The sequence below is a fragment of the Nakamurella sp. GG22 genome (genome assembly GCF_052976845.2).
Genome location: NZ_JBRIIO020000022.1, coordinates 57011 through 105632 on the forward strand (window position 1 = coordinate 57011; position 48622 = coordinate 105632).

The 48622-nt window shown below is 69.7% G+C and carries 55 protein-coding genes (1 of these 55 only partly in view); 28 read left to right on the forward strand and 27 right to left on the reverse strand.

Translation table 11 applies throughout. The annotated features are described in order from the left end of the window. A protein-coding gene (locus tag ACVBEQ_RS20125) for a carbohydrate kinase family protein (RefSeq protein ID WP_447155087.1) crosses the window boundary here: on the reverse strand, window positions 1-49 show its 5' portion. 929 nt of this gene lie to the left of the window's left edge; only the first 49 of its 978 coding nucleotides appear in the window; it begins with the start codon at window positions 47-49; its stop codon lies off the left edge, out of view. A gap of 118 nt (window positions 50-167) precedes the next feature. After that, a complete protein-coding gene (locus ACVBEQ_RS20130) occupies window positions 168-539 on the reverse strand; it encodes a HesB/IscA family protein (RefSeq protein WP_447155088.1) in 372 nt (123 codons plus the stop codon). Window positions 540-791: 252 nt separating this feature from the next. Here ACVBEQ_RS20130 and ACVBEQ_RS20135 point away from each other — a divergent pair, with 252 nt between their 5' ends. Continuing rightward, window positions 792-1436, forward strand: a complete 645-nt coding sequence (locus ACVBEQ_RS20135) for a DUF3043 domain-containing protein (protein WP_447155089.1) — start codon at window positions 792-794, stop codon at window positions 1434-1436. A gap of 12 nt (window positions 1437-1448) precedes the next feature. After that, window positions 1449-2390 (forward strand): DUF2087 domain-containing protein, encoded by a 942-nt coding sequence (locus ACVBEQ_RS20140; protein ID WP_447155090.1) that lies wholly within the window; start codon window positions 1449-1451, stop codon window positions 2388-2390. A gap of 16 nt (window positions 2391-2406) precedes the next feature. Here the strand turns inward: ACVBEQ_RS20140 and ACVBEQ_RS20145 are convergent, their stop codons facing one another. The 5 genes from ACVBEQ_RS20145 to glnA all read right to left on the reverse strand — a co-directional run bounded on the left by ACVBEQ_RS20145 (window position 2407) and on the right by glnA (window position 9613). Next, a complete protein-coding gene (locus ACVBEQ_RS20145; RefSeq protein WP_447155091.1) occupies window positions 2407-5298 on the reverse strand; it encodes an ATP-binding protein in 2892 nt (963 codons plus the stop codon). 9 nt (window positions 5299-5307) lie between these two features. Further along, window positions 5308-5895 carry an ANTAR domain-containing protein gene (locus tag ACVBEQ_RS20150; protein WP_447155092.1) on the reverse strand — a complete coding sequence of 196 codons (588 nt, stop codon included), beginning with the start codon at window positions 5893-5895 and terminating at the stop codon, window positions 5308-5310. 190 nt (window positions 5896-6085) lie between these two features. Further along, window positions 6086-6907 (reverse strand): GAF and ANTAR domain-containing protein, encoded by an 822-nt coding sequence (locus ACVBEQ_RS20155; RefSeq protein WP_447155093.1) that lies wholly within the window; start codon window positions 6905-6907, stop codon window positions 6086-6088. 471 nt (window positions 6908-7378) lie between these two features. After that, window positions 7379-8260 carry a GNAT family N-acetyltransferase gene (locus ACVBEQ_RS20160; RefSeq protein ID WP_447155094.1) on the reverse strand — a complete coding sequence of 294 codons (882 nt, stop codon included), beginning with the start codon at window positions 8258-8260 and terminating at the stop codon, window positions 7379-7381. Between the two features lie 12 nt (window positions 8261-8272). After that, window positions 8273-9613 (reverse strand): type I glutamate--ammonia ligase, encoded by a 1341-nt coding sequence (gene glnA / locus ACVBEQ_RS20165; protein ID WP_447155095.1) that lies wholly within the window; start codon window positions 9611-9613, stop codon window positions 8273-8275. A gap of 87 nt (window positions 9614-9700) precedes the next feature. Between glnA and ACVBEQ_RS20170 the strand changes: the two genes are divergently transcribed. From ACVBEQ_RS20170 to ACVBEQ_RS20180, 3 genes are read left to right on the forward strand one after another with little or no spacing between them, the layout of a single operon-like run. Next, window positions 9701-10810, forward strand: a complete 1110-nt coding sequence (locus ACVBEQ_RS20170; protein ID WP_447155096.1) for an alpha/beta hydrolase — start codon at window positions 9701-9703, stop codon at window positions 10808-10810. Next, window positions 10807-11553: an esterase family protein gene (locus ACVBEQ_RS20175; RefSeq protein WP_447155097.1), complete on the forward strand. Its 747-nt coding sequence runs from the start codon at window positions 10807-10809 to the stop codon at window positions 11551-11553. The genes ACVBEQ_RS20170 and ACVBEQ_RS20175 overlap by 4 nt, the downstream gene beginning before the upstream one ends. A gap of 59 nt (window positions 11554-11612) precedes the next feature. Further along, complete coding sequence (locus ACVBEQ_RS20180) at window positions 11613-12857, forward strand: ATP-grasp domain-containing protein (RefSeq protein WP_447155098.1); 1245 nt, start codon at window positions 11613-11615, stop codon at window positions 12855-12857. A 25-nt stretch (window positions 12858-12882) separates the two neighbouring features. Here the strand turns inward: ACVBEQ_RS20180 and ACVBEQ_RS20185 are convergent, their stop codons facing one another. Continuing rightward, window positions 12883-14562: an alpha/beta hydrolase gene (locus tag ACVBEQ_RS20185; protein WP_447155099.1), complete on the reverse strand. Its 1680-nt coding sequence runs from the start codon at window positions 14560-14562 to the stop codon at window positions 12883-12885. Between the two features lie 140 nt (window positions 14563-14702). Between ACVBEQ_RS20185 and ACVBEQ_RS20190 the strand changes: the two genes are divergently transcribed. The 3 genes from ACVBEQ_RS20190 to ACVBEQ_RS20200 are packed head-to-tail and all read left to right on the forward strand — an operon-like array spanning window position 14703 to window position 17199. Beyond that, window positions 14703-15080, forward strand: a complete 378-nt coding sequence (locus ACVBEQ_RS20190; protein WP_447155100.1) for a YciI family protein — start codon at window positions 14703-14705, stop codon at window positions 15078-15080. Next, the gene (locus ACVBEQ_RS20195; protein ID WP_447155101.1) at window positions 15077-16375 is read left to right on the forward strand and encodes an RNA polymerase sigma factor; all 1299 of its coding nucleotides are present in this window, start codon (window positions 15077-15079) and stop codon (window positions 16373-16375) included. The genes ACVBEQ_RS20190 and ACVBEQ_RS20195 overlap by 4 nt, the downstream gene beginning before the upstream one ends. Next, entirely contained in the window at window positions 16372-17199 is an 828-nt protein-coding gene (locus tag ACVBEQ_RS20200) for a DUF1353 domain-containing protein (RefSeq protein WP_447155102.1), read from the forward strand. Before ACVBEQ_RS20195 ends, ACVBEQ_RS20200 begins: the two co-directional genes overlap by 4 nt. Here the strand turns inward: ACVBEQ_RS20200 and ACVBEQ_RS20205 are convergent. From ACVBEQ_RS20205 to ACVBEQ_RS20215, 3 genes are read right to left on the reverse strand one after another with little or no spacing between them, the layout of a single operon-like run. Then, entirely contained in the window at window positions 17175-18128 is a 954-nt protein-coding gene (locus ACVBEQ_RS20205) for a DMT family transporter (protein ID WP_447155103.1), read from the reverse strand. The two genes, ACVBEQ_RS20200 and ACVBEQ_RS20205, sit on opposite strands and share 25 nt — an antisense overlap. A 16-nt stretch (window positions 18129-18144) precedes the next feature. Next, the gene (locus ACVBEQ_RS20210) at window positions 18145-18342 is read right to left on the reverse strand and encodes a hypothetical protein (protein ID WP_447155104.1); all 198 of its coding nucleotides are present in this window, start codon (window positions 18340-18342) and stop codon (window positions 18145-18147) included. 37 nt (window positions 18343-18379) lie between these two features. Continuing rightward, window positions 18380-19792, reverse strand: coding sequence for an RNB domain-containing ribonuclease (locus tag ACVBEQ_RS20215; protein WP_447155105.1), 1413 nt, complete (start codon window positions 19790-19792; stop codon window positions 18380-18382). A gap of 127 nt (window positions 19793-19919) precedes the next feature. Between ACVBEQ_RS20215 and ACVBEQ_RS20220 the strand changes: the two genes are divergently transcribed. Further along, on the forward strand, window positions 19920-20714 hold the full coding sequence (locus tag ACVBEQ_RS20220; protein WP_447155106.1) for an alpha/beta hydrolase: 795 nt from the start codon (window positions 19920-19922) through the stop codon (window positions 20712-20714). Window positions 20715-20735: 21 nt separating this feature from the next. Here ACVBEQ_RS20220 and ACVBEQ_RS20225 read toward each other — a convergent pair whose 3' ends face one another. Continuing rightward, window positions 20736-20990, reverse strand: coding sequence for a hypothetical protein (locus ACVBEQ_RS20225; RefSeq protein ID WP_447155107.1), 255 nt, complete (start codon window positions 20988-20990; stop codon window positions 20736-20738). A 141-nt stretch (window positions 20991-21131) separates the two neighbouring features. Between ACVBEQ_RS20225 and ACVBEQ_RS20230 the strand changes: the two genes are divergently transcribed. Next, entirely contained in the window at window positions 21132-22241 is a 1110-nt protein-coding gene (locus tag ACVBEQ_RS20230) for an NAD-dependent epimerase/dehydratase family protein (RefSeq protein ID WP_447155108.1), read from the forward strand. Window positions 22242-22270: 29 nt separating this feature from the next. On the opposite strand, the gene ACVBEQ_RS20235 is transcribed toward ACVBEQ_RS20230, so the two are convergent. Next, window positions 22271-22756 (reverse strand): pyridoxamine 5'-phosphate oxidase family protein, encoded by a 486-nt coding sequence (locus tag ACVBEQ_RS20235; protein WP_447155109.1) that lies wholly within the window; start codon window positions 22754-22756, stop codon window positions 22271-22273. A gap of 52 nt (window positions 22757-22808) precedes the next feature. Beyond that, window positions 22809-23606 carry an SDR family oxidoreductase gene (locus ACVBEQ_RS20240; protein WP_447155110.1) on the reverse strand — a complete coding sequence of 266 codons (798 nt, stop codon included), beginning with the start codon at window positions 23604-23606 and terminating at the stop codon, window positions 22809-22811. Between the two features lie 243 nt (window positions 23607-23849). Between ACVBEQ_RS20240 and ACVBEQ_RS20245 the strand changes: the two genes are divergently transcribed. After that, a complete protein-coding gene (locus ACVBEQ_RS20245) occupies window positions 23850-24722 on the forward strand; it encodes an alpha/beta fold hydrolase (RefSeq protein ID WP_447155111.1) in 873 nt (290 codons plus the stop codon). 19 nt (window positions 24723-24741) lie between these two features. On the opposite strand, the gene ACVBEQ_RS20250 is transcribed toward ACVBEQ_RS20245, so the two are convergent. The 6 genes from ACVBEQ_RS20250 to ACVBEQ_RS20275 form a co-directional block, all read right to left on the reverse strand. Then, entirely contained in the window at window positions 24742-26118 is a 1377-nt protein-coding gene (locus tag ACVBEQ_RS20250) for a glucose-6-phosphate dehydrogenase (protein WP_447155112.1), read from the reverse strand. Window positions 26119-26135: 17 nt separating this feature from the next. After that, on the reverse strand, window positions 26136-26885 hold the full coding sequence (locus ACVBEQ_RS20255; RefSeq protein WP_447155113.1) for a TetR/AcrR family transcriptional regulator: 750 nt from the start codon (window positions 26883-26885) through the stop codon (window positions 26136-26138). A gap of 49 nt (window positions 26886-26934) precedes the next feature. Next, complete coding sequence (locus tag ACVBEQ_RS20260; RefSeq protein WP_447155114.1) at window positions 26935-27681, reverse strand: GAF and ANTAR domain-containing protein; 747 nt, start codon at window positions 27679-27681, stop codon at window positions 26935-26937. A 79-nt stretch (window positions 27682-27760) separates the two neighbouring features. After that, the gene (locus ACVBEQ_RS20265) at window positions 27761-27931 is read right to left on the reverse strand and encodes a hypothetical protein (RefSeq protein WP_447155115.1); all 171 of its coding nucleotides are present in this window, start codon (window positions 27929-27931) and stop codon (window positions 27761-27763) included. A 3-nt stretch (window positions 27932-27934) separates the two neighbouring features. Further along, on the reverse strand, window positions 27935-28750 hold the full coding sequence (locus ACVBEQ_RS20270; RefSeq protein ID WP_447155116.1) for a PRC and DUF2382 domain-containing protein: 816 nt from the start codon (window positions 28748-28750) through the stop codon (window positions 27935-27937). Window positions 28751-28844: 94 nt separating this feature from the next. Then, on the reverse strand, window positions 28845-29036 hold the full coding sequence (locus ACVBEQ_RS20275; RefSeq protein WP_447155117.1) for a hypothetical protein: 192 nt from the start codon (window positions 29034-29036) through the stop codon (window positions 28845-28847). Between the two features lie 231 nt (window positions 29037-29267). Between ACVBEQ_RS20275 and ACVBEQ_RS20280 the strand changes: the two genes are divergently transcribed. Next, complete coding sequence (locus tag ACVBEQ_RS20280) at window positions 29268-30278, forward strand: hypothetical protein (RefSeq protein ID WP_447155118.1); 1011 nt, start codon at window positions 29268-29270, stop codon at window positions 30276-30278. A gap of 30 nt (window positions 30279-30308) precedes the next feature. On the opposite strand, the gene ACVBEQ_RS20285 is transcribed toward ACVBEQ_RS20280, so the two are convergent. Both ACVBEQ_RS20285 and ACVBEQ_RS20290 read right to left on the reverse strand, forming a co-directional pair. Then, window positions 30309-30896, reverse strand: a complete 588-nt coding sequence (locus ACVBEQ_RS20285; RefSeq protein WP_447155119.1) for a class F sortase — start codon at window positions 30894-30896, stop codon at window positions 30309-30311. A gap of 143 nt (window positions 30897-31039) precedes the next feature. Next, window positions 31040-31720: a DUF4142 domain-containing protein gene (locus tag ACVBEQ_RS20290; protein ID WP_447155120.1), complete on the reverse strand. Its 681-nt coding sequence runs from the start codon at window positions 31718-31720 to the stop codon at window positions 31040-31042. A gap of 200 nt (window positions 31721-31920) precedes the next feature. On the opposite strand from ACVBEQ_RS20290, the gene ACVBEQ_RS20295 reads away from it, so the two are divergent. From ACVBEQ_RS20295 to ACVBEQ_RS20330, 8 genes are all read left to right on the forward strand, one after another. After that, a complete protein-coding gene (locus ACVBEQ_RS20295) occupies window positions 31921-32817 on the forward strand; it encodes an SDR family oxidoreductase (RefSeq protein WP_447155121.1) in 897 nt (298 codons plus the stop codon). 175 nt (window positions 32818-32992) lie between these two features. After that, window positions 32993-33148 (forward strand): hypothetical protein, encoded by a 156-nt coding sequence (locus ACVBEQ_RS20300; protein ID WP_447155122.1) that lies wholly within the window; start codon window positions 32993-32995, stop codon window positions 33146-33148. Then, the gene (locus ACVBEQ_RS20305) at window positions 33145-34233 is read left to right on the forward strand and encodes a polyprenyl synthetase family protein (RefSeq protein WP_447155123.1); all 1089 of its coding nucleotides are present in this window, start codon (window positions 33145-33147) and stop codon (window positions 34231-34233) included. The genes ACVBEQ_RS20300 and ACVBEQ_RS20305 overlap by 4 nt, the downstream gene beginning before the upstream one ends. Then, entirely contained in the window at window positions 34226-34897 is a 672-nt protein-coding gene (locus ACVBEQ_RS20310) for a lysophospholipid acyltransferase family protein (RefSeq protein WP_447155124.1), read from the forward strand. Before ACVBEQ_RS20305 ends, ACVBEQ_RS20310 begins: the two co-directional genes overlap by 8 nt. After that, window positions 34894-36015 (forward strand): glycosyltransferase family 2 protein, encoded by a 1122-nt coding sequence (locus tag ACVBEQ_RS20315; RefSeq protein WP_447155125.1) that lies wholly within the window; start codon window positions 34894-34896, stop codon window positions 36013-36015. The genes ACVBEQ_RS20310 and ACVBEQ_RS20315 overlap by 4 nt, the downstream gene beginning before the upstream one ends. Continuing rightward, a complete protein-coding gene (locus tag ACVBEQ_RS20320) occupies window positions 36012-37166 on the forward strand; it encodes a cytochrome P450 (RefSeq protein ID WP_447155126.1) in 1155 nt (384 codons plus the stop codon). Before ACVBEQ_RS20315 ends, ACVBEQ_RS20320 begins: the two co-directional genes overlap by 4 nt. Beyond that, complete coding sequence (locus ACVBEQ_RS20325; protein WP_447155127.1) at window positions 37154-37513, forward strand: lycopene cyclase domain-containing protein; 360 nt, start codon at window positions 37154-37156, stop codon at window positions 37511-37513. The genes ACVBEQ_RS20320 and ACVBEQ_RS20325 overlap by 13 nt, the downstream gene beginning before the upstream one ends. Beyond that, on the forward strand, window positions 37510-37830 hold the full coding sequence (locus ACVBEQ_RS20330; protein WP_447155128.1) for a lycopene cyclase domain-containing protein: 321 nt from the start codon (window positions 37510-37512) through the stop codon (window positions 37828-37830). The genes ACVBEQ_RS20325 and ACVBEQ_RS20330 overlap by 4 nt, the downstream gene beginning before the upstream one ends. Here the strand turns inward: ACVBEQ_RS20330 and ACVBEQ_RS20335 are convergent. Together ACVBEQ_RS20335 and crtI are read right to left on the reverse strand one after the other, a co-directional pair. Then, window positions 37778-38734, reverse strand: a complete 957-nt coding sequence (locus tag ACVBEQ_RS20335; RefSeq protein ID WP_447155129.1) for a phytoene/squalene synthase family protein — start codon at window positions 38732-38734, stop codon at window positions 37778-37780. The genes ACVBEQ_RS20330 and ACVBEQ_RS20335 overlap by 53 nt on opposite strands. Before the next feature lie 48 nt (window positions 38735-38782). Then, window positions 38783-40285 (reverse strand): phytoene desaturase family protein, encoded by a 1503-nt coding sequence (gene crtI / locus ACVBEQ_RS20340; protein WP_447155130.1) that lies wholly within the window; start codon window positions 40283-40285, stop codon window positions 38783-38785. Window positions 40286-40515: 230 nt separating this feature from the next. On the opposite strand from crtI, the gene ACVBEQ_RS20345 reads away from it, so the two are divergent. Then, window positions 40516-40995 (forward strand): DUF4383 domain-containing protein, encoded by a 480-nt coding sequence (locus tag ACVBEQ_RS20345; RefSeq protein ID WP_447155131.1) that lies wholly within the window; start codon window positions 40516-40518, stop codon window positions 40993-40995. A 69-nt stretch (window positions 40996-41064) separates the two neighbouring features. On the opposite strand, the gene ACVBEQ_RS20350 is transcribed toward ACVBEQ_RS20345, so the two are convergent. Then, window positions 41065-41889: a sigma-70 family RNA polymerase sigma factor gene (locus ACVBEQ_RS20350; RefSeq protein WP_447155132.1), complete on the reverse strand. Its 825-nt coding sequence runs from the start codon at window positions 41887-41889 to the stop codon at window positions 41065-41067. A 166-nt stretch (window positions 41890-42055) separates the two neighbouring features. On the opposite strand from ACVBEQ_RS20350, the gene ACVBEQ_RS20355 reads away from it, so the two are divergent. The 5 genes from ACVBEQ_RS20355 (at window position 42056) to ACVBEQ_RS20375 (ending at window position 45217) form a co-directional block, all read left to right on the forward strand. Continuing rightward, entirely contained in the window at window positions 42056-42550 is a 495-nt protein-coding gene (locus ACVBEQ_RS20355; RefSeq protein ID WP_447155133.1) for an SRPBCC family protein, read from the forward strand. Further along, window positions 42550-42807, forward strand: a complete 258-nt coding sequence (locus ACVBEQ_RS20360; protein WP_447155134.1) for a hypothetical protein — start codon at window positions 42550-42552, stop codon at window positions 42805-42807. The genes ACVBEQ_RS20355 and ACVBEQ_RS20360 overlap by 1 nt, the downstream gene beginning before the upstream one ends. A 207-nt stretch (window positions 42808-43014) precedes the next feature. After that, complete coding sequence (locus ACVBEQ_RS20365) at window positions 43015-44016, forward strand: iron-containing redox enzyme family protein (protein ID WP_447155144.1); 1002 nt, start codon at window positions 43015-43017, stop codon at window positions 44014-44016. Continuing rightward, on the forward strand, window positions 44013-44996 hold the full coding sequence (locus ACVBEQ_RS20370; RefSeq protein WP_447155135.1) for a glycosyltransferase: 984 nt from the start codon (window positions 44013-44015) through the stop codon (window positions 44994-44996). Before ACVBEQ_RS20365 ends, ACVBEQ_RS20370 begins: the two co-directional genes overlap by 4 nt. Continuing rightward, window positions 44993-45217: a CDGSH iron-sulfur domain-containing protein gene (locus ACVBEQ_RS20375; protein WP_447155136.1), complete on the forward strand. Its 225-nt coding sequence runs from the start codon at window positions 44993-44995 to the stop codon at window positions 45215-45217. Before ACVBEQ_RS20370 ends, ACVBEQ_RS20375 begins: the two co-directional genes overlap by 4 nt. A gap of 10 nt (window positions 45218-45227) precedes the next feature. On the opposite strand, the gene ACVBEQ_RS20380 is transcribed toward ACVBEQ_RS20375, so the two are convergent. Further along, a complete protein-coding gene (locus ACVBEQ_RS20380) occupies window positions 45228-46160 on the reverse strand; it encodes an NAD(P)H-hydrate dehydratase (protein ID WP_447155137.1) in 933 nt (310 codons plus the stop codon). Next, window positions 46144-46899, reverse strand: a complete 756-nt coding sequence (locus ACVBEQ_RS20385; protein ID WP_447155138.1) for a histidine phosphatase family protein — start codon at window positions 46897-46899, stop codon at window positions 46144-46146. The genes ACVBEQ_RS20380 and ACVBEQ_RS20385 overlap by 17 nt, the downstream gene beginning before the upstream one ends. A gap of 310 nt (window positions 46900-47209) precedes the next feature. Here ACVBEQ_RS20385 and ACVBEQ_RS20390 point away from each other — a divergent pair, with 310 nt between their 5' ends. Together ACVBEQ_RS20390 and ACVBEQ_RS20395 are read left to right on the forward strand one after the other, a co-directional pair. Continuing rightward, window positions 47210-47407, forward strand: a complete 198-nt coding sequence (locus ACVBEQ_RS20390) for a hypothetical protein (protein ID WP_447155139.1) — start codon at window positions 47210-47212, stop codon at window positions 47405-47407. Window positions 47408-47506: 99 nt separating this feature from the next. Next, the coding region (locus tag ACVBEQ_RS20395; protein ID WP_447155140.1) for a serine/threonine-protein kinase at window positions 47507-48622 on the forward strand (1116 nt) is incomplete at its 3' end.

Consider the following 48622-nt stretch of genomic DNA (forward strand, 5'->3'; position numbering starts at 1 on the left):
AGTGCATCAGGTGATCGGTTGCGATGGATCCGGAGACGGCGATCGGCATGTCGAGGCTCTCTTCGCTCTGTTTCGGGGCCGGGGTGAACCCTACCGGCCCTCGTACGGATCCCGGACACCACGAAACCCCCGGCAGTTCACCGGGGGTTTCGTGGGCGATCGGACGATCAGTGGAAGGAGTCTCCACAGGCGCAGGAGTTCTGCGCGTTGGGGTTGTCGATGGTGAAGCCCTGCTTCTCGATGGTGTCGACGAAATCGATGACGGCCCCGTCGAGGTACGGCTTGGACATCCGGTCGACCGCGAGCCCGATGCCGTCGAACGTGACGAGCGCGTCGCCGTCGAGGCTGCGGTCGTCGAAGAACAGCTCGTACCGCAAGCCGGAGCAACCGCCCGGCTGGACAGCGATCCGGAGCACCATGTCGCTGCTGCCGTCACGCTCCAGCAGGGCCTTGGCCTTCGCGGCGGCCGTTTCCGACAGCGTCACGCCGTGCGCCGGCGCCTGGACCTCGGTGGCGCTGGCGGTGTCAGCAACGCTCATCTGTTACTCCCTGTATGAGGTGGGGCCGTGTGCGGCCGCTGGATTGTCGGACTCTGTCTGACCGGGTGGCGAAGACCATGCCGGAATCGGTTCGGCGACCACTCCTCTTCGATGATGCCATGCGCAACGCTCAGTGGGGAGTACCCGCAGCCCGACGTGACAAAGAACCTGCCCGCCGGGGGCGATATTCCGACCCGCGGATGCCGCTTCGGGCTGCTCGGCCGGCCTTCCCCTGTCCTCTAGGCTGCGACTGTGAGTTTCCTGCGCCGCAAACCCGCTGACGACACCGAGCAACCGACCGAGGTGACCGCTCCTGACGAGGAGGCCGCCCCGACGGCGGGAAAGGGCCGTCCGACCCCGAAGCGGCGGGAGGCCGAGGGTCGGCGCGGCCCGGTGCCGCCGCCGCCGATGACGCAGCGGGAAGCCATCAAACGCTCCAAGGTCCAGGGCAAGAGCCTGACCAAGGAAGAGAAGCGGGCGCTGGCGAGGGTCAACCGCGAACGCATGATGAGCGGCGACGACAAGTACGTCCTGCCACGGGACAAGGGCAAGGTAAGGGCCTACGTCCGGGACCTGGTGGACACCCGGCGCAACGTGGCGGGGATCCTGCTGCCGATCGCTGTGCTCTCGTTCGTCATCCTGTTGATCCCGTTGCCGATCCTGCAGACCTACGGTCCGCTGGTCCTACTGGTGGCCATCTTCGCCGCCATCATCGACTCGGTCATCTTCGGGCGTCAGCTGGCCGCCAAGGTGCGGCAGAAGTTCCCGAACGGTGACAACTCAGGACTGTCGACCAAGGGCGGGTCCCTCGGTTTCTATGCCTTCAACCGCGCCTGCCTGATCCGCCGCTGGCGGGTGCCGCGTCCGCGCGTCGGGCCCGGCGACGTGATCGACTGACAGCGGGGTCGGATGGACGACGATCTGCAGCGGGCGGCCGCAGCGAACGCCGACGCGGTGGTCAGGCGGTTCTTCAACGCCGAAGGTCGGCTGACGACGCTGCCGGCCAAGCAGTCCCGGCAACTCGCCGTCTACGACCTGATCGCCCAGCGCTTCATCCCCGGCGTCCGCTATACCGAGGTCGAGGTCAACCGCGAGCTGATGGCGATCTACGACGACTACGTCACGCTGCGCAGGGGGCTGATCGACTTCGGCCTGATGGACCGGTCTGACGGGCAGTACTGGCGAAGCGGGGGTTCGGTCCCGATCGGCGTCGGTGGGACGGGTGCCTCCGCAATGACCGGGGCCATCACGGGGGGCAGCATGTCGACGATCCGGGCGGCACCGTCCCCGCGCGGGGCGGCACGCCGGGAGGCCATCCTCACCGCGGCCGCCCAGCTCTTCGCCGAGAGCGGTTACGCGGCAGTCGGAATGGACGACATCGGCGCCGCGGCGGGAGTCACCGGGCCTGCCATCTACCGGCATTTCGGCGCCAAGGCCTCGGTCCTGACGGCGGTCTTCGGCAGGGTGATCGACGCCGTCACCACCGAGCCCGACGGGGATCTCGCCGGGGAAGCCGACGACGACCCGCAGATGTTGCTGCGCAGGCTGATCCACACCTACGCGATCGCCGTGTCGGGACGCCGGCGTCTGATGGCCGTGTTCATCCGCGAGGTGCATCACCTGCCGTCGGATGATCGCGAGCTGCTGGTGGCGCGGCAACGGGCGCTCGTCGGGCGGTGGCGCACGCTGCTCGAACAGGTGCACCCGGACTGGCACCCGGAACGGATCCGGACAGCGGTCCACGGCGCGTTCGGCATGCTGAACGCCGTGGGGACGTTCCAGTCGCCGTTGTCCGACCAGGAGCTGGCGGGCCAGCTGAGCGCTCTGGCGAGCACCGCGCTCGAGCTGTGAGGCTGGTCCTGGCTGATCAGCCGGCGGGCCGACGAAGTCGCGCGACGGTCCCATCCGCTCCCAGGTCGGCCAACATGCGCAGCCCGAGGTCATGGGACTCGTCGTCGCCGGCGGTGGCCAGCTCCACCGCCTGCTCGTAGCGGTCGCCCAGCCGTTCCCAGCCGCCGGCGGCGGCGCCGGCGTCACCGCGCAGGCCGGACGCCCACGGTTCCGGAACGCCGGCGACGGTGCCGGGATCGAACCCGGCCCGGCGCAGGTACACCCCGATCTCGCCCTGCGCCGCGGTGTTGCCGGACTCGGCAGCCATCTCGAGCGTGCCGAGCACACCGGTCGGCGGCCCCACCAGCGTCCCGGTCAGCCAGCCGATCTCGATCTCGGCCGCCGCCAGCGGTCCGGCGACGAAACTGTCCGCCGCCGCGATCGGGCTGCCCATCGCCTCCAGCAGGATTCGGCGGCACTCCGGCTCGCCGCGCCGGGCCAGCAACCTGGCCAGCATCCCGCGGGCGAACAGCGCCATCACCCCCGGGCTGCCCGGGCTGGCCACCAACTCGCGAAGTACCGCGATGGCGCGGTCCCAGTCCCCCGCGCTCGAGGACACCGCGGCTGACGTCAGGCGCAGTCGGTATTCGCCGGCGGCGAACTCCGTGTCGGCCGCCAGCCGCAGACCGGCCGCCACGTACCGCTCCGCGTCGGCGAGACGGCCTGCCCGGTAGGCACTTCCGGCCGCATTGACGTAGGAGCGGACCCGTGTCTCCGGCCGGACGTCACCTGCCGAAAGCGAAAGCGCCAGTTCCAGATCGTCCGATCCCCGGGCATCGCCCAGTGCCAGGCGCGCACTGCCGAGGTAGCAGAGCGCTTGCGCACGAAGATCGTCCCGGTCGATCCGCCTGCACAATTCCACGGCGCGTGCCGCGTGGTGCAGTGCGTGGATGCTGGGTTGGGCGACGATCCCGGGTGTCACCAGATTGCTGTGGGTTCTCGCCAACTCGGTCAGAGCCACCGCCAGTCGCGCATCGTCGGCGGCGGGCTGGAGCGCTTCCAGCACCTCGACCGCACGGCCGGCGGCCCGTCGTGCAGTCATCGGCCCGCGCGCGAACAGTGCGATCCTGGACAGCACCACCAGCGCGTCCGCCAGGAGCACCATGTCCTGCGATTCCTCGGCGCCGGCGACCGCCGCCTCCGCGCAGGGCAGCGCCGCCTCGTACTCGTTCACGACGTACAACGAGTAGGCCCGTCGGGTCAGCAGCCCGGCCCTGTCGCGCGGGTCGACCCGGTCGGCGAAACGCAGCACCACACGCAGGGTCTCGGCCGCCTGCCGGTGCGCACCGGCACGTTCCGCCGCGGCGGCGGCGACCGGGCCGTACCGCAGGACCGTCTCGATCCGGGCGGCACGCACAGCGTGGTGGACGATGCGGGAGGGCTCGACGTCCGGATGGAGCAGCAGGACGTCCAGCACCACGCGGTTGGCCTGTACCACCTCGCCCGCGGTCAGCGAGGTTTCGACAGCGCGCCGGGCCAGCTCATGCCGGAATGCGACGTGCTGCACACCCCCGCCGATCACACTGGAGCGTTCGGCACCGGAGACGACGTCCGGATCACCATCGGCGATCGCCTCTGCGAGCCATCGTTCCGCGCGTGACGGCACGACGGACAGCCGTTGGACGAATCGCCTGCACACCTCTGGCAGCCTGCCCACCCTGGCGAGCACCGCGTCGCGGACGGTCGCCGGCATCTCGCCGGCCGGAGCCTGCAGAATCTCCGTGACGAAGAACGGATTTCCCCTGGTCACCCGATGGATCTCCTGCGCCTCCGCGGCAGGGACACCCGCAAGCCTGGCGACCGCGAGCACGCTCAAGGGCAGCAGCTCGATCCGCCGCAGTGCCGGGCCGGTGAGCCCGCCGAGTATCCGCCGGAGCGGATGCGTCACGTCGACGTCCTCCGCCCGGTAGGTGAGCATGAGGATGGACCGCACTCCGCTCATCCGACGGGACAGAAACCGGATCGCGTCCAGCGTGACGTCGTCCGCCCAGTGCACGTCCTCGACGACGAGCAGCGTCGGTCGCAGCGCGAGGCAACGCAGCAACGTGCCGAACACGTCGTTGGGACGGTCGTCTGCGGCCAGAACCGGCTCCAACTCGGGAAGCGCGTGCACCATATCGCGGAACGGTCCCAGACTCACGGGCGCGAGCAGGTCGTCGCAGCCGCCAACGGCGATCAGGAAATCTCCTTGAACCGAGTTCGAGAAAGCCTGCACGAGGGAGGACTTCCCGCTGCCTGCCTCCCCCATGACGGTCACGACAGCACCTCGACCCGTGCCCAGTACTGCACGGCCCGTTCGGGACAGCGCAGCAAGATCGCCGCCGCGCTCCAGCAGCGTCGGTCGGGCAGCCGCCTGCCATCCCGGGCCCGCCGTCGCAGCGCGCTGCAGAGGCGGCCGAGCGACGATCCGCGCGCGCAGGGCGGTGGCCTCCGGGCCCGGAGCGACACCCAATTCGGTGCCGAGGATGTGTTCCATCTCGTCGAATCGGCGAAGTGCGGCAGCGCGATCGCCTGCCGTCACCGCGTCGCGCAGCAGTTCGACGTGCGCCTCGAATCGAACGACGTCGATGTCGATTTCCCGGCCGGGTAACAGGGAGACGGCCTGCTCCCGCAGGACGACCGCGTCGGCACTGCCGAGCGCCTGTCTGGCGAAGTGCGCGGCCTTGTGCAGTCGCGGCAGAGCCGCGTCCTGGTCGAGGTCCGGCCACAGGAGGTCGACCACCCGATCGCGGTGCAATCGTGCCCGCGGGGCCAGAACCAGTATCTTCACCAGGGCGACGGCGTCCCGGCGCCGCCATTCTGACGGTTCCACCGCTCTGCCGTCGATGCTCACCGTGAAGCCGGCCATCACACCAACGGCGACGCCCACCGGCCGATTTTACTGCTCCCGACCGTCCCCGGACGCACCAACGGTGCCCAACAGGTCGCGTGCGGTCTCGAGCAGCGTGCGCTGACAGGAGCGCGCCCGGCGGTGCAGTTCGTCCTGCGCTTCCGGCGCCGCGTGTCCCATCGCGATGAGAACGCCGATGGCCTGGTTGATGTCGCTGAAATCGCCGAGGCTGCTGGAGTCTTCCCGTCCGGCCGGACCGGCCGACGGCAGGTGCCCGTCCAGCACGGCCTGACCGTAGAGGGTGAACATCCACCGGGCGTCGTCGGCGAGGTCGCGGAATGCGCCGGATGTCGCGGCGAAGAAGACGACATTGCCGCCCCGGCCGGGCGCTCCCGGCGGAACCAGTGGCAGCCACAGCGAGGCGCGGACATCCGCGCACCCGGCAGCGGTGAGAAACGTGAAGGTGACCGGAGTGCGATCGACCTGCAACGTCATCGACAGGCCGAGATAGGACGGAACGACCGCGAGGAGGTCATCGGTCAGCACACCGAGCACCGCTCCCAGGTCCAGGACCGGGTCGCCGAGCGCCTGGGTCAGGACATCGAGATCGTCAGCGAGTGAAAGTGGGAAGTCCACGGCCTGCCCCCTCGCAGCGCCCGATGCGCTGGATGTGCATGCGCGGAAAGAAGTCGCGAGAGTGTGCGATGACGCTGACGAAGAACCGGAAATCGGGTCGGGACCCAATTTGCCGTTCCTCCGGCGTCATTGACTGTTGACTTTGAATTGATCACCAGGCGGTCGGGCCGTCTTTCGGCTTCGAGCATCATCATTCGATTTCGCGATCCGGACCGTGCCGGCCTGTTTCCCGCACCACTGCGAGAGCGATGTCGGTCACGGAGCGCCGTTGCTCGGTGCTCATCTGCTGTAGGCGTTCGAGTGCGTCCTCGGACGTTCTCCCGTCCCGGAAGCGGAGCACCCCGATCGCCTGGTCGATGAGCGCCCGGTTGTTCAGTCCCGCGTGCAGTTCGTTGGCCAACCTGATGGTCTGCTCGAAAACCTGCGCATGCTGGACCGCCAGAGCGGCCGACACCGCGAAGGTCTCGCCCAATTCCTGCGCCCTGGCGCTGAACGCATTCGACGGGTGCGCATACACGTTCATCGCGCCCAAGATCTTCGTCGGCGTCCGTAATGGGAGCGACAGTGCGCTGTGCACACCCAGTTTCGCTGCCCGCGGTCCGAACTGGGGCCACCGGAGGTCCTGCTCGAGCTGCCCCGACCGCTTTGTCCGGCCGGTCGCCGCGGCGCTGATGCACGGTCCCTCGCCGATGCCGTACTGGATGTTGTCGATCGCCCGGACGAACGGCTCGCTCTTCACGATGAGGTCGGCCCGGTCCAGTTCGAGCAACGTCAGACCCGCCCCGTCCGCTCCCGGGATGGCCCACACGGCGAGTTTGGCGACCTGGGTGAGCATCTTGGTCAGATCCAGCGGCACGGTCGAGAGCTCGGCCAACGCGCTGAGACTCGCGGCGAGAGTGGCTTCCTCTGCCGAGGCCCGACCCCTGTCGGCGGCACGCTCTCTTCGGGCATCGTCATCGGGCCGGTATTCGTCCGCCACCACTGCCCCCTCGATCACACGCGTGAACGTCACGGCATGTCTCCCGAGAGTAGCCCTATTTACCGAAGAAAAAGACTTGTCGGCGCATGATCAATTACCTCCAGCAAACAGGAATGCACGTATCCCGAGCCAGGTCCATCAGGGGAGAACAGTTCACAACGGCGCACGAATGGTCTCGCTGGGTGACGGGGACGAAGGGGGCGATGGGCCGTTGGGCCGGCCCGTCCCTAGGCTTGCTCACGACGACAGCTGTCATGGTGGACGGAGTGAACGTATGACAGAGGCGCCGCGTCCGGGACCGCCACCACGACTCCACTTTCGCGGCCCGTCGCCCGCCGTCCGCAAGTTCCTGGGCCACCGAGTCGGCGCGCCGGGGTCCGTGGAACCCTGACGGTGTTCGTCAACGGCAGGCTGTACGAGGGCGCTTCGACCTCACCGGGCTGCGGCGGGCCATCAGTTCGGAATTGGTCTGAGCCGCCGGAACCGGGTCCCGGAACCGTCCGGTCAGGCCTGCCGCGGCACGCACTCCACGTGCGCGAAATCGGCAACCGCCGTGAACCCCAGCCCGCGGTAGACGGCGTTCGCCGGCGGATAATCGGCGTCGGCGAACAGGGTGATCTCGGCTGCCCCGAGCTCGCGCGCCGAATACACGGCCGCAGCGGTCGCGGCCGCCCCGTACCCACGCCGGCGGTGTTCCGGTGGCGTGTACACCGGCGCGATCCGGGCCACACCGTTGCGGACAGCGGAGTGGCCGGCCAGCGCGACGGGTTGCCGGCCGACGCACCACAACACCGTCAACTGACCGCGCTCGGCGTTGCCCAGCACCATCGCGCGGTCCGGCGCGGGCAACCCACGGGCGACGCCGGTCTCCCGGCCGAATTCGTCGAACCAGCGGGCCAGCAGGTCCAGCTCGGCGTCATCGCTGAGGATGGCCGCCCGCGCGGAGCCGGGCACACCGGTCGGTTCGACCAGTGACTCCAACCGATAGAACAGGGTCGACATCCGGGTGCTCCAGCCGGCACCCGTGTGCCGGCTCCAGGATTCGGCCAGCGCCAGCACCGTGGCGCGCCGGCCGCTGAACCCGTCGACGGGTTCGCCCGTCGCTGCGAGGGCGGCCACCAGGGCGTCGAGCACCGCACCGGGCGCGGGCAGGGCCGGATCCAGCACCACCAGCGCAGGGTGCCCCGGGGTCCGCATCGCTGCCAGCCCGACGTCGCCGCCGGCCCGCACCACCACCATCAGCGGTGTGCCGCCCGGGTAAGGCTGCGCCCGGTGACCGGCCAGCACGTGCGACACCATGGTCGCCCCGACCCGGTCCCGCGCGACCAGCGGCGCGATTTCGTCCCCGAACAGCGCCGGGTCAGCGAACACCTCCGCCGTGGGCACCAGGCAACCGGCTCAGAGCGAGAGGTACCGCTTGAGTTCCTGCGGGGTGACCTGCCGGCGGTACGCCTCCCACTCGGCCCGCTTGTTCCGCAGGAAGAAATCGAACACGTGCTCGCCCAGCGCCTCGGCCACCAGTTCGGAGCCCTCCATCACGGCCAGCGCCGATTCCAGCGAGGTCGGCAGCTTCTGGTAGCCCATCGCCCGTCGCTCCACCTCGGACAGCGACCACACGTTGTCCTCGGCGGGGGCCGGCAGTTCGTACTTCTCCCGGATCCCCTTCAGCCCGGCCGCGATGACGACCGTGTACATCAGGTAGGGATTGCACGCAGAGTCGGGAAGCCGGAACTCGAGTCGCTGGCTGGACGCCTTGCCCGGTGAGTAGTTGGGCACCCTGACCAGGGCCGACCGGTTGGCCGTTCCCCAGGACGCCGTGGTGGGAGCCTCGTCACCGACCACCAGCCGCTTGTAGGAATTGACCCACTGGCAGGACACCGCGGTGATCTCCGGGGCGTGCTTGATGACACCGGCCAGGAAGGCCTTCCCGGTGGCCGACAGCTGGAACTCGTCGTCGGGGCTGTGGAACGCGTTGGTCTCACCGTCGAACAGCGAGAAGTGCGTGTGCATCGCCGATCCGGGCTGGTCGACCAGCGGCTTGGGCATGAACGAGGCTTTCACCCCCTGGGTGAGGGCGACCTCCTTGACGACGTACCGGAACGACATGATGTTGTCCGCCATCGTCAGCGCGTCGGCGTACCGCAGGTCGATCTCCTGCTGGCCGGGCGCACCCTCGTGGTGGGAGAACTCGACGGAGATGCCCATCGCCTCGAGCGTCTCGATGGCCCGCCGGCGGAAGTGCGGGGCGGCGTCGTGCGAAGCCTGGTCGAAGAAGCCGCCCTGGTCGGCCGGGACCGGCACCGAACCGTCGTCGGGGAGGTCCTTGAAGAGGAAGAACTCGATCTCGGGGTGCACGTAGCAGGTGAAACCCATCGACGCGGCGTCGCCCATCGCCCGGCGGAGCACATGCCGCGGGTCCGCCCATGACGGCGAGCCGTCCGGCATGGTGATGTCGCAGAACATCCGAGCCGAATACACCCGGCCGCCGTCGGCCTCCCACGGCAGGACCTGGAACGTCGACGGGTCCGGCCGGGCGACCATGTCGGACTCGAACACCCGGGCGAAACCCTCGATGGCGGATCCGTCGAACCCGATGCCCTCGCTGAACGCTCCCTCGAGCTCGGCCGGCGCGACGGCAACCGACTTCAGGAACCCGAGGACGTCGGTGAACCACAGCCGGACGAAGCGAATGTCACGTTCCTCGAGGGTGCGGAGGACGAACTGCTGCTGACGGTCCATGGCATCACCTTATGAGGGGCTTGTTACTCCGCGGTTGCCGCACCCGTGAATCAGCGTCCGCGGAGACCCTTGACGTACCGTGTCCCGATGCCTGAAGCCGTCCCCGTGATCCCTGCCGTCCGAACGACGGCAGCCCTCGCCGGGGCGGTGGAACACGGCCCGGTGGTCACCCCCGATCACGTCCAGCTGTGGTACCCCGACCCGCACCGTGAGCTGTCCGGCGTGCGGCTGGAAGTCGACTGGGTGCTGGGCGACATCGACCCCGAGTACGTCCCGGTGGACGGCGGGTGGACGCTCACTCTCCCGCGGCTGAACGCCTGGCGGCTGGAGTACCAGCTGACCACCCGGGTCGGCGACGAGTACAGCTGGATGTGCGACCCGCTCAATCCCCTGCGGGTGCCCAACCCGTTCGGTGAGAAGTCGGAGATCCGGTTCCCCGACTACCGGGAGCCGAACTGGTTGCTGACCGAGCCCGCTGGACCACTGCGTCCCGTCGCCACCACCGAGGGCCGGCTGGAAACCGCTGTGCCGGTTCAGCTCTGGTCGCCGCCGGGGCTGTCCGCCGACACCACGGCACCGCTGCTGCTGGTGCACGACGGCAGCGACATGGCCGACCGCGGGTCGCTGCTCCGCTGGGCAACCGCCATCTCCCGCGAGCTGCCGATCCGGGTGGCGCTGCTCGACCCGCCCCAGGGACTTCGCGACGACTGGTACGCGGCGAACCCGGACTACGCCGACCACATCGCGGACGTCGTCGTCCCCGCGATCACCGGGCGGGTGCTGACCGGGCCGGTGATCGGCCTCGGGGCGAGCCTGGGCGCGCTGAGCATGCTGGTCATCCAGCGCAGACGGCCGGGATCGATCAGTGCCCTTGCGCTGCAATCCGGTTCGTTCTTCACCCACGCCCTGGACTCCCAGGAGAGCTCTTTCGGCCACTTCGAGCAGATCTGTGCCGCGGTCGAGGGCATCGCGGCCGGCCCGGAACCGGCCGCCGCGCGCGCACCGAGGCCGGTGCCGGTGCTGATGACCTGCGGAGCCATCGAGGAGAACCTGGGGAACAACCTGGAAATGGCGCAGGTGCTGAACCGGCAGGACCACCCGGTCACCTTCCGCACGGTGCCGGAAGCGCACACGATGATCGGCTGGCGCGACGCCTGGTTCCCGGCGCTGGACGAGTTGATCGCGGGGCTGCGATGACCCGCACCGAGTACCACCGGATCGACGCTCCATCGCTCGGCGGCTCCGCCGAGATCGCCGTTCACGGGCACTGGGGACGGCCGGTGATCTGGTTCCCGTCGGAGGCCGGCCAGCCGTGGGACTTCGAGGCGAACGGGATGCTCGATGCCGTCCGCCCCGCGATCGACGACGGCCGGATCACGGTGTTCTGCGTGCCGTCCTTCGACAACTCGTCGTGGTCGGCGTCCTGGATGCCGCTCACCGACCGCGCCCGCAACCACCGGCGCTACGAGGACTGGATCATCTGGCAGGTCGTCCCGTTCATCCGCGACAAGTGCGGCGGTCGGGACGACATCGCAACCTCGGGGCCGTCCATGGGCGCCTTCCACGCGGTGCTGTTCGCCCTGCGCCATCCGCATGTCTTCGCGAGAGCCGTTGCGCTGTCCGGCAACTACGACCCGTGGACGTGGCGGGCCTGGGGGCCGGCCGACGACGAGACGTACTATACGAACCCGATGCAGTTCCTCCCGGGCGCCCACGGCGGCCACCTGGACTACCTGCGCAGCCGGCTCGCCCTGACCCTGGTGGTCGGCAGCGGCATGTGGGAGGACACCACCGGCGCCAACGCCTCGACACGGGCCCTTGCCTCGGTGCTCGCGGACAAGGGCATCCCGCACGAGCTCTACGTGTGGGGCCACGAATGGCCGCACGACTGGCCCAGCTGGCGTGCGCAGGCGGCGATCTACCTTCCGGCGCTCGGCTGATCCGGCCGACGGTGGACCCGGGGTCGCGGCCGTTCTGAGTCCGGGCAAAGATCTCTCCCATGACGGCGCCACGACGAGATTCCGCGACCCACATGATCGGGCTCCTGCTCGGGACAGAGAAGGACTGGCCGATCGCCTTCGAGACGCTGACCAGGCGGCTCGAACCGGTCACCCACCAGGGGATCCCGCACCATGTGCGGACGGAGCGACTGACCATCGAACCATTCGACCTGCGCGCCCCGGTGCGGTCCGACGTGGTCATCGACCGGCTGGCCTGGTGGTACTACCACCCGCGTGAGTGGCTGAAGAAGGCCGCGCTGGTGAACGACACGTACCTGATCAACAACCCGTTCACGTTCCAGGCGATGGAGAAGCACTCCGCGTACTGCGCCATGATGCGGCTCGGTTTCGACATCCCGGAGACCGTGCTGGTGCCGTACAAGAACCCCGTCGACCACGAGAAGTGGGCGTACACCGCGGAGACCTACAACCTGCCGTTCGACCTCGACCAGGTGGCGTCCATGGTCGGCTTCCCGCTGTACATGAAGCCGTTCGACGGCGGCGCCTGGCGGGGCGTCTCCCGAGTGGACGACACGGCGGCGCTGCACGAGGCCTATGACGAGTCCGGCCAGATGCTGATGCACCTGCAGGCCGCCTCGGAGTACGACTCGTTCGCCCGCTCCCTGACCATCGGCCCGGAAACCAAGATCATGCGGTTCCGGCCGGAACTGCCCATGCACGACCGCTACGAGGTGGCGCACAACTTCCTGCCGCCCGAGGCGGGGATGGAGATCCTGACACTGTCCCGCACCATCAACGCGTTCTTCCGCTGGGAGTTCAACTCCTGCGAATCGCTGGTCAGCGGAACCAGTGTCAAGCCGATCGACTACGCCAACGCCTGCCCCGACATCGCCATCACCTCGCTGCACTACTACTTCCCGTGGGCCATCACCCAACTTGTCTCCTGGTCGGTGTTCTGTGCGGTCACCGGCCGCAAGCCGCAGGTCGACACGAACACCAGGGCCTGGTTCGACGTCGCCGACGACCCCGAGCTCAACTGGTCGGACAAGCTCGGCAGGTACGCGCTGATGGCCGACCAGTACTTCGAGGCGGACACCTACCGCGAGTTCTGTTCCACCGCGCTCGCCTCGCTGCCGGAGATCGTCTACGACTGGATCAGCTCCGCAGACTTCGACGGTCTGCTGGTGGACACCGTCAGGGCCACCTATCCGCGGCACGAGCAGGAGAAGTTCCTCGCCCACTTCCGTGGGCTGCTCGGCCTCTGGGTGGCGGACCAGAGCTGACCCGGTCACGGTCGCCCGGGCCGGCTCAGCTGCAGGTGGCGCCGTCAGCCGGCAGCTCGAGCGTGGTGAGGTACGCCGTGCCGATGTCGTCGACGCAGCTGCTGTCGATCCCGAGGTAGGCCGTGTGGTTGGTGCCCTCGACCGTCAGCAGCGACGCATCGAGGGCCTTGGCCAGGTTGACGCCCTCCTGGTAGGGCGTGGCGGGATCCTTGGTCGTTGAGATGACCAGCACCTTCGGGAGACCCTTGATGTCGGGTAGGTGAGGCTCCGAGGTGGGCGGGACGGGCCAGAATGCACAGGGATCCTTGATCGCCCGCGGCGGATCGCCGGACCCGAAGAAAGGTGCTGCAGCCGCATATTTCTCCGCGATGACTTGTGCCTGCGCCGGGTCGAGGAGTCGAGAACCGTCGATGCACTGGATCGCCCCAAAAGCATCCTGCAAATTGGTGTAGCTGCCGTCGGCCGCGCGTCCGTTGTAGAAGTCGGCGAGCGCCATCAGCAATGCTCCGTCGCCGTTGGACAGATCCTGCAACGCCGTTGACAACGTCTCCCACAGGCTCTGGGAGTACAACGCCTGCAGCGAGCCGGTGTTCGCATCACCGAAACTGAGTACGCGGCCGTCGGCCAGCTGTCGTGGCTCGTCAAGCAGCGGGCGGACCAACTCCTGATACGCCTCTGTCGCGCCTTCGGGGTTCGTCCCGAGTGCGCAGCTCTCCTGGTCGGCGCACCAGGCGGCGAAGTCCTCGAACGCTTTTTGGAAGCCCTCAGCCTGCCCGATATCCCTCGCGCCCGGGTCGGCCTTAGGATCGATGGCGCCGTCCAGGATCATCGCGCGGACGTTCTCCGGGAACTGCTCGGCGTAGGCGGTGCCGATGCTGGTGCCGTAGGACCAGCCGATGTAGGTGAGCTTCTCGTCGCCCACCGCGGCCCGCAGCACGTCCAGATCCTTGACCACGTCACGTGTTCCGATGTTTGCCAGCAGCTTGGCGCCGTCGATGCCATGCTCGGTGCCGGACAGTGCGACGCAGCCCTCCGCCAACTTCTTGGCATTGGCATCGGCGGCGTCGACCTCGGCCTGGGTGCGCGTCCGTGGAGTCTTCGCGCGTGCAGCGTCGCGTTGTTCGTCGGTCTGGCAACGGATCTCCGGGGTCGAGTAGGCCACCCCGCGTGGATCGAACCCGACGAAGTCGAAGCGCTTGTTCAGCTGAGCTGCGGGTTTGGAGCCAGCGAGTTGGCCGGCGAACTCCACTCCCGAGCCGCCGGGCCCACCGGGGTTGGTGATGACCGAGCCGATCCGTTGCGCCTGGTCGGTCGCCGGCTTGCGGAGCACCTTGACGCTGATCGTCTCGCCGTCCGGCTCGTCGTACACCAGCGGAACGGTGAGGTCGGCGCACTGCAGCGACGCCGCACGGTAGAACTTGGTCTCCTCGGACGTTGCCAACTCGGCGCACGACCCCCAGTCCAACTGCTGTCCGTAGTACCGCTCGAGTCCGGCCGGGACAGCGGCGGGCGTGTCGGCCGCCGACGGTCCCTGCGCAGAGCCAGACGCCGCCGGCCCTCCGGTGGTCGGACCGGCCGGTCCGGCCGTCACCGCGGTTCCGCTGACGCTGCTGGAACAGCCGACCAGCAACACGGCCAGGACGGCGCCGGTCAGACCTGCGGGGACGGACGCCCGCCGGGGCCGGTGGTGAAGGATGCTGGGCACTGTCCGATCATGCCATCGGGACCTGTCCGGCCCGGTGACGCGAACTGGTGGGACCGACGATGTCGAGAACGGCACGGCCCGTACGACGCAAGGGTGATGGCGGCCCGACCGGGCGGCCCCAGCACACGAGGAGACCAGCCATGCAGTACCTGGCGATGATCAAGTTCGACGAGGCCATGCCGTTCGGCCCGCCACCACCGGCGCTGTTCGAGGCGATGGGTGCGTTCGCCCAGGAGGGCGCGGTCAACGGCACCCTGGTCGAGCAGGCGGGTCTCGGCCCCAGCGAGATGGGGGCGATCGTCTCGCTGGCCGACGGCTCCATCACCGCAACCGACGGGCCGTTCGCGGAGGCCAAGGAACTGATCGGCGGGTACGCGGTGATCGACGTCCGGTCGAAGGCGGAGGCGGTCGAACTGGCCCGAAGACTGATGCAGATTCACCTGGACACCTGGCCCGGATGGGCAGGCAGCTGCGAGGTCCGGCCGATCCTGCGGGAGCCGTCGGACTCCGCTTCGTGACCGGAACGGCCCGCCGCGAGGATTCCGTCGAGGCGATCGAGGCCGTGTGGCGACTGGAATCCACCAGGTTGATCGCCGGCCTCGTCCGCATGGTCAGGGACGTCGCCCTGGCCGAGGACGTCGCCCAGGACGCGCTGGTCGCCGCCCTGGCCCAATGGCCGGAATCCGGTGTACCGAAGAATCCGGCGGCGTGGCTGATGACGATCGCCAAGCGGCGCGCGATCGATCAGTTCCGTCGCGGCGAGCGGCGCGGCAGCATCTATGCGGCAATGGCTCTGGAGGCGGAGGCAGCTCCGGTGACGCCCGACTTCAGTGCCATGGTCGACCATGTCGAGGACGACGTGCTGCGGCTGATGTTCGTGTGCTGCCACCCGGCGCTCACGGTCGACGCGCGCACCACCCTGACCCTCAAGCTGGTCGGCGGGCTCAGCACGCGGGAGATCGCGCGGTCGTTCCTGACCTCGGAGGCGACCGTCGCGCAGCGGGTGGTGCGGGCGAAACGGCAGCTCGCCGCCGCCGGTGCGGCCTTGGAGGAACCCTCCGGCGACGAGCGGGCCGAACGGCTCTCGGCGGTCCTCGCGGTCGTCTACCTGCTCTACAACGAGGGGTACTCGGCCACGATCGGCGGGGACTGGATGCGCCCGGCACTGTGCGACGAGGCCATCAGGCTGGGCCGCATCCTGGCCGCGCTGCTGCCCGGGAACGCCGAGGTGCACGGCTTGTCGGCGCTGATGGAACTGCAGTCCGCGCGGGCGGGGGCGCGCGTCGGTCCGACCGGCGAGCCGGTCCTGCTGCTGGATCAGGACCGCAGCAGGTGGGACGCCGGGCATCTGCGCCGCGGCCTGCGCGCGCTGGCGCTGGCCGAGTCGCCGGTGGGGTCGCCGGGCACACAGGGCACGCCGGGTCCGTACGTCCTCCAGGCGGCGATCGCCGCCTGCCACGCCCGGGCCGCCACCGCCGACGCAACCGACTGGGTCCGGATCGCCGCGCTCTACCGGGATCTCGCCGTGATCACCCGGTCGCCGGTGGTGGAGCTGAACAGGGCCGTCGCACTGGGCATGGCCTACGGTCCCGCCGCCGGCCTGACACTCGCCGACCAGTTGCGCGACCTGCCCGCCATGCGCGGATACCACCTGCTGCCGAGCGTCCGCGCCGACCTGCTCGACCGGCTGGGACGGCACGGTGAGGCGGCAGCGGAGTTCGACCGGGCGGCGTCGATGACCGGCAACGATCGGGAACGCCGCCTGCTGCGGGATCGGGCCGCCCTGGCCGCGACAGCGGCGGCCATCCGGTGAGCCCGCAGACGACCGGCCCGCAGACGCCGGACCGATTCTTCGACGTCGCCACCGGCGGCGACCTGCAGCTGCAACTGCAGATGGCCGGCGCCGACTTCCTGCTGCTGCGGCAGTTCGGGTACCGCGATCCGCACTACCCGGACCGGCCGTTCATCATCCCGCGGGATCCGGCGACGTTCCGGACCGACCTGGCGTCGATTCCCTGGTTCTTCGGTTGGCTGATCCCCGGCCTCGGCACCCACCTGCCGGCGATCCTGGTGCACGACGCGCTGGTGCTCGAGCCGGGCGAGCCGCCCGCGCACGACGGTCCTTCCGTCGACCGGGAGGAGGCCGACCGGATCCTCCGGGACGCCATGGGATGCCTGGGCACGCCGGTGCTGCGGCGCTGGTTGATCTGGACCGGCGTCACGCTGGCGACGGCGGTGACGACCCTGCGGCCGCGCTGGTACTGGGCGCCGGTCGTCGTCGGGACCCTGCTCGCCATCACGATTCTCGGTGTGCTGGCCACCCTCGACCTGTTCGATCTCGGGGTGCGGTTGCCGTGGATGGGAGACCGTCCGTGGTGGCAGGAACTCGTCCTCGGCGCCGTTTTCGCGGTGCTGATCCCGGCGGCGCTGTCGGTGCTGTGGGGCCGATTGCGGCGCGCAGGGGTGATCGCCGGCGTCAGCCTGGCACTGCTCCTGCACGTGACCGCGGCGGTGATCGTCGTCTACGGCGTCTACTGGCTGCTCGAGCGCCTCGTGTCCGCCCGGGAGGGCAGCACCCCCAGCGTGCGCCGCAACCGGCACCGGATGCACCGTCAGCGCAGTTCGCCGGCCAGCTGATCGGGAGCCACCTGGACCGACGGGACGGCCGCCCGCGATTCGTGCAGGGCGAGGGCGGTGACGGCGCCGACCACCAGCGCCGCGCCGACCCATTGGCCGGCCAGCAGGTGCGCGTCGAGGAAGGCGACCCCCACGACGGCGGCCGTCAGCGGGTACGCCAGTTCGGCGAGGGTGGCTCTGGACGCGGCTGTCCGGCGCAGCCCGACGTAGTACAGCCACATCGCCAGCAGTCCCGGGATCAACGCGATCCCGGCCACCGACACCGTGCTCTGCAGATCGGGCACCCACAGTGGCGAGCCGGTGGCCAGCACGATGATCAGGGCGGCGGGCAGGCCGAAGGCGAACCGCAGGGTGGTCAGTTCGACGGCGGTCAGCCGGGTGGCGACCAACCGGCCCAGGACCGTCCCGGCCGCCCACAGGGTGGCCGCACCGAGCGCTAGGAGGGCGACGGCGACCTCGTCGACACCGATGGAGAGCGGATCGGGAAAGGCCAGCAACCAGGCCCCGATCAGGGCCGGCACCGCGAACCAGGCGAAGGACGGGCGGAGCCGTTCGTGCAACAGGATGGCCGCACCGACGATCGCGATCACCGGCTGGAACTTCTGGATGACCGCCGGGGTGACCGGATCGCCGAACCGGAAGGACAGCGTGAACAGCGTGGTGGCGACCGCGGAGGCGCCGACACCGATGGCGATGACGGCGAGCCTGCCGCGCACATCCAACCGGGCGAACGCCCGCAGCGCCCGCGGCAGGAACGGCAGCAGGACCAGCACCAGCACCGCGTGTTCGGCGAAGACGATGGTCGGTGCGGACACCTGACGGGCCAGCGGCAGGCGCAGCAGCGCGTCGGTGCCCCACAGGGCGGCGGCGAGTGCGACGACCCAGGTCAGGTCACGCGCACGGAGGGAGGTCTGGTCGGCGAGTCTCACCTAGCCGTCAGCGCGATCAGCGGTCCCGCCATTCCCGATCTTCGGCGTTCTTCCGCGCCTCCCGCTCCCGGATGATCTCCAGGGCGTTGGCCGCCTCTTCCGCGGTGGGGAACGGGCCGAGCAGATCCTTTGCCTTGCTCTGCCCCTCGCCCTCCACCTGGCCGGTGCTGATGTTGTAGTAGAAGGCCTTTGACTGGCCGATCTCGTCTCCCATGCGTGCAGCGTGCCACCTGCCCCGGCACGGGGCACGGTCAGCCCACCGGACGCACGACGAATCGATGGGTGACCGGATCTGCGGACACCAACCGGACCCGGATCACCGATCCCTCGACCAGGCCCTTGGGGTCGCAATGCGCACGGACGGGTGGTTCGTGCAGCACCACGATCGCCCGTTCCCGCTCCGCCTCGATCTGCAGGACGGTGGCCGTGAATTCCTCGCCCTCCCGGCCGTGCAGGACGAACACCGACACGGCGGCGGAACAGGCCTTCACCAGCTCGGAGGCCTTGCGGTCGGCCGCCGCCATCGCCTTCGGGAGCTCCGGCAGGGCCGCACGTGCCCAGTCCGGCACCGGCTCGCCGGCGTGCAGCGCCAGGCAGACCTCGGTGGTGTAGCGGTCGGCCAGCCGGCGCAGTGGGGCGGTGACGTGCGCGTACGGCGCGCCGACACCGCCGTGCGTGCGGCGGTCCGGCGGCGCACCGTCGAAGGGCGTGTAGCCCGCGCCACGGAGCAGCCGGACGGCGTCCTCCAGGAAGGCGGCGTCCAGCGGTTTCGACCCGTCCAGCGAGGCGATGACGTCGCCGGCGGGCACGTCGTCGGGCCAGCTGATACCCATGGCCGCCGTCTCCGTGCGCAGCGCCCTGACTTGTGCGGCGGACGGCTCCGGGAGCGTCCGGAGCAGGCCGACCCCGCCGCGCAACATCAGCGACGCCGCGCACATACCGGTCAGCAGGCTGATCTCCGCGTTGTACTTCTCGACCGGCAGGACGGCCCGGAGCTCGAGCGTCCAGTGCCCGCCGGTGCCGGTGACGATCTCGGCATCCGGGATGTCAAGACTGATCGCGTGCCGCTCCCGCGCGCGTTGCAGGCGCAGGGCACCGATCTCGGGCAGCAACCCGATCGACGGGTGCAGGGTGCCGGCGCCGGCGTCCGCTTGCACCCCCGGGTAGTCGAGTTGCGCGACGGACCTGACAGCACTGCGCCGGACATCGACATCCGTTGGCTCACCGCGATTGTCGAGCCGGATCGTCCACAACACCGCGGGCCGCTCGCGCCCGGGGAGCAGGCTCGCGGCGCCCTCGGACAGCTGGACGGGATGCAGCGGCGTGTTGCCGTCCGGGCTGTACAGCGTCGCGCCGCGGCGCCACGTCTCGGCCGCGAGCGGTCCGCCCTCGCGGACGAACGACGACACGTCGGCGATCGCGTAGCTGACCAGATAGCCGTCCCCATCGCGCTCGAGATGCACGGCCTGGTCGAGGTCCCGGGAGCCGGGCGGGTCGACGGTGACGAACGGCAGGTCACTCCGGTGACCTTGCAGCGGCGGGTCGGCCGCGGCGGCGGTGGCCTCGGCGACCGCGTCGGCCGGGTATCCGGCCGGGATCCCCAGTTCGCGGCGGACAGCGTCGAAGTCGATGGCGGCAGGCGGGACGACCGTGCGGACGGGCATCACGCCAGGCTAAGCAGTCGGCGACCGGTGCCGCCGCAGCGGCTCACCGGCGTGTGCGACGATTCGTCGCTGTCGACCGCCCCGTCCGCGGCCCGCGCCCCGGCGCCCGCACCTGAAGGGACTCCTGGTGGCCCTGCTCCGCTGCGACTTCTTCTCCGACGTTCTCGCGTTGAGCACGTCGATGACCGTGATCCTGCCGCAGGCGACGACCGCGCAGATCGGGCTGACCGGCCGCGAGACGGTGGGTGATCCCCCGGTGCTCTACCTGCTGCACGGGCTCAGCGACGACGACACGACCTGGTCACGGCGCACGTCCATCGAGCGGTATGTCGCCGCGCTCGGGCTGGCCGTGGTGATGCCCCAGGTACACCGCAGCTTCTACACCGACGAGGCACACGGAAGTCGCTACTGGACGTTCCTCTCGGAGGAACTGCCGGACGTGGTGTCCGGATTCTTCCGCGTCTCGCAGGACCGTCGGGACACCTTCGTCGCTGGGCTGTCGATGGGCGGTTACGGGGCACTCAAGTGGGCCCTGCGCGAGCCGGGACGATTCGCGGCCGCCGCGAGCATGTCGGGTGCGCTGGACGTGGCGGCACTGCAACAACTGGAAGAGTTGCGGACCGATGTCGATGACCGGGTGTTCGGCGGGCGCTCCGTCGCGGGAACGCCCGACGATCTGTTCTGGCTGATCGACCGGTTCGACACGGCCGACGCTCCGGCCCTGTCGGTGAGTTGCGGAACCGAGGACCCCCTACTGGAGTCGAATCGGCGATGTGTCTCGGCGCTGCGGGCCAAGGGCATCCCTGTTGACAGCAGCTTCAGTCCCGGCACTCACGAGTGGGGCTACTGGGACCGCGAGATCGAGCGATTGCTCGGCTGGCTTCCGTTGACGATCAACGGCACAGCGGGGCAGACCGGCTGAAGAAGCCGGCCTGCCCATCGGTCATGCCGCGATGCGCAGGTGCTGAAAACCCCTGTCGGTCAACTGAGGTCGACCGATGGGCTGCAGTCGTACCAGCCCTTTCACCACCAGTGCCCGCAACGTCCAGATCACGTCCTGGTCGTCGAGCAGGTGTGGTTCCAACGTACCGAGAACGATCCCCCGCTGGACCCGATCCTCCGCCACCGCGTGCAGCACCTCCGCCTGACGTGCGGTCAGAGGGTAGTGCCCTGTGTTACTTCGTGGACTGCTGCTCATGGTGAGCCTCCTTGGTCTGATGCTCGTCCAGTACCCCATTTTGCACCCCCGAAACGGGTGACCGGCACTGAAACGGGCGATTTTCGCCGCTTTTTTTTCCAGTGTGCTCCTCAGTGCCCGAAAGATGGGTACAGAACAGCCATGCGCATCGTCATCGTGGGGGCCAGCGGCAACGTCGGGACGGCCCTGCTCAGGCTGCTGGCCAGCGGTTCCGTGAAGTTCAGTAGCCGAAAGAACGTTTCAGATGATCCGCCGGTGGACGTGATCGGCGTCACACGACGGACGCCGCCGAGCGACACGCCGTACGACGTCGCCCGGTGGCACTCGGTCGACATCTCCGCCCCTGCCGCGGCGGACCGGCTGGTCGAGGTTTTCGACGGTGCGGACGCGGTCGTCAACCTGGCCTGGGGGTTCCAGCCGACGCACGACGCCGACCGGCTGGAGCGCGTCGGGGTGGGCGGTCTGCGGGCGGTGGCGCAGGCATCGGCACGCGCGGGCGTCGGCCAGCTGGTCCACATGTCGTCGGTGGGCGCCTACCGGCGGGCCGAACGCGGGCAGCGGGTGGATGAGAGCTGGCCGACCGACGGTGTGCCGTCATCGGTGTACAGCAGGCACAAGGCGGCTGCCGAGCGAATCCTCGACGACTTCGAGAGCGGCCCGGGCGCCGGCACCGTGGTCACCCGGTTCCGGCCCGGCATCGTGCTCCAGCGGGCCGCCGGCAGCGCGCTGCTCCGCTACGGCGTGCCCGGCTACGTGCCCTCCCGCTTGATCACCGCACTGCCGCTGCTGCCACTGGACCGCAACCTGGCGGTTCCCGTGGTGCACGCCGACGATCTTGCCGCCGCGGTGCTGGCCGCCGTGGAACGGCGTGCGGACGGGGCGTTCAACATCGCCGCCGAGCCGGTGATCACCCGCGACGACATCGCCGCCGCCCTGGGCAGCCGGCCGGTGCAGTTCCCGGCGCCGGCACTGCGCGCGGTCGTTGCCGCCACCTGGCACGCCCACCTGCAACGGATCGACGCCGGCTGGATCGACCTGGCGTTCGCGGTGCCGGCCCTGGACACCACCCGGGCGCGGACCGAGCTGGGCTGGCAGCCGGCGGTCGACGCGCGCGACGCACTCCGCGAGGTGGTGGCGGGGATGCGTGATGCCGCGAGCACGAGCAGTCCGGTGCTACGGCGCAGGACGGTCCTCGGGTCGCTCACGGAGTTGGTGAGACAGGGCCCGATCACCCGCCGGTCGCTCTCCTGAGACGACCGGCGGGGTGGTGCCCCACTGAGCTACAGCGAGACCCGCTCGTTCTCGCCACCGTCATACGGCTCGCCGGTGACCTTCGCCTTGACGAAGCTGATCACCGACGCGATCCGGCCGCCGGGCGTGTCCCAGTACTCGGCACTGTCGGCGGTGACCTTGATCAGCACGACGCTCGGATCCTCGGGCCCCTGCGGCATCCACGCCTCCACCCAGGAATTCCACAGCTCCTTGGCCTTCGCCCGGTCCTCCACCACACTGGCGGTGCCGCACAGCGAGATCCAGGTGTCGTTCGACGTCAGGGTGACGTTCACCTCGGGGCTCGCGGCGATGTGCCTGACCTTGCGGGAATCCCGCTCGGCGAAGAACCACAGGTCGCCGTCGAACTCGACCTCCTGCTGGGCCATCGGCCGGCTGATGAAATGTCCATCGGCGTCAACCGTGGTCAGCATCCCGATCCGGATCTCCTTGGCCAGCTCGGCAACCTTTGTCACATCAGAACTCTGGGCAGACATGTTCCACTCCTTCATCTCTGGACGGGACAACGACGGTCGGGCCTCGCTGCACTCACCCGGAACGCCAGTCGTCAGTGGTGATGTGGGATCCGGCCTGCGGTCCCATCAACAGCATGCCACCGTCCACCGGCCAGGAGGCGCCGTTCACGTAGCTCGCGGCCGGCGACGCGAGAAAGGCCACCACGGCTGCGATCTCGCGTGCATCCCCCGGCCTGCCGACCGGCACACCCGGCCGGTGCGTGGTGCGCGGATCCTCGTCGGTCTGGTTCGTCATCGGTGTGGCGATCTCGCCCGGGGCGACACAATTGGCGGTGATCCCGTGCGGCGCCAGTTCCAGTGCAATCGTCTTCATCAGACCGCCGAGACCGTGCTTTGCCGCGTCGTACGCGGCGCTTCCCACCCGCGGCTGGTGCTCGTGCACACTGGTCACCGCAATGATCCGGCCGCCGTTGCCCGCGGCCACCATCTGCCGGGCCGCCCGCTGCAGGCAGACGAACGCACCATCGAGGTCGGTGCGGACGGTGTGCTTCCACTGGTCGAGCGTCATCTCGAGGAACGGTGCGTTGTCACCGGTTCCCGCGTTGTTCACGAACACGTCCAGCCCACCGAGCCGCTCGGCCAGATCGTCGACGACCTCCCCACACGCCTCGAGCCGGGTGGTGTCCAGCTGAGCCACCTCGGCCCGCCTACCGCGCTCACGGACCTCCTTCGCGGTGAGCTCGGCGCCCTCGGAGTCGGTGTGCCAGGTGATCCCGACGTCCATGCCCGCCTCGGCGAGCGCGACGGCGACGGCCCGGCCGATGCCCGAATCCGACGCGGTGACGATGGCTCTGCGGGGGTCGAAGGTCATGTTCCTGTTCTTCCCCGGACGACCGGCGATCAACCGCCGGCAGCCGCCTTCGGCTCCGGCACCGGCGCGCCCTGTCTCCCGAAAGGACCAATCGCCAGATCGCAGGTACGCTCGGCCGTCCCGGCCCAGGTCGGCGGCCCGACACCATCTCACCTGCAGATTCTTCCGGTGACGGGCTCCGCTGCCGAAGATCGGGTTCGCCGGAGATGGGTAATCGGTCAACGGAGACCGGGAGGAGATCGCGTGGCCATCGCACAGGACATGGGATACGACGCTGCACACGACACCGCACACAACACTGGGGTGGGCGGCACCGCTCGCCAGTTGACAGTCGCCCGTCAGGAATTCCGCGTCGACATCAGGAGCGGCACGGGCACCGGGACACCGCTGCTGATGTACAGCGGCATCGGCGCGGGTCTGGAGCTGTTCCAGCCGTTGGTGGACGCGATCGACCCCGCCATCGAGGTCATCCGGGTCGACACCCCCGGCGTCGGCGGCTCACCGGCCGGACTCCGCCCGTATTCGTTCCCCGAACTGGCCTGGATGATGTCCCGGCTGCTCGACCAACTGGGATACGGCCAGGTCGATGTGCTGGGTTACTCCTGGGGCGGGGCGCTGGCGCAGCAGTTCGCGCTCCAGCACGCCTCTCGATGCCGGCGGCTGGTGTTACTGAGTACGAGCACGGGAACGTTGTCGGTCCCTGGCGACCTGCGGGCACTGGCCGGCCTGATGATGCCGCCGGACATGCAGATCCCCGGCCTCACGCTGCGCCCGGAGACACTGTTCCGCACCACCGGGCGGGAGCGCAGGTCGGACTTGAGCACCCTGCTCGCCGCGCTGCAGGGTGACGGCACCGGACGCGGGTACCTGCATCAGCTCGCGGCGCTGGGGACCTGGACCAGCCTGCCGTTCCTGCCGCTGCTGTCCCAGCCGGTGCTGGTGATGAGCGGTGACGACGATCCGATCGTCCCGTCGTCGAACGCGCGGCTGATGGCCAAGCTGCTTCCCGATTCGACGCTCGAGATGTTCCCGGGCGGGCACATGGAGATCATCAGCTCGGCGGACAAGCTGGGCTGGACGGTTTCTCGCTTCCTCGCCCCCGTCCCCCCGGTCTGAGCGGGCGGGCCGGCGCCGGTCAGACCGGCCAGCCGTCCGGTCCCGCCGAGCCGGCCGGGTACTCCTCGAGGGGCACGTCGCCGGCGCGCCAGGCGGCCAACACCGGGTCGACGATGCGCCAGCATTCCTCCGCGGTGTCGCCGCGGACCGACAGCAGCGGATCATCGGCGAAGACTCCGGCGAGCACCTCGCCGTAGGCGGGTAGCCGGCCGCCGTTGAAGTCCGCGGACAGCGCGATCCGGTCCAGTCCGAACGGGTCGTCGGGTCCGTTGATGTTCAGGTCCAACGACATCCGATCGGGACCCATCGAGATCCGCAGCCGCGTGGGCAGTTCCACCCCGTGCAGCCCCGGCAGCATCCGGGGCACCTTCTTGAAGGTGATGACGATCTCCTTGCGCGACGCGGCGACCGCCTTGCCCGACCGCAGCCGGAACGGGACCCCCGCCCAGCGCCAGGTGTCGACCTCGAGCGTGACCTCGGCCAGTGTCTCGGTATTCCGCGCCGGGTCCACTCCCTGTTCGTCGGCGTACGCGGGTAGCTGGCGCCCGTCGATGACGCCCGCGGTGTAACGCGCCCGCCGGCCCGCGCGGGCCGGGTCGCCGCCCCAGACCCGGGTGGCCCGCAGCACTTCCGCCTTCCGGTCGCGGAGGTCGCCCGCTGCCAGGCTCGCGGGTGGATCCATCGCGATGAGGGCCAGTACCTGCAGCAGGTGCGACTGGATCATGTCGACGAGCGCGCCGGCGCCGTCGTAGTACCTGGCCCTGTTCTCGAGCGCGAGAGCCTCGTCGAACACGATGTCGACCTTTTCCACGTGGTCGGCACTCCACATCGGCTCGAACAGCCGGTTGCTGAAACGCAGGCCCAGCAAATTCAGCACCGTGGACTTTCCGAGAAAATGGTCGACCCGGTAGATCTGGTCCTCGGGGACCAGCCGGCCGATGATCGCGTTCAGTGCCGCCGCACCGGCTTGGTCGGTGCCGAAGGGTTTCTCGAGCACCAGCTCGGTGCCTGCCGGCAGCTCCAGCTCCCCCAGCGCCTCGCAGGCCAGCGCGGTGATCCGGGGCGGCAGGGCGAAATAGATGGCCGGCGCGCCGGCTGCACAGGCGTCCAGCAACCGTTGCAGGTCAACGGCTTTGGTCACGTCGGCCGGTAGGTACACGGTGCGCTCGAGGATGTCGTCGACCTCGGAGCCGGTCGCGGACACCGTCGCGAAGGACTCGGCGACGCGCTTGCGCCAGGTGGCGTCATCCCAGTTCTCCGAGCCGGAGCCCACCAGCAGGAGCTCCTCGGGGCGGTCGGGGCTGCACAGCAACCTGCCCAGCGCGGGCAGCAGCAGCCGCCCGGCCAGGTCGCCACTGGCGCCGAGCACCAACAGTGATCGCGAGCCTGTCGTCATGGGACCACCTCCGTGATTCAGCGACGCCCGACCAGCAGTTCGATCCGGTCGATGAGCGTCTCGAGTGATTCCTCGAATTCGTCGGCGCTGTGGTCCTGGGACAGTTCCGGCTCCAGGGCGCCGAGCAGCGGGTACCCGGACAGGTCGGCCGGATCACTACGACCCGGGTCCTCCTCCTCGACCGGTCCGATGTCCGCCCCCCGCGCCGACACCTCGAGCAGCAGATGGCCGAGCAGGAAGCTGGAGAACGAGCGGTACGTCGCCACCGCGTCGGCATCGCTGAACCCGCAGTCCCGCAACGTCTGCAGGAAGGACTCCATCCAGCGCAGACTGCGCAGCGGCGGGCGTACCCACGGCGCCGCGGGTGGGCGTGTCGCGATCAACGGGAACACCTGCGGGTGGGCAAGGGCGATACGCCGCACCCCGTGCGCCAGCCGCTGCAGGTACTCCTGCCACTGCGGGTGACTCAGATGTACGTCCGGATCCCCGTACAGCTCGTCGATCACGGTCTCGACGATCCCGTCGAGCAGCGCTTCTCGGCCGGGAATGTAGTGATACAGCGCCATGCCCTCGACACCGAGATGGGCGCCGAGCCGGCGCATCGTGAGGTACCGCAGGCCGTGCTCGTCGATCAGGCCGATCGCCGCACCGAGGATCCTCTGCCGGTCCAGCGAGCCGCGGCCGGTACCGGGCTCGCCCGGCTGCAGCACCGCGGCTGCGGCACCGCGGGCCTCCGGGGTGTCCGGATCCATCGGAGTGGAACCCATCGCACCTCCCAGATCGCTTCAGCCAGATCGCTTCAGCCACGCCGATTCATCAGGAGCCGCACCGTGCCACCGGACCCGGGTCCGGTGCCAGGTCCGCCAGCATGCCGGTCTCGACGAGTTGCCGGGCGAGTTTCGCGAGCTTGACGTTCTGCGCCTGAGAATACCTGCGCAGCAACGCGAATGACTGTTCGGCCGTGAGCTGGTAACGCTCCATCAGGATGCCCTGAGCCTGACCGATCAGGTTCCGACCGTCGATCGCCTTCCACAGGTTCTGTTCCATCCGGGAGTGCGCAGCCACCACCGAGACGTGGGCGCCGAGGATGCGCGCGCGTTCGATGTCCACGGCGTCGAAGGCATACGGGTCCCGGCCGTACAGCGTCATGGCACCGAGCTGGGTATCGGTGAACAGCGGGACGGCCACGGTGGCAGAGATTCCCATCTGTGCCACCAGCGGTGACCACCGCGGCCAGCGGTCGTCCGTGGTGACGTCGTCGGCGACGTGCAGATCCTCGGACCGCAGGGCGTCCCAACCCGGACCCTCGCTCAGCTCCAGCTGGTGGTTGTCCGCCAACCGCGCCAGCGGGTCGGACGATGCTGCGGCCACCGGGATGTCGCCCGTTCCGAGGACCGTGATCGACGCCGCTTGCCAGGGACCCTGTGCGGCAGCCGTTCGCGCCATCACGTCGAAGGCCTCGGCGGGGCTGCGGCTTGCCAGTGCCGCGCGCATCGACTCGGCGATCGTCGCCAACGGCAGGTCCGAGACCCCGAGTCCCGCGGACGGCCATCGCTCCGACATGATCACCTCGCTTCGAAAGGCTAACGGGACCAGTTTACAACGTAAACCGGTCCCGTCGACCCTTCTCCGCGTGTCGAAGTCAGCCCTTCACGTCACCGCGCTCGGGGTCGACCTCGAGACGGTCGGCCAGTGGCGCGTCGTCCAGGCGGTTCTGCGACTGCTCGTCGCTGCTCGTCGGGCGGGCCGGCCGGCCGCCCGGGGAGGATTCCCCGGACGGCCGATCGGCTGCGGCGCCGTTCTGATCCGCCATCGCTCAGATGTTGCGGCGGCGGTCGTTCGAGGTCGAGGTGGTGACGTCGTCATCGACCTCGATCTGCTCCTTGCGGACCTCGCCGGTGACGGTCTCCTGCTCGGTGATGGTCTCGGTGCCCAGCCGGACCCGCTCCACCGGAACCGCCTCGGTCTGGACGACCGGACGCTCGGCGTGCAGCACGACCTCGTGCTCCTCCTCGGTGATCTCGCCACCGGAGAGTGCCGCGCCGCGGTTGGCGTCGGTGATCGGCTCGCGCTCGATCCGCACCTCCTCGCGGGTAACCGGTACCTGCACCGACTGCTGCTCGGTGACGACGTACTTGCGCAACCGCGCGCGACCGGCGGCGACCTGCTCGGTACCGACCCGCAGGTGCTCCTCCGACCGGGTCATCGCATCGTCGGTGTTGGGGCCTGAGGTGTCGTGTCCAACGCCCCGGGTGCGGTCGACATCGACGTCAGTTGTGCGGTCGTAGTCGACGGTGCCCGCGGCGCCGTAGCCGGCGCCGAGGTAACGGTCGTAGTACGCGTACAGCGCCTCCTGCTCGTCGACGTCCAGGTGGCTGGCATCGGCGACGTCAGGTGCGTCCTTGACGACGCTCTTGTCGAAGGGCAGGACCAGCGCGTCGCCGTTGAAGCTCGAACCGGCCAGCGGTGCGAAGTGCTCCTTGGTGCCGAAAAGGCCTGTGTTCACGGTGATCCAGTCCGGCTGGCCGGTCTCGTCGTTCAGGTAGACCTGTCCGACGGATCCGATCTTGTCACCCTGCGGATCGACGGCGTTCCTACCGATGTAGGCGTCGGGGCCGGTTGCGTTGGTCATCGCTTCTCCTTCTCTTGGAACCCGCCGGCTCGGCGGGTGTGTCGTACGCTCATCGCCCGGTGGCGGTGAGGGTTGGTGGACGAGAGCTGCTGGCTCAGAAGATGTTTCCGAGCTTGCTGCCGAGCTGGCCGAGCAGTTGCTGCGGATCGATGCCGAACTTCGACAGCAGATCCGAGTGCTGGTCCGTGTCCACCTGGTCGGGCAATTCGGACGAGGCCTGATCGGCCTTGTCCCCCTGGCCGCGATCGCGGAGGAACTGAAGGATCTGGTCCTTGCTGATGTTCACGCGCTCTCCCTTCGGCGTTGGCCCGACAGCGCTGGACGCGCCGTCGCTTCGCAAACTCTCCATTGCCCGGGCACTTTGCGATGTAAACCGGCCGAGCCGGATTTTCTCGATGACCCGCCTCCGGACGCCCCACGCTCACGTCCGGAACCCCGGACACACTGCTCCACAACGCGTTTACCCTCACCGGTGGCGGGTACAGCCTTCACGCAACGACGCCCAGGGAGGCAGACGATGAGCCATCCGATCGGTCCGCCGGCACGCTCCGAAGAGCCTGCCGAAAGTGGACAATCTTCGTTTTCGTCGGCAAAGTATCAGGAATATCGCTCGGCTGATGCCGACGACCGGACGACCGATCTGCGGGCCGCGGACGACATGATGGCCAGGGCCGAATTCGATCAGGACTTCGACGACCAGGACCGGCTGCGGAGCCAGACCGGCGCGGTGCCTGCTGCCTATCGTGGCGACCGCTCCACCGACCCGACGGTCCGGACCGAGCCCCGGTACGGCGATTCCACCTCCGATGGCGGGCCCTCGGCCAACGATCCGACCGTCCGTACAGACCCTTCCCGCAGCGACCCCGCGGGAACGACGGCGCGCTATGCAACCGCCGGAGCGCATCCCGTCGCTGACGAGACCACCGAACGCGCGATGCCGGCCACGGTGTTGCCCGACCGGCAGACGGTGGCCGCCCGGGAGAAGGAACACTTCGGCGGGATGTCGTTCGGCTCGGGCTTTTTCGGTTGGCTGACGGCGACGGGTATGGCGGTCCTGCTGATCACGATCGTCGCGGCCGCCGGCGTCGCGTTGGGCGTCACGTCGAACGATGTCGTCCAGGAATCGCAGACCGACACCGGATCCGCGCAGACCGTCGGTCTCGTCGGCGCGATCCTGCTGCTGGTCATCCTGTTGATCGCCTACTACTGCGGTGGATATGTGGCGGGCCGGATGGCCCGGTTCAGCGGCGCGAAGCAGGGGCTCGCCGTGTGGCTGTGGGCGCTGATCACCACGGCCGTCATTGCAGCGGTCGGCGCGATCGCGGGTTCCCAGTACAACGTGCTCGCCCAACTCAACCTGCCGCGCATCCCGGTCGACGAGGGCAGCGTCACGACGGTCGGGCTGATCGCCATCGGCGCCGCCGTGCTGGTCGCGCTGATCGGCGCCGTGCTGGGCGGCATTGCCGGGACCCGGTTCCACCGCAAGGTCGACGCGGTCGGATTCCAGGAGGACGGCCGGATCAGCTGATCCACGGGTCATTGCTGCAGCCGCAGCCGGTCAGAACACCGGCTCCGCGATGACCACGACGTTCTCCTCGTAGCTACCGGTGTCCCGGTCGAACTCGCCGCCGCAGGTGATGAGGACCAGTCGCGGTGGTCCGTCGAAGGCGAACAGACCCGCGGGCAGACTCTCGGATTTGGTGTAGACCTCGCGGGCCTTCACCCGGTACCCGACAGTGCCGCCGCCCGCCGTGACAACCGAGATCTCGCTGCCGGCCGGGAGTTCGGCGAGCGAGTAGAAGGCCCCCGGCCCGTCGGCGGCGGAATCGACATGGCCGACGACGACAGTGCTGCCGGCAGAGGCACCGGCCGGCGGGCTGCTGATCCACCAGCCGACCCTGGACGGATCGTCCGGTGGGTCGAGCACCCCGCCCTGGTTCAGCACACCGTCGACCGGTGCGTCCACTCCCAGCACCGGAACCAGAATCCGGGTCGGCGGGCCGATCGTGGCAACCGCCGACGGTGTCGTCCCGGCCGGCTCCGCGGTGGTAACGGGCGCCGAGCCGGCCGAGGTCGGTGCCGGGCTCGAACCGGAACCGGTAGCCGCGCCGTCCGTGGACGATGCGGCAACCGGTGAATCAGTCACCGTGCCGGCAACCTGAACCAGGGGTGCGGGATGCGGGCGGTTGTGTCCGATCCAGACTGCGGCCGAGGCGAGCACGACCACCCCGGCCGCCATCAACAGCAGCGCCGGCCAAAGGCCCGACGCCCGGCGGCGATCCTGGGGGGTCAGCGATCCGCCGTCTGCCGGCGGATCAGGACGACACCGCCGCCGAGCATCGCAACCGCGAGCGCGACGAGCGCGGCCTGCCACACCATCGTCGTCAGCGGCGTGGTGCCGGCACCTCCACCGGTGCCGGCCGGAACCGAGCCCGGCGTCAGGCCGAGTTCAGCGACGAGATCCTGGGACATCTGCAGATGCATCTGGGCCACCGGCAGGTAGCCCTCGGCGTAGTCGAGCACCGCCTGCTCCGAGCCACCCGACAGCTCGGTCTCGGTCTTCTGGACGCTGGCCTGGTGCCCGGCGACCTGGATCTGCGCATAGGCTTCGTCGAAGGCCTGCCCGGTCAGTCCTTCCAGGGTGGCCGCCTGCGCCTGTTGTTCCGGACTGGGTTCGGTCGGCAGCGCCACCCCGAGATCCCCGGCGACGCCCTCGAGCTTGGCCAATGCCGCCTGGTGGTCGGTCAACGTCATCTGGGCCAGTTCCAGGGTCGAGTCGTTGACCGCCCGCTCGAGAGCCAGCTTGCCGATAGCGATCTCGGCCAGATTGGTCTGGCCGTTGGCCGTGATGAATGCCAGGTCCTGATCGTTCGTGTCCGCAGCGGCGGCACCCGCCGCGCCGAGCGTCAGCACCCCCATCATCGTGATGGCCGCCGCTCCGCCGAGGACCCGCTGTACCGCTGTTCTCATGAACCGCCTCCTGTGGTCGGATATCCGCGCAGGGAACGACTCTCGGCGCGGGAAGTGCTCAGGAGATTCCCGGTGCTTAGCGACCGAAACGACGAAAACGGGTGACACGACGTCGTTTTGCACCGGTCGAACCGGGTAAGTGTGCAGGCGGGGGCCGGTGCCGCCGGTCCCGTCCCGGACCGGATCACCCAGGAGTTCTCGTGTCGACCGACCAATACACCCAGCAGGATCCCACCACCCAACACGACCAGCCGGACAGCGACGGCCAGCAGATTCCGGAACCCGGCCGGACCTCGGAGATGGAGGACCAGCCGGACCACGGCGAGGAGTCGTACCGGGGCGCGAACCGGCTGACCGGCAAGCGCGCGGTGATCACCGGTGGCGACTCCGGGATCGGGCGGGCCGTTGCCCTGGCCTTCGCCCGGGAGGGCGCCGATGTGGTGATCAGCTACCTGGACGCCGAGGAGGACGACGCACGGGAGACGGTCCGGCTGGTGGAGGACGCGGGGCGCAGGGCGGTGACAGTGCCCGGCGACCTGCAGCAGGAGCAGGAATGCCAGCGGCTGATCGACACGGCCGTCGACCAACTCGGCGGCATTGACATCCTGGTGAACAACGCCGCCTATCAGATGGCGCAGCCCGGCGGCATCGAGGACATCACCACCGAACAGTTCGACCGGGTGCTGAAGACGAACCTTTACGCGATGTTCTGGTTGTGCAAGAAGGCCATCCCGCACATGGAGCCTGGCTCATCGATCATCAACACCTCCTCCATCCAGGCCACCACACCCAGTCCGGACCTGCTGGATTACGCCACCACCAAGGCCGGCATCGTGAACTTCACCAAGGCGCTCGCCCAGATGCTGGCAAACAAGGGCATCCGGGTGAACTCGGTCGCCCCGGGGCCGATCTGGACCCCGCTGATCCCCGCCACGATGACCGAGGAGAAGGTCGACTCGCACGGCGAGGGCGTCCCGCTCGGTCGGGCCGGGCAGCCCGCTGAGGTCGCTCCGGCATTCGTGTTCTTCGCCTCGCAGGAGTCGAGCTACATCACCGCCGAGGTGCTGGGCGTGACCGGCGGTAAGCCGGTTCACTGACCTCCGGCACCCGCGTGTGGCGTCGTCACCCGGGAGCGTCGCTCCCCGATCGCACGGGACAGACCGGGTAAAGTTCTCGATCACAGTGCATCCGGGCTTGCTCTTCGGCCGGTATCGGCATGAAGAACGCAGTCCGCGACGGCGCGGTGGGCATCATCGAGACGGAAGCTCTGTTATGGCAGAGGTCATCCGACCGGATCGGGGAGCGGCGATCGAGGACTGGTGGGAGCACCGCAGGTCAGCCACTGTGCCGACCGAGCCGTCGGCGATCGCGGTGGACCGCTCCTGCGGCCCTGGTGACGACACGACGGTGAGGCAGGAGAAGCGATGACGGCGGTACACAGCGCACCTGCTTCGGAACGAACCGAGGCCCCCGGGGTGACTGCCCTGCATTCGGCGGCGGGTTCGGCGGCGACCAGCACCAATGTCGTGGAAAAGGCACTGCTCGCTGCGCTGGACGTGCTGCCGGAGCCGGTCCGGACCGGTTGCCACCGGGTCGTCGACGCGGGCGGCAAGCGTCTGCGGCCCGATCTCGTCCTGCGCTGCGCGGACATCGGCCCGCTCGGCGCCACGGCGGCACTGTCCGCGGCGGTCGCCGTCGAGCTGCTGCACAGTGCGTCGCTGGTCCACGACGACCTGCTGGACGACTCCGACACCCGGCGTGGTGTGCTCGCTGTCCACCGGCACGAGGGCATGGGGACGGCCGTCATCGCCGGCGACGCCATGATCGCCCTGAGCTGGCGGACCATCGCGGCCACCGGCGCGGAGAACGTCGACGACCTGGCCGCGGCGCTCGCCGAGATGTGCGAGGGCCAGGCGCTGGAGGAACGGCTCCGATTCGACCCCTCTGCGTCGGCGGACGACGTGCTGCGGGTGTCGGAACTCAAGACCGGCGCCCTGCTCAAGGCGGCGTGCCGGATCGGCGCCCGGGTGGGTGGCTGCTCGGACGAGCAGGTCAGGGCGCTCGGCGACTTCGGCTCCGACTTCGGCGTCGCGCTCCAGCTGATGGACGACGTGCTCGATCTGGTCGCCGACCAGGCGGCACTGGGCAAGCCGATCGGCGCGGATTTCCGGGCCGGCACCGTGACCATGCCGACCGTGTACTGCCTGGAGACGGGCGGCGCGGGCGCCGCGCTGAGGCTGCGATCGCTGCTGCGTCCCGGCGTGCCGGCGGAGGCCCTGGACGAGGCCGGCGAAATCGTCCTCGGGTCCGGTTCGATCAGCCGCACCGTCGACCTCGCGTGTGTCCTCGCGCGCCGCGCCGCTCGCTCGGCGGCCGCCGCCGGCGCACCGGCTGAGCTGGTCTCCATGCCGGAGCGGTACGTTCGCCGGCAGATCAAGACCAAAGTGGCTGCCGCCCATCAGGGGCTGCTGCCCCGGTCCCAGGTGGATTGGGAGAACGAGCGGGTTGGCTGATGCAGCATCCTCAGCACGCGCAGCACTGAACTTCGCCGGCGAGCGGGTGCTGGGCGTCGCACTTGACCAACTCCCCAAACGCAACCTCCGCGGTATCTGGGTACGCGGCGACCTACCGATCGGCCCCGCCGTCTGGACGACCAACCATCACACCTGGTGGGATTTCTTCGCGGCGGCCGGCGCGCTGCGGGCCACCGGCCGCAAGGACGTCGCGGTGCTGGTGGACGCCGCCACGATGAGCCGCCCCGGCGTACTCCGGCTGGCCGGCGTCATCCTGACCACGCAACTGCGCACGGCCCTGGCCGGGCTGGTCGCCGGCGGCGTCCTGGTGGTGTTTCCGGAGGGCGAGCTCCGCCCGGCCGGTCCGGTCGGTCCGGCTCGCCCGGGTGCCCGCTGGCTGGCCGACCGGAGCGGTGCCCCGCTGCTCGTGGTCGCCACCCGCGTCCTGCTGCGGGGCAACCAGGCCCCCGAGGCCTATCTGGACATCGCCCCCGCCGTCGGTGCCGGTGACGACCCGCACGCAGTGCTCTCGGCGGCGGTCGGGCGGCTCGACGCCGAGCTCGCCGGTGCAGATCCGATGGTCCCGTTGCCCGGCTTCCGGCAGGTCGTGCGCGGGGTTCGCAGCTGGAACGAGCGGTTCGGCGGAGCCATGGTCCGGTCATGACCCGTCTCTTGGCGGTGCTGCCCCGACTCGTGGTCGCATTCCTCGGTGTCAAGCTGATCACCCTGCTGGCGAACCTGCGGTGGTTCCCCGTACTCCGGGCACGACCCGCCCCGGGTCGGCGCGGACCGGAGGGCAAGGCACCCGACGTGACGGTGCTGCTGCCGATGCGCAACGAGGCCGACCGGCTACCCGGCACCCTGCCCGGGCTGCTCGCCGGCGGAGCCGCGCACCTGGTCTTCCTGGACGACGAATCGTTCGACGACTCCGCGGAGATCGTCCGGCGCGCGGCGGCCGGTCGCGCCCCTGGGGCGGCCCCCAGCGTGACGGTGCTGGCCGGTGCGCCGCGACCGGACGGCTGGACCGGGAAGACGTGGGCGTGCGCGCAACTGGCCGACCACACCGACGCCGAGCTGCTGGTCTTTTGCGACGTGGACGTGGAACTCGGACCGGGCGCGATCACCGCCGTCGTCGAGGAGATGGAAAGGCAGCAGGCTGATGTGTTCTCGGTGTTTCCCCGGGAACGCACCGTCAGCTGGGCGGAGCGACTGCTGGTCCCGTTGATCGACGACGTGGTGCTGTGCCTGCTGCCCTTCGGGTTGCTGCGGGCGCCCGCCCCGTCCGCGGCCACCGCTTGCGGCGCGCTGCTCGCCTTCCGGCGGACCGCCTACGACACGGTCGGCGGCTTTGCGGCCGTCCGCACCGAACTGGTGGAAGACGTTGCCATGGCACGGTTGTCGCGTCGTCGCGGGCTGCGGCTCGGACTGGCGCTCGGCGGTGACCTGCTGGCGGTGCGGATGTGCGTCGGCTACCGCGGGGTGATCGCCGGTCTCGGCCGCGGCCTCACAGCGACGGCCGGCGGCAGTCGCGGCCTGGTGATCGCGGGATACGCATGGCATCTCGTGGCGTACACGCTGCCGATCGCGCTGCTCGGGACGTCGTGGTGGTGGCGCGGTGCGGCGCTGCTCGCGATGGCCGAACGGCTGTTGGTCGAGTCCAAGACCGGTGGCCGGGACTGGCCGGCGGCGGTGGCTGTCGCCGCCTCCCCGGTGGCCGCACTGCCCGTCGTCGCGCGGGCCATGCGCCGCCGGCAGACCTGGCGGGGGCGGGTCTACGGATGAGCACCTTCTCCGCCAGGTCCGCGGCTCCGCCGCAGCTGCCGTCCCCGTCGACCCGGCCACCGTTCGGTCACCTCTCCCGGTGGACCTCCAACGGCCTCGCGCTGCTCGAGGAGGGTGCCCGGCTCGGACCGGTGTTCGGTCTGCGGCTCTGGCGCCGTGCCGTGGTCGGCTACTCCCCCGCCTGGAACCGCTTCGTCCTGGGCGACCTGCAACGCTTCCGCAGCCGCGGCAGCCTCAGCCAACTCTCGCCGTACCTGTCCGCCGGGCTCGTCGCGACGGACGCGCCCGAGCACCGGGGGCGGCGGGCACTGGTCAACCCGTCCTTCCACCGCAAGGAAGTGACGAGGCGGTTCGCCGAGCAGTTCGCCGAGGTGGCGCAGCGGCACCGCCCGCAGGGCCCGTTCGACGCGGTGTCCTTCTCCTCCGACCTGGTCCGCGAGATGATCATGGCCGCGTTCCTCGGCCCGCGGTTCCCGCAGGCGGTGCTGAAGTCCTACGTCGCACCGCTGGACGGACCGATGCCACAGCCGTTGCTGCGCAGGCCGTTCCGGGTTCGGCGGATGGAGCGGGCCCTGCGCGGGGCCTTCGCCGATCCCGACCCGTCGACCCTGTCCGCGCTGTTCGCGTCGCTGCCCGGCGGCGTGGAGGAGGCCAGGGTGGCGGTGGCGGCGGCGTACGACACCACCGCGCACGCGATGGCTTTCGCGCTGTGGGAACTGGCCGCCCGGCCCGAGCTGAACACCCCCGACGCCGCCGCCGGCGTGGTCCACGAGGCGCTGCGGCTCTACCCGTCGGGCTGGATCGGCAGCCGGGTCGCGACCGAGGACACCGAATTCGACGGATACCCGATCCCGGCCGGCCGGTTGGTGCTCTACAGCCCGTACCTGACGCACCGCAGCGCCGATCTGTGGCCGGACCCGCTGACGTTCCGGCCCGAGCGATTCGGTGAGCCGCTGCCGGCCTGGGGCTACATCCCCTTCGCGGCCGGCGAGCGGACCTGTCTGGGCGGACCGCTCGCCACCGCGATGCTGCGCGCCGCCGTCACCTCGTTCGCCGGGTCGAACCTGACCCGGATCGACGAGCGGGTGGGCGTCCGCGGCGGGCTGACGCTGACCCCACAGAAACCGGTGATGCTGCGATGCAGCACCTGACCTACCTGGCGGTGATGGCCGCCTGCCTGATCGGAACCCTGCCGTTGGAGTTCTTCTTCAAGGCCAGGGTGTACGGCCGGTTCTCCAGGGCTGCGCTGGCGATCGCACCGGTGGCGGCCGTCTTCCTCATCTGGGACTACCTCGCCATCCAGACCGGCTGGTGGTGGTTCGACCCGGAGTACATCACCGGGATCTTCGTCGGTGCGCTGCCCATCGAGGAGATCACCTTCTTCGTCGCGATCCCGATCTGCGCGATCCTGACCCTGGAGGCGGTCCGGCATCTCAAGCCTGACTGGGCCCGTCCCCGCGGGCGCGTGCGCGACCGCGGGACGGTGGACGGGCCATGACGCCGGGCGTCTACACCTGGGCCTCGCTGACCGCCATCGTGGTGGCTGTCGTCGTCGACCTGTTCGTGCTGCGGACCGGGCTGCTGCGCACCCGGCTCTTCTGGGCCAGCTACGGCATCGTGCTGTTCTTCCAGTTCATCGTGAACGGGATTCTCACCGGCCTGAACATCGTCCAGTACAGCCCCGATGTCATCCTCGGGATCAGGGTGGTCTACGCGCCGCTGGAGGACATCGGTTTCGGTTTCGGGCTGGTGACGCTCGTCCTCAGCTACTGGGTGTGGCTGGGGCGCCGCGATCCCGGCCGATCCGGCGCCTGACGCCGCTGCCGACCCCGGTCAGTACGGTGCCCGCGGCGATCCGCGCCCGGCGCTGCCGGGATACCCGGATCCGCGGCCCGAAGACCTGATAGTCGGCCTGCTCCACCGCGGTCAGGATGTCGCCGTACAGCTGGAACGCCACCCGGACGCAGCCGCGGGCCCCAGGGGCGAGCATGGCGATCCCGGGCTCAGCGCGCCGATAGATCCCCCTCGTGCGGTCGATCTCGAAGGCCAGCAGCGCCCTGATGTCGTCGTCGACGACTCCGCGTTCCAGCCGCGCCCGGTCGACGCCGAACTTCCGCAGCGATTGCTGCGGCAGGTAGATGCGGCCCAGCCGGAGGTCCTCCCCGACGTCCCTGATGAAGTTGCTGAGCTGGAAGGCGATGCCCAGATCGGCCGCGTACGGCGCCGCCTGATCCCTCGGTACGACGGTGCCCAGGATGGGCAGCACCATCAGCCCGATGACCGCCGCGCTGCCCCAGACGTAGGTGTGCAGGTCCTCGAAGGTGTCGTACTCGGTGACGGTCAGGTCCATCTGCATGGAGGTGAGGAAATCCTCGAACAGCTGCGGGCTCAGGTCGTACCGGCGGGCCGTGTCCAGCGCCGCACGCACCGACGGCTCCCGCGCCCCGTCCGGATCGTGGAACTCGTCGATGAGGCGCTGCAGGCCGACCCGTTTCGACTCGACCGTCACACCGGGGGCGACGTCGTCGACGATGTCGTCGGCGGTCCTGGCGAACCCGTACAACGCGTGGATGGCCGGCCGGCGCCCTGGCGGCAGGAAACGGGTGGCCAGGAAGTAGGTCCGGCCGTGCTCGCGGGCGAGCTCCCGGCAATGCAGGTAATCGGCCCGCAACCGCGGATCGGTGATGCCGGCCGCCGTGAGATCGCTGTCCGGGCTCACCGTCGTCCACCGCTCATGACGGTCAACATATCGGCCGTTCCGCCCGGTTCAGGCACCCCTGCCCGCGAGTCCGGTGATCCGCTCGGCCGCGAGCCGCCCGGACACCAGCACCATCGGCACCCCGACGCCGGGCTGGGTGTTGGCGCCGCAGAACACCAGGTTCTCGATGTTCCGGTCCAGCGTCGGCTGCCGCAGCGGGCCGGTCTGCGGCACGTGGTGGCTCGCCGAGAACGGTGCCCCGGCGGCGATTCCCATCCGCAGCCAGTCCTCCGGGGTGACCAGCCGCTCGACCTCGATGGCGTCGCCGAATCCCGTCATGCCGCGGGATTCCATGGTGGCGATCATCTCGTCGCGGTACCGCGGGCCGAACGTGTCCCAGTCGATGTTCCGGCCGCTCACCGTGTTCGGTGCCGGGAACAGCACGTAGTAGGTCTGCTTGCCGTCCGGTGCCAGTGAGTCGTCCGTCGACGAGGGGTTGCTGACCAGGAAGGACGGGTCGGACATCACCTCGCCGCGGTGGATGATCTCGTCGAAGGTACGGTCCCAGGCCTTGCCGAAGTCCATCGTGTGGTGCGCCAACTGGTCGTAGGTCGCGGCCGAACCGACGTGCAACAGCACGCAGGACGGCGAGTAGTTCAGCCGTTTCACCCGGCGGGGGGTGTGCTCCGGGGCGAGCAGGTGCCGGTACGCCATCGGCAGGTCGGCGTTGACGACGATCACGTCCGCGGTCAGCCGCTCGCCGTCCGCCATCACGACACCGGTGGCCCGGCCGCCGCTCACCTCGATCCGCGACACCTCACTGTCGTAACGGATGTCGACCCCGTGATCGGTGGCCGCGGCGGCCATCGCGACGGGCAGCGCGTGCATCCCGCCGCGCGGCAGGAACACGCCGCGGACGCAGTCCATGTATGCGATGACGGCGTAGATCCCCAGCGCCTCCTGCGGTGCGAGCCCGGCATACATGGCCTGGAACGAGAAGATCCGGCGCAGCCGCGGGTCCTGGAGATAGCTGCCGACCAGCGACGGCAGCTTGCGGACCGCACCCATGGTCAGCAACCGGATGGCGTCCGGTCGGACGACATCGGTAAGGCTGTCGAGGTTCCGGTCGATGAAGCCGGGCATCTCGATGTCGTAGAGGCGGCCGAGGTAGCCCACCAGCCGCTGGTACCCGTCGGCGTCGGCGCGTCCGCAGGTGCGCTCGATCTCCTTTGTCATCGCCTCGGCGTCGGTGTGCACGTCGATGACAGAGCCGTCCGGGAACCGCGCCCGGTAGGCCGGGTCGACCTGGATCAGTTCGAGCCGGTCAGCCATCTTCTCGCCCACGCAGGCGAAGGCGTCCTCGATCAGCTCGGGCATCGTCAGCACGGTCGGCCCGGTGTCGAACCGGTAGCCGTCGATCTCCAGTCGACCCGCCCTGCCGCCGGGCGCCGACTCCCGTTCCAGAACGGTGACCTTCCGTCCCGCCCCGGTGAGTCGCAGGGCGGCGGACAACCCGCCGAGCCCGGCGCCGATGATGATCACGGAGTCGGTTCGGCCCGGAACAGTGCGCATGGGTTCCGGTGTACACGACAAACCGCCCGTCCCGGCGTCACCTCGCTGTCATCAAGGTCACGGTTCGTGGTGCATCCGTCTGGGACCGTTCGCCAAGGGTATTAACCGGTTGTCCCCCCGCGGCACAGCGGTTGCGGGCGAACAAGTCCCGGCGACCCGGGCACCGCGGCCCCGGTCATCCCGGGTCCGCGGAAAAACAACTGTGCACCCACCCACAGAAAGGCACACCCATGACCGCCTCCCGCTCCCCGGGCACCCCGACGGGCACCCGCCGCCGCCACCCGGTCCAACTCGCGGCAACCGTGGTCGGAATCGTCTTCCTCCTGGTCGGCATCGCCGGCTTCATCCCCGGCGTGACGAGCAATTTCGACCAACTGACCTTCGCAGGTCACGAGTCCGACGCGTTGCTGCTGGGGATCTTCCAGGTCTCGATACTGCACAACATCGTGCACATCCTGTTCGGCATCGCCGGTCTGGCCGCCGCGCGGACGTTCAATTCGGCGCGCGGTTACCTGATCATCGGTGGCTTCGTCTATCTCGCGTTGTTCCTCTACGGGCTGCTCGTCGACACCGACAGCTCGGCGAATTTCGTGCCGGTGAACAACGCTGACAATTGGCTGCACCTGGTCCTCGGAATCGGGATGATCGCCCTCGGCGCGCTGCTGGGCCGCCGTCCGGCAACGGCGCGAACCACCGCCGACACCCGCTGACGGACCGGATCCCCGAAATGCGCCCGTCCCTTTCGGGGGACGGGCGCATTTCTCTGTCCGGCGGGTGGCTCAGGCCGCGAGCACCCGCTGCAGCTTCTGGGTGATCGCGCGCAGCGCCCGGGAGACCTGCATCTGGCTGATCCCCAATTCGGCACCGATCCGCGACTGCGACCATCCGTCGTCGAAACGCATTCGCACGATGCACCTCTCGTGCTCGGTCAGCGTCGTCAGCAGGCGCTCCGTGGTGGCCCGGTCCTCGGCCCGGCGCAGCGCCTGGTCCTCGAAGCCGAAGCTCTCCGCGATCGTCGAATCCGAACCGTGCGGTTCGTCGGTGGAGCGCGGGTGGCACAGCAGCGTGGACGAACGCGCCTCGGCGAGGTCGTCCGGTGAGACACCGGTCAGCTCCGACAGTTCCGCCGGGGTCGGATATCTCCCGTGCCGTTCCCAGTAATGTTCGCGGGCCTGCTCGATGACGGCGCGCAATTCCGAGATCCGCCGCGGCGGGCGCACCAGCGCCAGATGATCGCGGAAGTACCGCTTGATCTCCCCGACGATGGTCGGCACGGCGAATTGCAGGAAATCCTCGCTGCGGCCCGGAATCCAGCGGTCGACGGCCTTCACCAGCCCCAGGCAGGCCAACTGCCGAAGATCCGACCGGTCGACGCCGCGACCGCTGTACCGGGCGGCGAGCGACCAGGCCACCGGCAGGTAGGTCATCACCACTTCCCGCCGGCGCTCCAGACGCTCGACCGGGTCCTCGCAGCCGGCGAGCCCGTCGAGCAGTGCCCGCATGTCACGGGCCCGCTCGTCGGACGGCGCGGAAGCGAAACGATGGGATTGGCTGTTACGGACCGCGACAGCGGAACCGGAAGCCTGGGAAATGTCCTCGGGCACCGACGTCTCCTGAGATGACAGGGATCATCCGGCACCTTGTTCGGACCAGGACTCCATCACACCAGACGGAATGGACTTTGACAACTGTCTGGGGCGCGACGACGGCGGGTACAGCCACCTGTGTCGTGCCGCCGCCCGGCCGCACGACGACCGTCAGGAGGGTTCCATGTCTCTTCACCACAGCTCTGCGTCGTCGGAAGGGCGGGCCGTGGTCAGCAGGCAGGTCGACGCACCGGCCCGGGCGGTGTGGGACGTGCTGTCGGACGGCTGGCTCTACGCGTCCTGGGTGGTCGGTGCCTCCCGGGTCAGGGACGTCGACCCCGGCTGGCCCGCCCAGGGCAGCCGCATCCGGCACTCTTTCGGCGTGTGGCCGGCCGTGATCAACGACGACACCGTGATACTTGCGGTTGACGAGCAGGAGATGCTGTTGAGGGCGCGTGGGCGGCCCGCGGGCGAGGCGGAGGTGCGTCTGGTGATCACACCGGATACCGCCGAGCGGAGCACAGTGAGCATCGTCGAAGATGTGACGGCAGGACCGGGACGCCTCGTCCCGCGATCCGTTCGGCAGTGGGTGATCGCACCGCGCAACGTCGAGGCGTTGCGCAGGCTTTCCCTCATCGCCGAGGGACGCCATCGACAGGTCACAGTGACAGGAGAATGATGAGTTCACCGGAAGGCTCGACGGGAAAGACGGCAGAGTCGGCGAGCAGGCCCGAGGAGCATTCGGGCGAGAAGAAACCGCTCAGCAAAGCGATCTTCATCGTCGCCATCCTCGCGACGGTCGCCATCGTCATGGTCGCGGGTTTCTGGATCACCATCGCGGCCGGCCGGGTGCAGGAGGACCGGCCGCGTGATCACCCCCAGATGACGGAGACGTCGTCCATTCTCGGTCCGCCCGGAGACAACTCGAACGGCTGAGCGTGAGCGGTGGCCTGCCGCACACCTGTTCGGCGCGACGGTTCACCATGATCGGTTCGGGGTATTAACCGGGAGTAACAGACACCCAGCCACCCGTGAGGACCGACGATGACGTCGACGCTGCCCGATATCGCACTCCCGATCAAGACCCTGCCTTCCACCACCGCTGTCCGGCCATTGCCGCCCACCGGACTGCCCGGCGTCGCCATGCCGATCCCCGTCCCGCGCGGGCCGTTGAGCCGGCTGATCGTCGGCGCGCTCACCGGGGGCGACCTGGACACCGCGGCTGCCCTCGCGTGTGCGAGCGCCGCGGCGCCGGATGGCGTGCTGCGCGACGAAGACCTGCAGATCTCGCTGTTCATGCTGTACGAACTGCACTACCGGGGCTTCGTCGGCGTCGGTGACGATCGCGAGTGGGATCCGGATCTGCTGGCCGTCCGGCGCGTCCTCGAGAACCGGTTCGAATCCGAGATCCGATCCGCGACAGCTGTTCCCGACATCCCCGCGGACGGGGACCTCGCGTCAGCACTGTTCGCCCTGACAGCCCCGCAGCCCGGTCCCGGCCTGTCCAACTTCCTGGCCCGCAAGGCGACCCTCGAACAGTTCACGGAATTCCTGACCCATCGGTCGATCTACCACCTCAAGGAGGCCGACCCGCACACCTGGGCCATCCCGCGGCTGTCCGGGTCCGTCAAGGCAGCATTGGTGGAGATCCAGGCCGACGAGTACGGCGGCGGCCGTGCGGAACGGATGCACGCCAGCCTGTTCGCCCGGACGATGCGGGCGCTCGGCCTGGACGACAGCTACGGGCGGTACATCGATCTCGTCCCTGCCGCGGTCCTCGCCGGGATCAACGCGATGTCGTTGTTCGGCCTCAACCGGCGACTGCTCGGAGCGATCGTCGGTCACCTGGCGGCCTTCGAGATGACCTCGTCGCTGCCGAACCGGCTGTACGGCAACGGGTTACGGCGCCTGGGCTACGACGCGAACGCGACCCTCTTCTTCGACGAGCACGTCGAGGCCGACGCCGTCCACGAGCAGATCGCCGGCCACGATCTCGCCGGCGGGCTGGCCCGGACCGATCCGGCGCGGGCCCGGGACATCCTCTTCGGCGCCGCGGCCGGGCAGATGCTCGACGATCTCGCCGCCGACCACCTCCTGTCCTCATGGAAGGCCGGCCGGACCTCACTGCGCGCGGGGCGGCAGTGACAGCGGAGCCGGGTCGGTTGCCGGTCGAGTACGTGGTCCCGCTGCGCTGGAGCGACGACGCCGACCTTCCCGAATTCACCGATTACCTCCGGCGGCTCGCCGTGCTGGTGGACATCACCGTGGTGGACGGCTCCGAGCGGGAGGTGTTCGCCGGCCACGCCGACCACTGGGGTGAGCTGGTGCGGCACCTCCCGGTGGGTCAGTGGCCGGGGCGCAACCGGAAGGTGGCGGGCGTGGTGACCGGTGTGGTCGCCGCCCGTCACGAGCTGGTGGTGGTCGCCGACGACGACGTCCGGTACGGCCTGAAGGAGTTGCGGGACATGGCGTCCCGACTCGGCGACGCGGACCTCGTCAGGCCGCAGAACGTCTTCCGGCCGTTGCCGTGGCATGCCCGGTGGGACACCGGCCGGATGCTGATCAACCGGGCATTCGGCTCCGATTACCCGGGAACCCTCGGGGTTCGCCGCAGTGCCTTCGTCGCCGCCGGCGGGTACGACGGCGACGTGCTGTTCGAGAATCTGCAATTGATCCGCACGCTGCGGGCCGTCGGTGCGCGGGAGCACCGGGCGGATGACCTGTTCGTCGAACGCCGGCCGCCGACCGTCAACCGGTTCCTGGAACAACGCATCCGGCAGGCCTACGACGATTTCGCGCAGCCCGGTCGGCTGGTCGCCGAGGCGCTGCTGCTGCCTGCGCTGGTCGCTTCCACCAGGCGCACGCCGGTGACGCTCCCGCTGGCCGCCGCGGCTGCTGCCGCGGTGGCGGAATGCGGCCGGCGCCGCCGGCACGGCACCGCCGCATTCGGGCCGACCGACGCTGTCTGGGCGCCCTTGTGGGTCGGCGAAAGGGCCGTCACGGTCTGGCTCGCCGTCCTCGCGCGGCTCCGTGGCGGCGTCCGCTATCGCGGAGAACGCATGCCCAGGGCCGGAACCAGGCCGGTCCGACGCGAGCGGACCGACACGATGGGGTTGGCGGCATGAGTGCGTCGGACAGCGCCGCACGGGAACCGGTGGTCATCACGGCGTGCCCGAACGGCCCGCTGCTGGTACGCGGTCCGGTGTCGATCGTCGACGACAACGGTGACGAGCTGCCCCGGAACCGGCCGACCATCGCCCTGTGCCGGTGCGGGAAGTCGCGGCTGGCGCCGCTCTGCGACGGGACCCACAAACTGCTGAAGAATCGGGTCGACCCGGCCGGCTGACGTACCCGCCTCAGTCGCCCGGGTCGGTGTGCAGCTCCTCCAGCAGCACCGGCAGCTCCGGCATCAGTTCCCGCGCCAGGAAGCCGACGGTGCCGGTTCGGGCAGCGAGCCGGTGCCCGGCGTGCAGGTGCAGATACGTTCCCCAGCAGGCTGCCTGGATCGGGTCGGCGCCGCGCGCCAGCAGCCCCGCGATGGCGCCCGCGAGCACGTCGCCGCTGCCGGACGTGCCGAGCCCGATGCAGTTCGGTGACGCCTGCCAGCAGCGGCCGTCCGGATCGGCGATGACGTTGTGGCAGGTCACCACGGCGCCGAACCGGCTCGCGGCCGTCCGAACCGCCGCCGGCAAAGCCTCCGGTTCGTCCAGCGCCGCGTCGTCGAGGCCGGTCAGCCGTTCCAGTTCCGTCACGTTGGGGGTGAGAACGAGGCGCCCGGACCATTTCTCGGAGGCTGCGGGGACGTCGTTCAGCACTCCGAGGGCGAAAGCATCCAGCACGACCTTGGTCTCGTCGGGGACTTCCGTCGCCAACCTCTCGAGCAGGGCCGCGGTCTCGTCGGGATGATCCAGCCCGGAACCGATGAGCAGGGCATCGGCCGAGGACACCTCTTCGACCAGGACATCGGCCGCCCTGCCGAGAACCGTTCCGTCCGATTCCGGGAGGGGCACAACGCCGGATTCGGGGACCTGCACCGCGACCGCCCCGGCCACCGAGGAGGCCACGGCGAGGGTCAACCGGCCCGCCCCCACCCGTAGTGCCGAGACACCGGCCAGGATGGCCGCGCCGGGCGTTCCGGCCGCACCCCCGACGATGAAGACATCGCCCCGGCTCTCCTTGCCGCTGCCGGTCAGCGGGGGCAGCCGCCAGTTCCGCAGGACGTCCTCGGTGAGCTCCAGGACCTGCGACGCACCCGTTGCACCCGCCGGATCGTCAGCGCGCGAAGGCATCTCGCTCCCCCGGGTGCTCGGTGACCGGAACACCCTGGGCCTGCAGGTGCTCGTCGGCGTTGAAGGCGTCGGCGGTCCAGAAGGTCGCATCCCCGGTCCGGACCAGCCTGGTCACCGAGGCATTGCGGACGGACCCTGACGCGGCCACGGCGAGCAGATCGGCCTCGCGCATTCCCTCGCACACGTACCGGAAGATCAGGATCATCGCGTCGTGACAGACGATCAGCACCCGGTCCGGAACGTCGGGGCGCTCGAGATCCGTCATCACAGACCGCACCCGCAGGGCGAGATCGGCCCACGACTCACCGCCCGGCGGGCGGTAGTAGAACTTCCCGAGCCACTGCCGGCGGGCCGCTTCCGCCGGCAGCCTGGTGTTCACGCCATGGGTGGTGAGCAGGTCGAGGATGCCCAACTCCCTGTCCCGCAATCGTTCGTCGATCCGCACCCGCATCGTCCCGGCAGGGTCGGCCAGTCCGCCGGATTGCAGCGCCACTTCCGCCGTCTGCACGGCGCGAACGTAGGGGGAACTCCACACCGTCTGCGGTGCGGTGCCCGGATCGAGGTCGCCGAGCCACACCCCCAGCGCGGCGGCCTGTTCCTGCCCTGTCGGGCTCAGCGGCACGTCGGCGTCGCGCATGCCGACCGGGATCACCTCGGCTCCGGTGGCGTCGGCCTCCGACGCCGCGACGTTGCCGAGACTCTCACCATGACGGACCAGCCACAACTCCGACGCACCCATGGTCAGCGACGCTATAGGACACCACGCGAGGACGGCAAAGCTCTACGCCGCAACGCATCTCTCGTCAGGGGGATGGTGATCCGTTCGCACCGATCGTCCGGATTCGCCTCGCGGCGTCGGTGTCGGCGGCCGCCACCGGCGGGCAATCGATCGAGCGTTGCGGGCTCTCGGCGTCACGTACGGCTGCTCTTTCGTGGAGACTGCTCGGTGGGGTGTCCGCCACAGTCCTGGGATCGGTGGTGCGCCCAAGGTCCGGCCGGTTGAAAAAACAGCCGGTCGGGCCGACCCCATCCCCGGACAGGAGAACGCGATGGCCGACGCCGGTACCCGCAGCAGCACCGACCCTGAGATCCCCGACAGCCCGGATATCCCCGACGGCATGGTCGAAAACCGGTCCGACCTGCTGCCCGAGGAACTCGCCGTCGGCAGCGACGACCCGCAGGCCCAGGCCGAGGCGATTCTCGAGGAATCAGAGGAGCGGGTCACCGACCCGGACGCGGGCATCTGACCCGCGATCGCTGGTTGAAACCACTCCCGCGGGGAACCAGGGTGGAGGTGTCCCGGCGAGAAGCGCTGGGCCGCAAGGTCGCGGAGGTGTCGCCGGTGCATGCGCGTTCCCGGCGACGCCGGTCCCCGAGCGATGGCTGACCACCGGACGGAGCACGCGCTGCCGGCCACGGCCCGACTCGAGCCGGAGCTGGATGGCGGCCGGGGCGCCGGGCAGGCCGTGGGCGCGGGGTCCGTGCTCGACGACCGCTACCGGCTCGACTCGCTGGTCGGACTCGGCGGCACCGCGACGGTGTACCGGGCAACGGACCTGTTGCTGGACCGCCAGGTCGCCGTCAAGGTGTTCCATCCGCATTTCACCGATCCGGCGATGGTGGCCCGGCAACGCCAGGAGATGCAGATCGTCGCCGGCCTACGGCACCCGAATCTGATCCTGCTGCACGACGCGCGGACCGGATCCGCCGGTTCGGGTCTGGCGTATCTCGTCCTCGAGTTCGTGGACGGACCGACCCTGGGCGAACGGCTGCAGGGGCCGCCCCTCACCCCGGCCGAAGTGGCCCACATCGGTTCCGGTGTCGCCGCCGCCCTGCAGGCCATGCATGCCAGGGGGCTGGTCCACCGCGACGTCAAGCCCGGCAACATCCTGCTCACCGGCGACGGCGACGCCAAACTGAGCGACTTCGGTATCGCGCGGATGCTGGACGCTGACCGGGTGACGAACTCGGCCGACGTGGTCGGGACCGCGCCGTATCTGAGCCCCGAGCAGGCGAGCAGTGCCGACGTCGGACCGGCCGCCGACATCTACGCACTGGGTCTGGTGCTCCTGGAATGCCTCAAGGGCCACCGCGAGTACCCCGGCCCGGCCGTCGAGTCGGCCGTCGCGCGACTCCTGCGGGACCCGGCGGTTCCACCCAATCTGCCGGCCGGCTGGCCGGCACTGCTCGCGTCGATGACAGCCTTCGAGTCCGCCGACCGCCCGGCCGCCGATGACGTCGTCGCAGCGCTGCGGGCGCTGGAGCGACCGCCCGGACCGCCGACCCTGCTGGCCGGTGATCCCGTTCAGCCACGCCGCCGGCGGCGGTCGGTCCTCGTCGCCGTAGGGGCCGCCGTCCTGGTCACCGGGCTCACGACGGCCGGCGTGCTCCTCTCGACCGATCCCCCGCCGGCGGAGAGCCCGCCCGGCGCCGGCGCTCCCGCGGTGTCGTCGGCGCTTCCA

What these genes read in the sequence shown, in the direction of transcription:
- ACVBEQ_RS20225 (WP_447155107.1), bottom strand. Translation starts at nt 20,990, where the DNA reads ATGAGCAGCAGTCCACGAAGTAACACAGGGCACTACCCTCTGACCGCA.
- ACVBEQ_RS20190 (WP_447155100.1), top strand. Translation starts at nt 14,703, where the DNA reads ATGCAGTACCTGGCGATGATCAAGTTCGACGAGGCCATGCCGTTCGGC.
- ACVBEQ_RS20325 (WP_447155127.1), top strand. Translation starts at nt 37,154, where the DNA reads ATGCAGCACCTGACCTACCTGGCGGTGATGGCCGCCTGCCTGATCGGA.
- ACVBEQ_RS20255 (WP_447155113.1), bottom strand. Translation starts at nt 26,885, where the DNA reads ATGGGTTCCACTCCGATGGATCCGGACACCCCGGAGGCCCGCGGTGCC.
- ACVBEQ_RS20235 (WP_447155109.1), bottom strand. Translation starts at nt 22,756, where the DNA reads ATGTCTGCCCAGAGTTCTGATGTGACAAAGGTTGCCGAGCTGGCCAAG.
- ACVBEQ_RS20130 (WP_447155088.1), bottom strand. Translation starts at nt 539, where the DNA reads ATGAGCGTTGCTGACACCGCCAGCGCCACCGAGGTCCAGGCGCCGGCG.
- ACVBEQ_RS20315 (WP_447155125.1), top strand. Translation starts at nt 34,894, where the DNA reads ATGACCCGTCTCTTGGCGGTGCTGCCCCGACTCGTGGTCGCATTCCTC.
- ACVBEQ_RS20180 (WP_447155098.1), top strand. Translation starts at nt 11,613, where the DNA reads ATGACGGCGCCACGACGAGATTCCGCGACCCACATGATCGGGCTCCTG.
- ACVBEQ_RS20250 (WP_447155112.1), bottom strand. Translation starts at nt 26,118, where the DNA reads ATGACGACAGGCTCGCGATCACTGTTGGTGCTCGGCGCCAGTGGCGAC.
- ACVBEQ_RS20230 (WP_447155108.1), top strand. Translation starts at nt 21,132, where the DNA reads ATGCGCATCGTCATCGTGGGGGCCAGCGGCAACGTCGGGACGGCCCTG.
- ACVBEQ_RS20385 (WP_447155138.1), bottom strand. Translation starts at nt 46,899, where the DNA reads ATGGGTGCGTCGGAGTTGTGGCTGGTCCGTCATGGTGAGAGTCTCGGC.
- ACVBEQ_RS20270 (WP_447155116.1), bottom strand. Translation starts at nt 28,750, where the DNA reads ATGACCAACGCAACCGGCCCCGACGCCTACATCGGTAGGAACGCCGTC.
- ACVBEQ_RS20280 (WP_447155118.1), top strand. Translation starts at nt 29,268, where the DNA reads ATGAGCCATCCGATCGGTCCGCCGGCACGCTCCGAAGAGCCTGCCGAA.
- ACVBEQ_RS20175 (WP_447155097.1), top strand. Translation starts at nt 10,807, where the DNA reads ATGACCCGCACCGAGTACCACCGGATCGACGCTCCATCGCTCGGCGGC.
- ACVBEQ_RS20140 (WP_447155090.1), top strand. Translation starts at nt 1,449, where the DNA reads ATGGACGACGATCTGCAGCGGGCGGCCGCAGCGAACGCCGACGCGGTG.
- ACVBEQ_RS20390 (WP_447155139.1), top strand. Translation starts at nt 47,210, where the DNA reads ATGGCCGACGCCGGTACCCGCAGCAGCACCGACCCTGAGATCCCCGAC.
- ACVBEQ_RS20330 (WP_447155128.1), top strand. Translation starts at nt 37,510, where the DNA reads ATGACGCCGGGCGTCTACACCTGGGCCTCGCTGACCGCCATCGTGGTG.
- ACVBEQ_RS20265 (WP_447155115.1), bottom strand. Translation starts at nt 27,931, where the DNA reads ATGGCGGATCAGAACGGCGCCGCAGCCGATCGGCCGTCCGGGGAATCC.
- ACVBEQ_RS20345 (WP_447155131.1), top strand. Translation starts at nt 40,516, where the DNA reads ATGACCGCCTCCCGCTCCCCGGGCACCCCGACGGGCACCCGCCGCCGC.
- ACVBEQ_RS20305 (WP_447155123.1), top strand. Translation starts at nt 33,145, where the DNA reads ATGACGGCGGTACACAGCGCACCTGCTTCGGAACGAACCGAGGCCCCC.
- ACVBEQ_RS20355 (WP_447155133.1), top strand. Translation starts at nt 42,056, where the DNA reads ATGTCTCTTCACCACAGCTCTGCGTCGTCGGAAGGGCGGGCCGTGGTC.
- ACVBEQ_RS20290 (WP_447155120.1), bottom strand. Translation starts at nt 31,720, where the DNA reads ATGAGAACAGCGGTACAGCGGGTCCTCGGCGGAGCGGCGGCCATCACG.
- ACVBEQ_RS20375 (WP_447155136.1), top strand. Translation starts at nt 44,993, where the DNA reads ATGAGTGCGTCGGACAGCGCCGCACGGGAACCGGTGGTCATCACGGCG.
- ACVBEQ_RS20320 (WP_447155126.1), top strand. Translation starts at nt 36,012, where the DNA reads ATGAGCACCTTCTCCGCCAGGTCCGCGGCTCCGCCGCAGCTGCCGTCC.
- ACVBEQ_RS20210 (WP_447155104.1), bottom strand. Translation starts at nt 18,342, where the DNA reads ATGGGAGACGAGATCGGCCAGTCAAAGGCCTTCTACTACAACATCAGC.
- ACVBEQ_RS20260 (WP_447155114.1), bottom strand. Translation starts at nt 27,681, where the DNA reads ATGTCGGAGCGATGGCCGTCCGCGGGACTCGGGGTCTCGGACCTGCCG.
- ACVBEQ_RS20215 (WP_447155105.1), bottom strand. Translation starts at nt 19,792, where the DNA reads ATGCCCGTCCGCACGGTCGTCCCGCCTGCCGCCATCGACTTCGACGCT.
- ACVBEQ_RS20365 (WP_447155144.1), top strand. Translation starts at nt 43,015, where the DNA reads ATGCCGATCCCCGTCCCGCGCGGGCCGTTGAGCCGGCTGATCGTCGGC.
- crtI (WP_447155130.1), bottom strand. Translation starts at nt 40,285, where the DNA reads ATGCGCACTGTTCCGGGCCGAACCGACTCCGTGATCATCATCGGCGCC.
- ACVBEQ_RS20240 (WP_447155110.1), bottom strand. Translation starts at nt 23,606, where the DNA reads ATGACCTTCGACCCCCGCAGAGCCATCGTCACCGCGTCGGATTCGGGC.
- ACVBEQ_RS20300 (WP_447155122.1), top strand. Translation starts at nt 32,993, where the DNA reads ATGGCAGAGGTCATCCGACCGGATCGGGGAGCGGCGATCGAGGACTGG.
- ACVBEQ_RS20380 (WP_447155137.1), bottom strand. Translation starts at nt 46,160, where the DNA reads ATGCCTTCGCGCGCTGACGATCCGGCGGGTGCAACGGGTGCGTCGCAG.
- ACVBEQ_RS20360 (WP_447155134.1), top strand. Translation starts at nt 42,550, where the DNA reads ATGAGTTCACCGGAAGGCTCGACGGGAAAGACGGCAGAGTCGGCGAGC.
- ACVBEQ_RS20170 (WP_447155096.1), top strand. Translation starts at nt 9,701, where the DNA reads ATGCCTGAAGCCGTCCCCGTGATCCCTGCCGTCCGAACGACGGCAGCC.
- glnA (WP_447155095.1), bottom strand. Translation starts at nt 9,613, where the DNA reads ATGGACCGTCAGCAGCAGTTCGTCCTCCGCACCCTCGAGGAACGTGAC.